Source organism: Caballeronia sp. S22 (genome assembly GCF_964261745.1).
Classification (GTDB): domain Bacteria; phylum Pseudomonadota; class Gammaproteobacteria; order Burkholderiales; family Burkholderiaceae; genus Caballeronia; species Caballeronia jiangsuensis.
On sequence record NZ_OZ180038.1, the window covers coordinates 914,601 to 972,271 of the forward strand.

A 57,671-nucleotide genomic window follows, 5' to 3' on the forward strand; every position below is an offset into this window, starting at 1 on the left:
GGTTTCGGTGTAGCCGGGGCACACCGCGTTGACGGTGACGCCTTTGGTCGCGACTTCGAGCGCGAGCGCGCGCGTGAGACCGATGACGCCGTGCTTCGCCGCGCAATACGCGGCGACATACGCATAGCCGACTTGCCCCGCCGTGCTCGCGACATTCACGATGCGGCCATAGCCGCGTTCGAGCATCGAAGGCAGCACGGCGCGCGTGCAGAGAAACACGCCCGTGAGGTTCACGTCGAGCATGCGTTGCCAGAGCGCGGCGTCGGTATGCGTGAAGGGCGCGGCCTGCGCGTGGCCTGCGTTGTTGACGAGGATATCGACGGCACCGACGCGCGAGAACGCTTCTTCGACCGCGGCTTCGTTCGTGACATCGACGCTCACGCACGCGACATCGCCATGAGCGCGCATCGCGTCGCGTTGCGCTTCGAGGCGCGCGAGATCTCGGCCCATCAGCGTGATGCGCGCGCCCGCCCGTGCGAGCGCCTGGGCGCACGATGCGCCGATGCCGCTGCCGCCGCCCGTGATGACCGCGTGTTTATCAGCGATAGCCGTCATGATCAGACCGTTCCTTCGGCGCGTTGCGCGCGTTCTTGCGGCGTGAGGCGCGCGTTGTCGGCGGCGAGCGCGCGTTCGCGTTCCAGATTGCGTTCGAGTTGCGATTTGGCGGCGGCATACTGCTTCGGCCACGCGACATCGAAGTAACCGATCTTCGCGGCTTCGTTCAACGTCCACGATGGATTCGCGAGATGCGGACGCGCCACCGCGCAGAGATCCGCGCGTCCCGCCGCGATGATGCTGTTCACGTGATCCGCTTCCGATATCGCACCGACGGCGATCGTCGCGATACCCGCTTCGTTGCGGATGCGATCGGCGAACGGCGTCTGGAACATGCGGCCGTACACTGGCTTTTCCTGCTTGCTGACCTGTCCCGACGACACGTCGATCATGTCCGCGCCCGCTGCCTTGAATGCGCGTGCGATCTCGACGGCATCGTCGGGCGTCGTGCCGCCATCGACCCAGTCGTGCGCGGAAATGCGAACGGACATGGGCTTGTCTTGCGGCCATGCCGCGCGCATCGCCGCGAATACTTCGAGCGGATAGCGCAGACGATTTTCGAGCGAGCCGCCGTATTGGTCGGTGCGCTGGTTCGTCAGCGGCGAGAGGAAGCTCGACAGGAAATAGCCGTGCGCGCAGTGCAATTCGAGCCAGTCGAAGCTCGCTTGCGCCGCCATCTCGGTGGCGCGCACGAATTGCGCTTCGATCTCGCGCAGTTCTTCCTGCGACGCCTCGCGCGACCATTGGCTCACGCCTTGCAGATACTGTTGCGGCGAAGCGGACACGAGCGGCCAGTTGCCATCGTCGAGCGGTTGATCGATGCCTTCCCAGCTCACGCGCGTCGATGCCTTCGCGCCCGCATGTCCGATCTGCATGCCGATCTTCGCATCCGATTGCGCGTGCACGAAATCGACGATGCGCGTCCACGCGGCAAGATGCTCCGGCGCGTACATGCCGGGGCATCCCGGCGTGATGCGCGCTTCGGGCGACACGCACGTCATCTCCGTCATCACGAGCGCGGCGCCGCCCATCGCGCGCGCGCCGAGATGCATCAGGTGATAGTCGCCCGCGACGCCATCGACGGCGGAGTACTGCGCCATCGGCGATACGACCACGCGATTCTTCAGCGTGACGCCGCGCAGCTTGAACGGCGTGAACATCGGTGGCACGGAACGTTGCTGTGCATCGCGTTCGATACCCGCGCGCCCGGCGAGCCAGTCTTCGAACGAGGCGAGATAGCGCGCATCGCGTTCGCGCAGGTTTTCATGCGAGATGCGCTGCGAGCGCGTGAGCAGCGAGTACGCGAACTGCTCCGGTTCGAAGGCCGCGTAACGGTCCACATGCTCGAACCATTCCGTCGAATTGCGCGCGGCGTTCTGGATGCGCAGCACATCGACGCTGCGCACCTGCGTGTAATGCGCGAGCGCGCCTTCGAGATCGCCGTTCTGTTTTGCAAATGCGGTGTCGATGCTGTTCGCGAGTTCGATCGCGTCTTCGAGCGCGAGCTTCGTGCCGGAACCGATCGAGAAGTGCGCGGTATGCGCCGCATCGCCCATTAGCACGACAGGCGTGCGCTTGCCGTTCGCGCCATCGCGCCAATGCACCCATTCGCGATTCACGACGCGCGGGAAGCGAATCCATTGCGCCGAGCCGCGCAAGTGCGTGGCGTTCGACATCAGCGCGTGGCCGTCGAGATACTTTGCAAAGAGCTTTTCACAGAATGCGATGCCGTCTTCCTTGCTCATGTCGGCGAGGCCGGCCGCGCGCCATACGCGCTCGGGCGCTTCGACGATGAACGTCGATGTGTTGTCGTCGAAACGATAGGCATGCGCCTGGAACCAGCCCCATTCGGTCTTTTCGAATGCGAACGTGAAGGCCTCGAAGCACTTGTTCGTGCCGAGCCACACGAAGCGGCAATCGCGCATATCGATGTCGGGCTGATAGGTCGATGCGTATTTCTGCCGGACCGCGCTATTCGCGCCGTCGCTCGCGATGATGAGGTCGGCGTCGTAGTCGTCGTCGTTCACGACATGCGTTTCGAACACGAGCTTCACGCCGAGTTCTTCGCAACGCGCTTGCAGAATGTTCAGCAGACGTTTGCGGCCGATGCCGCAGAAGCCATGACCCGATGAGCGGATCGTGCGGCCGCCGATATGCACTTCGATATCGTCCCAGTGATTGAACGCATCGAGGATGGCGTCGGCGCTTTGCGGGTCCGCCGCGCGCAGGTTGCCGAGCGTCTGGTCGGAGAACACGACGCCCCAGCCGAACGTGTCATACGGCCGGTTGCGCTCGACGACGGTGATGTCGTAGCCAGGGTGGCGGTGCTTCATCAAGAGCCCGAAATACAGGCCCGCCGGGCCTCCGCCAATGCAGACGATGCGCATGCTCGCTCTCCGACCGTTGTCTTTTCACATCGATAATTTAGGTTTAGATAGTTTAGATGTCAAGTAAATAATCGATCGAACGAACGTGCGAAAGATGCCGGTGGAATCATCGATCCTCGGGGATGACCTGCAACAGCGGTTCGGGCGAGACGGCGATCGCGCCCGAGAACGGGCGATCATGCGAAAGGATCAGCAACACGGTGGTCGCGAGGCACGCGCAAAATAAGCCGATCGCGACGGCGGACGTCAAACGGTTTTCGCCATGAATCAGTGCGATGGCGAAGACGAGGCAGGCGGCGAGAATGCCCAGGCACAGCCACTTGATGCCGCTGACCTCGGAGCGGCTCACCAGAATGCGCTGGCGACGGGCTTCGAGCGCCTGTTCGAGAGACACCGCGACCTGGTGCTGCGCGGTCTGTTGTCCGGGCGTGTTCGCCGGCAACGAGAGCGCGAACTGCATCGCTTGGTTCAGCGTGGGCGGGCTGATCTTCAGGGTGACCACGCCTTGCGCCATCGAAGTCCATTCGGTCGTCGCCGTGTACTCGATGTATTCGCGCACCAGTTTGCGCAGTTGCGCTTGCGCGTCTTCCGGGAAAACCGCGGACAGGACGACGACGGAGCGAAGCGCGCCCGCTTCCGTATCGACCGCGGCGTTGGCCTGCGACGTATCGTTCCAGACTTGCGCGGCGGTGAAGGCGATGAGCAGGCCGAAGATGACGCCGATCGGCGAAAGCAGACCGGGAGAAAGCGCGATGAACGACCGCCGATGCGCGCTTGCCGCAAGCCGGCCAGCCACGACATGGATCGCCGCTCCCGCGATGCCGACCACGCCGAAAACGACGAGCGTCATTTCCCATAACGGAAGGTTATGCAACCAGGTACTCGTCATCGGGACGTGCTCCGTGGCTGAACGGAAAGCACATTTAAGCACAAGCGGGATTGGTTTAGCGGTGCGCCCTATTCGAACGCGCCCGTGCGCACTTCGCCGTCGCGGATATAGCGCGTGACGATCACGCCGCCGGGCGTCTGCGTCGAATGCGCCAGCGTGAAGGCGCACACCTGCGCGTCGTCGCTGAACAGGCGCTTGCCGCGTCCCAGCATGACGGGGTAGATCAGAAGGCAAAGCTCGTCGATGAGACCAGCCGCGAGCAGTTGACGCACCATGTCGCCGCTTCCGAACGTCAGCAGATCGGCGCCGTTCGCTTGTTTGAGCGCGCGCACCGCGTCGGCGAGACCGCCTTGCAGCGCGTGACTGTTCTGCCAGTCGAGACCATCGGGCCGATGCGTGGCGACGTGCTTGGCGACACGGTTGAACACGTCGGCGATGGCGCGGCTCTTCGAATCGGCCGGAACGTGCGGCCAGTGCGACGCGAAGATGTCGTAAGTACGGCGCCCGAGCAGCAGATCGAACGGCTGCGCGAGCAGGCTTTGCACGTGCTGGCCGATGGCTTCGTCGGCATAAGGCACGATCCAGCCACCCAGACGGAATTCGCCGCTGGTATCTTCGGTCGGGCCGCCGGGGGCCTGAATCACGCCATCCAGACTGATGAAAGCCGAAACGATGAGCTTGCGCATAAATGTTCTCCATATCGACGGACTCGATCGGTCCATCTAGACGACGAGCGGCTCGCGGGTAAATCGACAACGCTCATGCGCACCAAAACGAGTGCCGCTCAACTCGATTCGCCCGGCATGTTGCCAATCCGCCGGCCCAGTTCGTCGGCGCGTCGCCAGACGGCCTGCATCAGCACCATCGCGCTCCTCGACGGCGGCGAGAACTTCGAATAGACGAACGTCGATACCATCTCCAGATCTTCGACGAGCGGCCGCACGATGCAGTCGATCCCGCCGGTCGCGTATTCGTCGACGATGGCGAGCCCGAGTCCGCCGCGCACGAGCGCGAGCGCCTGATCGGCGCGTGTCACGTCGACCGCCGAGGTCAGCTCGACATCGGCCTGCTGGCACGCCCGCGCGATCATCGTGCCGAACGGAATGTCGCGCCTGAACAGGATCATCGGTTCGTCTTTGAGGTCCGCGAGCGCGATCCGCTCGCGCGCGGCGAACGGGTGATCCGGCGGCAGCACGCATACCATCCGTCCGCGCATGAACGGCACGACTTCGAGATGCTCGTGTTCGATCGGCAGCGAGGTCACCGCCACTTCGACGCTCTTGCTCAGCACTTCCAGCGGCATGTCGGCCATGAGCGTCGTATGCCAGTCGACTCTGAGCCCCGGCAACTGCCGTTTCAGTTCGACGATAGCCGGCGCGACGACGGCCGGCGCGAGCGACGGGCTGCACGCGATACGCAGCAGGCTTGCCGGGCCGAGCGCGAGCGCCCGCGCGAATTCATCGACGCGCAGCGCCGACTGATAAACCTGCTCGACTTCGCGAAACAGCGCCTGCGCCTCGGCGGTCGGAATCAGGCGGCCCTTCGCGCGCTCGAAGAGGCGCAGTCCCAGCGTGGTCTCGGTATGCGCGACGAGCTTGCTGACGGCCGGTTGCGACACATACAGCATCTTCGACGCGGCATTGATCGAGCCCGTCAGCATGACCGCGCGAAACACCTCCATTTGCCGCAGCTTGAAGCGCATCGGTTCTCCGGCTGCCCGTTCGGGCGATTAACCAAAGGTTATAGGGTAGCCGAAACTCGGCATACGACAGCCCACGGGCAACTCTCTAGTATTTCCAGGACGCGTCGGGCCTTTGCCACGGCGGCGCCCAGACCGGAAAACATTGGACGGAGACACGATGAACCAGACCCACTCGCCTCGCGCGATCGGCGCGCAAGCCGCTGCGGCGGCGCCGGCCGCGACGCGCACCCGCGCGCGCTTCGGCATCCTAGCGCTGCTCGCGATCGGCACGATGATCAACTACCTCGATCGCAGCGTCGCCGGGATCGCGGCGCCCGGCATGAGCCACGAACTGGGTCTGACGCCGGCGCTGATGGGCGTGATCTTCTCCGCATTTTCGTGGACCTACACCGCGTCGCAGATTCCGGGCGGCGTGATGCTCGACCGCATCGGCACTCGCTGGACCTATTTCTTCGCGCTGACGCTGTGGTCGCTGTTCACCGGTCTGCAAGGACTCGCGACGGGCTTCGTCTCGCTCCTGATCATGCGGCTCCTGATCGGCATTGCGGAGGCGCCGTGCTTTCCGACCAACAGCCGCGTCGTCGCGATATGGTTTCCGCAGAGCGAGCGCGCCCGCGCGACGGGCGTCTACACCTTCGCGGAGTATGTCGGTCTCGCGTTTCTGAGCCCGCTGCTTTTCTGGATCGATCATCGCTATGGATGGCGTGCGCTGTTCGGCATCGTCGGCGCGGTCGGCATCGTGTTCGGCGCGATCTGGCTCATGCGCTTTCGCGAACCGCACGAGTCGAAACGGGCGAATCGCGCCGAGCTCGACTACATCGCGAGCGGCGGCGGCGTGGTCGACGGCAGCCAGCAGGCGACGCGCTTTCGCTGGTCCGATATCGCCGCGCTCCTGCGCCGCCGCAGCATGCTCGGCATCTGCATCGGCCAGTTCGCGTGCAATTCGACCAACGTGTTCTTCCTGACCTGGTTTCCGACCTATCTCGTCACGGAACGCCACATGCCGTGGCTGAAGGTCGGCATGGTCGCCGTGCTGCCGTTCATCGCCGCGTCGGTCGGGACGCTCGCGGGCGGCTGGATTTCCGATGCGATGCTGCGTCGCGGCATCTCGCTGAACTGGTCGCGCAAGCTGCCGGTGATCGCCGGGCTCGTCGCCGCATCGAGCATCGTGCTGGCGAATTACGTCGATTCGATCACCGTGGTGATCGCGATCCTGTGCGTTGCGTACTTCGCGCAAGGGATGTCGGCGCTCGCCTGGATGATCGTCTCCGATATCGCGCCGAAGGGGCTGCTCGGCCTGAGCGGCGGCATCTTCAACCTGTTCGCGAATGCGGCCGGCATCGTCACGCCGCTCGTGGTCGGGCTGATCGTCAACGCGACAGGCTCGTTCGTGTATGCGCTCGCCTTCATCTCGGCCGTGACGCTGCTTGGCGCGCTCTCCTATGTGTTCGTCGTCGGCGATATCAAGCGGATCGAATTCGCGGGCTCCGCTTCCTCCTCCATCTGAAGACCTCAAGGAAATCATTGCAATGAGTCACTCTCTCGACGGCCGCATCGCCATCGTGACGGGCGCCGCGCGCGGGATCGGCCTCGGCATCGCCCGCAAGCTCAAGGCCGACGGCGCGCGCGTCGCGATCTGGGACCTCGATGTCGCCGGCTGCGATGCGCGGCGTCTCGGCTTCGAAGCCGATCATCTGCAGCAGGTCGATGTCGCATCGCACGAATCGGTCGGGCGCGCGTTCGAGGCGACCGTCGCGGCGCTCGGGCATATCGACATTCTCGTCAACAACGCGGGCATCAACGGACCCGTCGCGCCGAGCTGGGAATATCCCGTCGATGCGTGGCAGCGTGTGCTCAATGTCGATCTGAACAGCGTGTTCTACTGTTGCCGCGCCGCCATCCCGCATATGCGCGCGAGGGGCGGCGGGCGTATCGTCAATGTCGCGTCGATCGCCGGGAAGGAGGGCGTGCAGTACATCTCGGCGTATTCCGCCGCGAAAGCGGGCGTGATCGCGTTCACGAAGTCGGCCGCGAAGGAACTGGCGCGCGACAACGTGCTGATCAACTGCGTCGCGCCCGCGATGGTCGAAACGGAGTTGTTCAACGAGATGTCGGAGCAGCACATCGAGGCGAGCAAGGCGAAGATTCCGATGGGCCGTTTCCTGCAGATCGACGAAGTCGGCTCGATGGTGAGCTGGATCGCGAGTCCCGCGTGCAGCTTCACGACGGGCTTCACCTTCGATCTGACGGGCGGGAGGGCCACGTATTGAAGGCCGCTCCGCTTCTGGCTCGGCCTCTCGCGGTCGCGCATCTGACCGCGCTGGATGTTGCGCCCGTGCCGTGGGTCCGGCTCGCCGCGCGTGCGGGTTTCGATGCGGTCGGTCTGCGCATGCATCCGGCGGTGCCGGGCGGCGTCGCGTATCCGATGGCGTCCGGTACCGCGGCGCTCCATGAATTGCGGGACGCACTCGCGGGCGAAGGCATCGCGGTACATGACGTCGAATTCATTCCCGTCGTGCCGGCGCTCGATCCCGCTTCGTTCGCGCCGCTCTTCGAAGCGGCGGCGTCGCTCGGCGCGCGTTGCGTGAACGTATCGGGCGATGATCCGGACGAGGGCCGGCTCGCCGCCAGTCTCGCCGCGCTGGCCGAACTCGGCCGTCCGTTCGGCTTGCGCATCGATCTGGAATTCATGCGCTGGCGGCATGTCGGCTCGCTCGCGCAAGCTCGTGAGATGATCGCGCGGGTCGGTCATCCGAATCTCGCGGTGCTCGTCGACGCGCTGCATCTGTCGCGCTCGGGCGGCACGCCGGACGATATCGCAAGGATGCCGCCCGGCTGGATCGGTTCCGCGCAACTGTGCGATGCGCGCGCCGCGCCTCCCGCCAGCGACGACGATGCGATCCGCGAAGCGCGCACCGATCGCCTGCCGCCCGGCGACGGCGCGCTGCCGCTCGACGCGCTGCTGCGCGCGTTGCCCGCGGATGTGGCGCTGAGCGTGGAGATGCCGTATCCGTCGCTGCCCGCCGACGCGCGGCTGGCGCTTGCGTTCGGCGCGGCGCGGCGCGTCGTCGACGGGATCGGCGTCGTGTCGGTCTGAATGGGGAACAGAGATGAGCGTATTCGAAGAAGACAAGATCGACTGCCACTGCCACGTGTTCGATCCCGCGCGCTTTCCGTATCGGGAAGACACGCCGTATCGGCCCGCGCAGCAGGAAATCGGCACGGCTGCGCAGTTCGTCCGGGTGATGGATGCGTATGGCGTGCGGCATGCACTGCTCGTCGGTCCGACGAGCGGCTACCGGACCGACAACCGATGCCTGCTCGATGCACTGGAGACATACGAAGGACGCCTGCGCGGCATCGCCGTGGTCGATGACGACATATCGCCCAACGAGCTTGCAGCGCTGCATCGCGCGGGCGTCGCCGGTGTCGCGTTCAATCCGGCGATGGAAGGCGTCGATGCCGTGCTCGGCGCGGGCGCGCTCTTCGCGTCGCTCGCGGACCTCGGCATGGTCGCGCAGATTCAGGTAACCGGTGACCAGATGGTCGCGCTCGAATCCTGGCTGTCGCGGCAGGCCGCGCCCATCGTGATCGACCACGGCGGGCGGCCCGACATCGGCGCGGGCATCGCGCAGCCCGGCTTTCAGGCGCTGCTGCGACTCGCGGACAGCGGCCGCGCGAGCGTCAAGCTGTCGGGCTGGCAGAAGTACTCGGCGCGCGCGCATCCGTACGAAGACGCGTGGCCGTATGCGCAGGCGCTGCTACGCGCGTTCGGGCCGCAAAACTGCGTCTGGGGTTCGGACTGGCCGTTCCTTCGGGCTCCGGAGCGGCTCGATTATGGGCCGCTGCTGACGCTGTTCGAGCAGATCGTGCCCGATGCGCAAGTCCGTCGACAGATTCAATGGGAGACGCCGCGCCGGATTTTCGGTTTCGGCGCGTAGGCGAACGGGCGCTGTCGCGATCAGTGCCCCAGCCCGCTCGCCGCGATCTGCTGCTCGACGTATTGCGCGAAGAGAGCGTGCATGCGCGTCGTCGGATGGAGATCGTCGGCGAACATGTAAGTCTGGTCCGCGTTCGACGAGACGTAAGTCGCCCGCGAGCAGAGCAGCGACGTGTCGTGCGGTGTTTTCGACGGATCGCATGCCTGACCCGTGTTGGACACGGTGAAGCCATTGGCCTGAAAGTTCGCGATGGTCTGCGTCGTCCAGGTGTAGGAGTCGACGACGATGACCTTGCCCTGCAGACCGTTCGATTGCAGGGCGGAGTTCAGCGTCGCGTTGAAGAGCTGCGACAGTTGGGTGAAGTTGCCGCCGCCATCCGACGACTTGATGCCATCGGGCGAAAGTCCGATGTTCGGCACGTTGACCACCACGACATGCACGCCCCCGCTCTGCACGATCTGCGCGACTTGTTGCGCGAGCGTGGTCGCCGCGGTCTGCACGGTCGTGTTCGCGGCGGGCGGACTGCCCGCGCGCAGCACGTCGTTGGCACCGGCCCAGACGAGCACGAGCTGGCTCGAATTGAAACTGCCGTGCGACGACAGATAGCTCGAGATCTGTTGCGTGACCGGCATCTCGACATTGCCGATCACGTCCGTCAGGAACTGATTCTGATCGGCCGGCGTGGCGACCGTGGCGCCGCCCTGCGCGTAGCCCAATCCGCTTTGAGCCTTCAGTTCGTGCCCGAGGTCGATCGTGAAAGCCGCGGTGAGCGTGTCGCCGTAATACTGCGCGACGTCCTGGGACCATACTTGCCCTGGATTCGTCGTGAATCGTCCGCCGCCGACCACGCTCGCGATCGGCTGATACGTTCCGACGTCCGACAGACTGTCTCCGAACGCCACGACCTGCAACTTGACGCCGCCCGCGGGCGCCGAAGAACTGCTTCCGCCCGAGTCGCCGCTGCTGCCGCCGCATGAGGTAAGCAGTGCAATTAGGATGGCAGAAATTGCGTGGCGAATGCCGGGGGTGATTCGGGTATGACGCATCATTCCTCCGTGCCAGCCCCGGCCGGGGCGGGATTGCCCGCGATGGCGGTTGGTCGTCGGCCGCGTGCGAGTTGCGGTCTGGAACATCGGTAAGCAAGAAAGATGCGCCTCGCGTGTTTCCCGTGGCGAATCGGCTACCATTGGCCGACGACGGCTCGTTCGAAACACTGCTGCGAGGACGCCAGGGGTGGACCACTACATCGATCTTGCAGGCGATCCTTCCGCACTCGCGCATCTGCTGCGACGACTCCATCTTGCCGATGACGTCGCCTCCGCGACGCTGACACCGTTGACCGGCGGCGTGTCCTCGAATATTTTCCGGCTCGATATCGGCGACAAGACCTATTGCCTGAAGCAGGCTCTGCCGAAGCTCAAGGTCGCGAAAGACTGGATCGTGCCGGTCGAGCGCGTCTATGCGGAGATCGGCTGGCTTCGGACGGCTGGCCGGATCGTGCCGGGGCATGTGCCCGAAGTGCTCGGCGTCGATCACGAAACCAAGAGCTTCGTCATGGCGTTTCTCCCGCCGACATACGCGAACTGGAAACGCGAGTTGATGGATGGCCGCGTCGATCCGGAGATCGCGGCGCAACTGGGCGACGTGCTGGGCCGGATTCATGCGGCGACGGCCGGCGACGCGGAGATCGCCGCCCGGTTCGCCAATGACGCTACCTTTCACGCGATCCGTCTCGAACCGTATCTGGAAGAAGCCGCTCGACAAAACGCGCAAGTGGCGGCGGCGCTGCGCTCGCTGATCGAGCGCACGGCGGCCACGCGAGAAGCGCTCGTTCATGGCGATGTCAGCCCGAAGAACATCCTGTTGGGACCGGCCGGGCCGGTGATCCTGGATGCGGAATGCGCGTGGTACGGCGATCCTGCCTTCGATGTGGCCTTCTGCCTCAATCATTTCCTGCTCAAATCGGCGCGCTCGCCGGGTGCGCTTGCCGCGTTATTGGTGTCGTTTGCGAAGCTGGTCGAGCGTTATGTGCCGCATATCGCGTGGACAAAACCGGACGCGTTGCTCGACCGCGTCGCATCGCTGCTCGCGGCGCTGCTGCTGGCGCGCGTGGACGGCAAATCGCCGGTGGAGTATCTCGACGAAGACCGCCGCGCTCGCGTGCGCGCCGCCGCGATCGAACTGATCGGACGGCCGGACAGCACGCTCTCCGACATCACAACGTTCTGGCAAAGGGAGTTTTCCGTATGAGTCGAATCGAAGAAGTGCGAGCGCGACGTATCTGGGATTCGCGCGGACGGCCGACTGTCGAAGTGGAAATCGTCACTGAAACGGGCGCGCGGGGACGCGGCATCGCGACGGCCGGTGCGTCTCGCGGTTCGCGCGAAGCGATGGAACTCCGCGATGGCGGCACGGCGTTCGATGGCAGGGACGTCAAGACGGCGATCGCCGGCATCGCGCGCGAGATTGCGCCCGCGTTGCGAGGCCACGAGGTCGCGGAACAGGCGGCGATCGATGCGATGCTCATCGCGCTCGATGGCACGCCGGACAAGTCGCGGCTCGGCGGCAACGCGCTGATCGCGACATCGCTTGCCGCCTTGCACGCTGCCGCGAACGAGCGAGGCTTGCCGCTTTGGCGTTACGTCGCGGGCGACGAGCAGGTGACGTTGCCGCTTCCGCAGATCCAGATTTTCGGCGGCGGTGCGCATGCGGAACGGCGCGTCGATGTGCAGGATTTCATGGTGATCGCGACATCGGCCACGAGTTTCGCGCAGGCGCTCGAAATGACCGCCGAGGTCTATCGACACGCCGGTGTGCTGATGCGCAAACGCGGCGCGGCGCAGGGCGTGGCGGACGAAGGCGGATGGTGGCCCGCGTTCTCCAGCAACGAGGAGGCGATGGACGTGCTGGTCGCATCGATCGAAGCGGCGGGTTTCGTTCCGGGCACGGATATGGGCATCGCGCTGGATATCGCCGCGTCGGAATTCGGCAAGGGCGGACAGTACACGCTTGGCCTGGACAACGTGCGGCTCGATACCGACGCGATGATCGAGAAGTTGCTGGGGTGGATTGAGCGATACCCGATTGTCTCGATTGAAGACCCGCTATCGGAAGACGATGAAGCGGGGATGATCGCGTTCACGCGAGCGGCGGGAAGTAAGGTGCAGATCGTGGGCGATGACTTTTTCGTTACGCGCGCCGCGCTTATCGAGGACGCTGCGGCGAAAGGGGCTTGCAATGCGGCGCTCATCAAGCTCAATCAGGCAGGTACCGTGACGGAGACGCTCGCGGCGCTTCGGGCGGCGAGGAAGCATGGCTATGCGTCGATTGTGTCGGCGAGATCGGGGGAAACCGAGGATGTGTCGATCATCCATCTTGCGACGGGCTGGAACGCGGGGCAGTTGAAGGTCGGGTCGTTCTCGCGGTCCGAGCGGATGGCGAAGTGGAATGAAGGCATTCGGATCGAGGAAGGTGGGGCGATGGGTTTGCTGGGGCGGCGGTGTTGTCGCGAAGTCGATAAGCGTGAAGTCGCGAAACGTGTTGCGTCGACGGTGGCCAGGTTCCAGATTGCGCGATGCGTCTGGAACTCAGACTAATCCGAAAATTGACGTCATCGAACTACCTCTAAGCTTTTGAATAGTCGGTAATCCTTCGCGAACCATTCGGACTGCGAGATGTACTCGTCTCCGGGCAAGGAATTTTTGGGCAATAATTTCCCACTTTCATTCGAATTGCAGACGTCGAGCAATCGGAAAGGAGTCCGTTGGGGCTGAACCCTTTACCACCACAGCAGGAAGCAACATGAAGCAGTTCCTCTCTCTCACCGCGTGCGCGCTTTCGATCTCCCTTTTGTCGGCCTGTGCCACCGGACCCGATCGCGACAAGGAGATCGCCCTCAATCAGCAAGTAGGCATCGAAGTCACGCAAACGCCCGACGGCGTGCAAGTGCGTCTGCCCGACCGCGTGCTGTTCGACTTCGACAAATCCGGTCTGCGCGGCGATTCCGGACCCGCCATCCAGCGCGCGGTCGTGTTGCTCAAGCGCAGCAAGAAGTCCGTGATCGTCGAAGGACACACCGACGATACCGGTACGCACGAATACAACCAGGCGCTTTCCGAATCGCGTGCGCAGACGGTCGCGGGCGCGCTGGAAGAGCGAGGCATCGCATCCTCGCGCGTCACCACGAAGGGCTTCGCCTACGACCGCCCCGCAGCAAGCAACGCCACCCCCGAAGGCCAGGCGAAAAACCGCCGCACGGAAATCGTGGTGATCGGTGAATCGCTCGACTCGATCATGGGCAAGCCGGCAAAGCGGAACTGACGCAAGTCACTTGCTGATCGGCGAGTGCTGTCGGAGGTCGGCTGAAACTCGGCCGACTACCTCCAGTATCCAGCCGCGTAATGCCGATATCCCCATCCCGGACGCCCGCCCCAATAACCCACCGCGACAGACGGCGCATACACCGTAGCGGGCGGCGCGTAATAAGCGACTGGCGGCGCATAGACCGGAACCGGCGCAACCGGCGCAAAGGGCGCCACCGGAATCACGGGCGCGTACGGCGCAACCGCCACGACAGGCGCGACAGGCACAACCGGCATCCCCACACTCATGCCGACGAACACATGCGCCTGCGCGCTACCCACCAGTCCGGCACCAAGCAGCGTAGCGACAGCGACATAACCGATTTTTTTCATGATCCTTCTCCTGGAAACGCGGTGCGGCGTGGTCACGCATCGGTTGAGAAGGATTGTGGGCGTCGACAATGAGCGAAGAATGAGCGCTCATTCAGTCCCGCAGTCGTTGCAGGTGTTGTCGATATATCTCGCCGCCTTGCCGCGTTCGGGCGGGCTGACCTGCATATAGCCGCCGTCGAGGATGTTATGACGGACGACATTCCCGCTATAGTCGACGCCGCCCTCGCCATTGGACCCGCCCGTGATATTGCCGCCGTTGATCATGCGGTTGCATTCGAGGACGTTGCCGCCGGTGTCCTGCGTGGCGTCGTTGTTCTCGGGGCCCATGCGGCAGTTATCGGCCAGATTGTAGGCAATGCGTCCCTTGACCGAGCCAACCAGCGCGATGCCGTAGAGCGGGCAGTTGGCGAACGAGTTGAACACGAGAACAGCGCCGGTCCCGCCGCCTTGCCCTTCGGTCTGGAACATCGACTGGCCGAAGAAATCTCGGAAGCTGTTGCCCGCGAGCGTGAAGTTGTCAACCGCGCCGTTGGTCTGCACCGGAATATCGTAATGTCCGGGGCTGTCCCAGTCACGGATGCGGGTCGGATTCGCGCCCACGAAGTTACAGCCGACGAGACTATTCCCCGTCGACGGACCCTCGAAGTTGAACATGTTGCTGTCCTCGCGGACCGTCTTTTTGAGCGTCGCGCCGGGCTCGCACTGGATATGCCGGTTACTTGCCGTGATGACCACCGTGTGATTCAGCACATAGGTTCCGGCGGGCACGAGCACGTCGCCGGCATCGATCGCGGCCTGAAAGGCCCTGGTGTCGTCGGTCTTGCCGTTGCCAGTGGCGCCGAAAGCCTTCGGGCTGCGCGGATCGACCAGTTTGGGCGGCGTGAAGGAAGTGTCCGGGCAACTCGCCGTCGCCGGGACCGGCGAACTGGTGAGGCTCGCGCGATGGGCGCCGCTGTCGCGTTCGTCTCTGAACTGCCGCCACCAGCGCATGAGGTTATGCAATGTAAGGCGATCCAGGAGACGGCCATCGTCCCAGGCAGCGTAGACCGTCTGAAAGTGTCTGGTTACGCCGGGTGTGTTGATCACGAGCAAGGAAACGACAATCAATATCACGCCAACCACGATCGATTTCTTCATTGACATCCCATGCACGCTTTGGATTTCTCGATGGCGAGGCCTCGGTAAGCCGTCGCGCAGCCGCAACTCTCGCACGTTATGGCTGCCGACTTCTGCCCGGTAGCACACCAGGCGAGCGTGCGAAATGCTGGCGCCAAACCGCATCATCGCGCGCCGGTGGCGTGGCGAACAGTCCGCCCGTCGCCTTTGATGCACGCTCCCTCGGTGCGCAAGCGGCCAGCCGGTCCTGCGCGGATCGGGTTCATTTGCCGGAGGAAGCGTGCTGACCGCAACAGTGCAATCGCTAAGGGAGCGTCTGCTTGGCGTTCATCAGGATCACAAGCGCATCGCGAGGAGCGCTTTCGTCCTGCTGTTATTCGTGCTCGCCGGGAAGTTCATCGGCGCATCGAAGGAAATGGCGATCGCGTACCGATACGGCATCAGCGGCACCGTCGATGCCTATCAGCTCGCACTCACGCTCGTCACCTGGCTGCCCGCGACGATCACGAACCAGTTGAGCGTGCTGCTCGTTCCGGCGCTCGTCGCGCTCAGAAACGACAAGGCCCGGCAGAACCAGCTTCTCGGCGAGCTCGAAGGGGCGGGACTCGCCATCGGCATCGTGTTTTCGTTGCTGCTCTATTTTTTCTGGCCTCACATGGTGGGCTTCTTCTCGGGAAGCCTCGCCGAATCGACCCGCGAGATGTGCCGTCAGATGGTCGTCGGGATGACGCCGGTCGGCGTACTGGCCTTCACGATCTGCATCTCGGCCGCCCGGCTCCAGGCTTCCGAAAAGCACATCAACACGCTGCTCGAATGCGTGCCGGCGATCGCGTTGCTCGTCTTCGTGCTGAGCGCGCGCGACAACACCTCGACCATGCCGCTCATCGTGGGCACGACGATCGGCATCGTGATCCAGGCGGCGTGGCTCCGGATACTCGCGAAGAGAGCCGATGCCGTGCCCGCGCGTCCGCGTCTGTCGCTGCGGGCGAAGGAGTGGCCGGGCATGACGCGCTCGATGGGCATGCTGCTGATCGGCTCGGTGGTCGCGAATCTGTGGCTTCCCGTCGATCAGTATTTCATGGCCCATATGGGCGATGGCGCCATCGCGACGCTCGGCTACGCGAACCGCCTGCTCTCGCTGCTCGTGAGCATGGGCGCGATCGCGATCAGCCGGGCAACCCTGCCGATCCTTTCGGAAATCCTGCATCGCGGCGATCATGCGCGGGCGCGCAGCACGGCCATCAAGTGGTCGTTCGTGATGCTGGCCGTGGGATCGGTCGGCGCCGCGATCGCCTATATCTTCGCGCCGTATGCGATCAAGCTGTTCTTTCAGAAGGGCGCGTTCACGAGCGAGGACACGATCGCGGTCACGAGCCTGTTCCGCTTCGGGCTTTCGCAGATACCCTTCTCTTTCGGGATGTGCGTGCTGATCCAGTTGTTCGCGAGCGAAGCGCGCTACAGGGCGATCACGGTCATTTCCGTGCTGGGCTTCGCGACCAAGCTGGCCGCCAATGCGGTTCTGATTCGCTTCTACGGTCCGCTGGGCGTGCCGCTCGGCACCGGAGTGGGCGCGGCCAGTGTGCTGGCCTGCTATCTCTTCTGGACCCGCTTCGCGCCGCCTTATGTCGGCAAGAGCGAGCAAGGTCACGACTGATCGCAGGATCGTCGGCCGCTCCTTATCGGCGAGCGGCCGACGATCCTGCCACTGCTTCTACGCGCCCCGCACCATGACGCCGTGACCGCGGCGCTGCACTTCCGACTCGTCTTCCACGCCGTACTCTCTGTCGAGCGCCGCGGCGGCGGCGTAGACGCCCGGCTCTTCGATCACGCCCGCGTGATTGCCCGGCACTTCCGCGACCGTCAGCCCGCCGCGTGCGATCTTGCGATACAGCGGCAGCGGATCGCCCCGGTCCTCGTCACGCAAGGCCGCGCGCACATAGACGATCCGCCCGCCCGCGTACGGCTTCGGCCGATAGTTGTTCATCGCGGTGCGGCACGTATCGCGCATGCGCCTCAGGACCGGCGGCATGGGATCGGCGGCGGCCGGTGCCGCCTGCGCCTGCGGCACACGGCCGAGCCGCATCGCCACCTTGTTCACGGCGGCGTGGAACTTGGCCGCCGCGAAACCGATGCGCGCTTTCGGGGACATGCCGGAGAGCGTCTTCAACAGCCGGCTCGCATAATCGCGCCTGAATTCGAGCAACGCGAACCACGGCAGCCAGCGTTCCTGCACGTAGGTGTCGAGCAGACACACGAATTCCGTGCGCTCGCCCGCGCCGAACAATTGCTGCGCGATTTCGAGCGCGATCAGTCCGCCGAAGGAGAAGCCGGCGAGCGCATACGGCCCGCTTGGCTGAACCTTGCGAATCTCGTCGACGTAGGTTTTCGCCATTTCCTCGACGCGGCGTTGCGGCGGCGTTTCACCGTCGAGCCCGACCGCTTGCAGACCGTACACCGGGCGCGGCTTGCGCAGGCTTCCGATGAGCCGCGTGCATTCGAGCACCGAGCCCGTCACGCTGTGTACGAAGAAGAGCGGCGCGCCATCGCCTTCGCGCATCGGCACGAGCACTTCCGATGTCTGCGGCAGCGCGCCGTTTTCGATCACGTCGGCGAGTTTGGCGATGGTCGGCGCGCGCAGCATCGTTGCAAGCGGAATCGGGCGGCCGATGAGCGGCTGCAATTCAGCGAGCAGCCGCGCCGCAAGCAGCGAATGTCCGCCGAGCTCGAAGAAATTGTCGTCGCGGCCGATCGGCGCGAAGGCGAACAACTGCTCCCATCTGGTGCGCAGCAGCCGTTCCAGTTCTTCACGCGTGGCGTAGGTCTGCGGCGAATCGGCGGAGCGGGGCTGCAAGGCCGGGTGCGTGCGGATTGCATCGAGCGAGGCGGGATTGCGCAGCGCGGCGGCGTTGGTCACGTCGAGTCCGTTGACCGCGTTGCGCACCGCGGCTTCCGTGAGCTTGCCGCTATGCGTGACCGGCAGATCGTCGACGGCCGCGATCACGTCCGGCACGTGCGCAGCCGACGTGCGGCGCACGAGATCGCGGCGAATCCGCGCGATCAACGTCCCGTTGAGCCGCGCGCCCGGCTTCAGCGTGACGAGCAGCACGAGACGCTCGCCGATGGGATTGCCCGGACCATCGGCGCTGGCGGCATCGCGCATGCGCTGCTGAACGACGATGCCCTCGCGTATCTCGGGAATGTCGTTCAGCACGCCGTAGATCTCGCCCGGCCCCACATTGATGCCGCGCACGACGAGCACGCCATCGCTGCGCCCATGCAGGCGTGCGGTGCCTTCCGGCGGAAACTCGATCTGGTCGCCATGCGTCCATACGCCGGGATTCGCGCTGAAATACGCCTTGTGAAAGCGCTCGCCGTCCGGATCGTTGAGAAACCCGAGCGGGCGCGACGGGAACGGATTCACGCACACCAGTTCCCCGACGCCTTGCGCGCGCGCGCCGTCGCGCCACGCCTGGACATCGAACCCGAGACTCTTGCACTGCGCTTCGCCCGCATACACGGGAAGATTCGGATTGCCGAGCACGAAGCAGCCGAGGATATCGGTGCCGCCGGAAATGGATTGCAGCCGCAGCGGCTTCACGTTGTTGCGGACCCATTCGAACTGCGCGTCGAAGAGGATCGCGCCGGTCGACATCATCGAGCGAAGGGCGCTCAGATCGAATTCACGCGACGGCACGAGACCGGCGTCCTCGCACATCTTCAGATACGCGGGGCTCGTGCCGAACGCGTTGACGCGCTCTTCGGCGACGATCCGCCACAACGTATCGACCGATGCGATCGGCCCGTCGTAGGTCACGATTTCGACGCCCGATGCGAGCGCCGACAGCTGCCAGTTCCACATCATCCACGCGCAACTGGTGTGAAAGTACATGCGATCGCCCGGACGCAGATCGCAGTGCAGCCGATGCTCCTTCAGATGCTCGATCAGACTGCCGCCCGTGCCGTGCACGATGCACTTCGGCTTGCCGGTCGTGCCCGACGAGAACATCACGAAGAGCGGATGATTGAAGTTGAAGCGCTTCCATTCGACGCGGCGCGGATCGCCGGCAGCGAGCAATGCGTCGAGCGAGCTGACGGGCGGCGCGGCGCGCAGGGCCGAAGGGTCGCCGTCGAGGCTGACGATGCCCGCGAGCGTCGGCAGCGCGTCGGCGAGCAAGGCCATTTTTTGCGCGAGCGGCGTGCCGGTGTCGAACGGCTGTGCGGCCGTATGCGCGAACAGGAAACGCGGCTCGAGTTGCGTGAAACGGTCGAGCAGCGTCTCGATGCCCATCTCGGGCGCGGCGGTCGACAGCGTCGCGCCGATCGCGGTCACGGCCAGCGCGGTGACGATCGCATCGGCGTCGTTGCGCATCACGCCCGCGACGCGGTCGCCTTCGCGCAGGCCCAATTGCGTGAGCGCATCGGCGAGGCGGGCGACGCGCGCGCGCAACTCGCCGCGCGTCAGATGCACGCGGCGTCCGTCGGCATGGCAGGCGGTGAGCGCGGGCGCATCGGCGGGGGCGACTGCGAAGTCGAGCAGATTCTCCGCATAGTTCAGTGTTAAGTTGGGAAAGAAACGCGCGTGCTCGCATATATCGCCGACGCACACGGGCTCCGCATCGCCCGACCACTTCAGTCCCTGCGTCCATTGCATGAAACACTTCCAGAAGACGCGATAGTCCCGGACCGAGAAGTCGTGCAGTTCGTCGTAGTGTGTGAGTGGCCGGCCCGTGTGTGCCTGCAGCGCCGCGGTGAACGCAGTCATCTGAGACTGTGCGGTGCGAACGGGTTCCTGGTCGAAAATCGGCAGGCGTGCTCTCGCCTCGTTGGGCGGTTCCGAACGATCCATGTGAAGCTCCCTCAGCGGTTATGGCAATACCGAGTCCCGACGGCTTGCCTTATTTTTCTTGACTCTTTGAGTTGTGCGCGGCGCCTTGGGCGCTCTCGATATATGAGGTCCGATTCCGGGCGGACCGGTGTCATCGACGATGAAGCGTATCCAGCCAGATCGTGTCGTAATGTGCGGAGAGATACAAAAGTCGTCGGCTGGTTGCAGGCACGTGTCAGGAATCGGTATGAATGACACTTGATGCCGTGCATCACGCCATGCAACAGATTGGAGAACGAACTATATGCTTGCAAAAAGCTTTCGATATCTTGCGTACGGACATTCGCAATTGCACAGCGTCTAATGGCAGTTGGAAAGTTGGAGAACAGACGGCAATATGCATTTCCCGGCAAGAAGAAAATTCATGGCGCTGGCGCTGGCGCTGGCAGCATGTGTGGGCGGCGTAGTCGCGACGCGCGCGTTCGAGCACGGCACCGAGCGCGCCGACGGCATCGCCTATGGCAAGGAGCCGCGCGAGCGGCTCGACGTCTACGCGCCCGAATCACGCGATCGCGCGAATCTGCCCGTCGTCGTGTACTTCTACGGCGGGGGCTGGCAGAGCGGGCATCGATCGGACTCGCGCGACGTGGGCGAGGCGCTCGCCGCGCACGGCATCGTGACGGTCGCGCCGGACTACCGCATCTATCCGGAGGCCGTTTTTCCGGGCTTTCTCGATGACGCCGCCGCAGCCGTGCGCTGGGCGCGCGATCACGCGCACGAGTTCGGCGGCGATCCCGGGCGCATCTTCCTGATGGGTCATTCGTCGGGCGCGCACATGGCCGCCATGCTCGCGACCGATCCGCGCTATCTGGCCGCGCAAGGCATCGCGAACACGTCGCTTGCGGGGATGATCGGACTTGCGGGGCCGTACGCCGCCATTCCGACGAGCGATCCGCACATGGACGAGATCTTTCCGGCGGCATTGCGCGCGGGAGCGTTGCCCATCGCGTTCGTTTCGGGAAAGGAACCGCCGATGCTGCTCGCCGCGGGCACGGCGGATACCGATGTCGATCCGCGCAACAGCGATCGTTTCGCCGATGCGTTGCGCGCGCATCACGATGCCGTCGTGCTGAAGAAATACGCGGGCTACGGCCACGATACGGTCGTCAAGTCATTTTCGGCGAAGCGGCGCAAGGATTCGCCCGTTCTCGCCGATGTCACCGCGTTCATCGCCGCGCATTGAGCCGGGCCGCGTCCGTCGGCCGCAGGTGTGCTCCAGCGAAATGCTTGATGCAGGTCAACGGTTGAAAGTACGGCGATCCTTAAAGTGATTCCGGACTTGCGCGAGCAGAAGCGCGCATGCCGATACGGCCTCGTCAATCGACTTCCGGAGCACATGATGCAAGCACGCGATGTAATGACTTCCCCCGTCGTCTCCGTCACGCCCGAAACCAGAGTGCATGAACTGGCGCGTTTGCTCGTGGAGCATCGCATCAGCGCTGCGCCCGTCGTCGATCAGGAGGGGCAGGTCGTCGGCATGGTCAGCGAGGGCGATCTGCTGCATCGGGAAGAGATCGGCACCGAGAAGCGCAAGCGCCGCTCGTGGTGGCTCGACATGCTCGGCTCCGACGGCGGCGCGGCCGACTACATCAGGTCGCATGCGCCGACGGTCGGCGAAATCATGAGCCGCGAGCCCATCTGCGTGACAGAGGAGACGTCGCTCGCCGATATCGCCGCGATCCTCGAAAGCCATCACATCAAGCGCGTGCCTGTGTTGCGCGAGGGCCGCCTCGTCGGCATCGTCAGCCGTTCGAATCTGGTGCAGGCGCTGGCGTCGTCGCTCGCCATCGAGGCCGCGCCGCAAGCGCTGGCAAGCGATGCGGAAATCCGCGCGATGCTGATGGGCGACCTCACGGGACGCGGCTGGGCGTTTCCGGGACGCAATATCGTCGTGCGCGAAGGCGTCGTGCATTTGTGGGGCACGGTATGGTCGAGAGATCAGCTCGACGCCATGCGCATCGCGTCGGAAAGCATTCCGGGCGTGAAGCGCGTCGAAGATCACACGATTCCCTATCCGATCATGCCGGGTCTCTAAATGAAGAAATAGACGTTGACAAAATCTGACTTTGCAGTAAAGTTACGTTCCATGGCAGTTCGCCGCACTGGAGAACAGGCATGGACCATTACACTCCCGAAAGCTTCACACTGACGCAGAGCGTCGGTTTCGCGGTCAACAAGGCGCGCAACCTGCTGGCCGCGGAACTCGACGCCGCGCTGAAAGATCTCGGCATCACCACGCAGCAAATGGGCATTCTCATGTCCATGCGCGGCGGCAAGACGCAGACGCCGTTCGAGCTGTCGAAACTGCTCGGCATCGACACCGGCCTCATGACGCGCATGCTCGACAAACTCGAAGCGCGCGATTTGCTGCAACGCACGCGCAGTCTGGAAGATCGCCGCGTCGTGAATCTCACGCTGACCAAGGCAGGCGAGAAAGTCGCGGCGGAGTTGCCGCATATCGCGCCGGTCGTGCTGAACAAGCGCCTCAGGAAGTTCACCAAAAGCGAGTTCCAGGAATTCCGCCGGCTGCTGAACAAGTTTCTCGAAGACTGAGCGCGCGGCGCACGGCGTCCGCGCATTTTTTTCGTCCATTTATCTGACAGGTCAGAAAATGAAAAAGCAAGAAAATCGCAGCACGTTCGGTTCGCGGATCGCGCGGACCGGCGTCACGTTGATGGTCGCCGCGGTGCTTTCGGCGTGTGCGAACTACGCAGGCATCCATAGCGACAAGGAACTGGCGCAGCCGCAAGACTACGCGACGCAGCAGAGCCTGCCCGCCGACGAAGGCCGCTGGCCGGCGTCCGACTGGGCCGATCAGTTCGGCGATGCGCAACTGCGCGCGCTGCTCGACGAAGCCCTCGCCGGCAGCCCGACGCTCGAACAGGCGCGCGCCCGTATCGCGGCGGCGTCGGCGTATAGCGAAACCGCGAAGGCGGGGACGATGCCGCGCGTCGATGCGTCCTACTCCTACACACGCCAGCGATTTTCCGAGAACGCGCTCGTGCCGCCGCCGTACGCCGGTTCGTGGCAGTCGGAGAACAAGGGGCTGCTGTCCGCTTCCTACGATCTCGATCTGTGGGGCAAGAACCGCGAGGCGCTCAAATCCGCCGTGTCGCAAGTGCAGGCGAGCCGCGCCGACGCGGAAGCCGTGCGGCTCGCGCTCGACACGTCCATCGCGCGCACGTACAACCAGCTCGCGCGGCTCTATGCGTTGCACGACATCGCGCAGAGCGAGGTCGACGAGCGCGACAAGATCGTGCGCATCACGGCGGGGCGAATCGCCAACGGGCTCGATACCGAAGTCGAACGCAAGACCGCCGAAGCCGATCTCGCGTCGAGCCGTTCGGCGCTCTCCGCGCTCGATGGCCGCATCGTCGCGACGCGCTATCAGCTCGCCGCGCTCGTCGGGAAAGGTCCGGACCGTGGCTTGTCGATCGCGCGTCCGCAACTTGGCATCGGCGATGAAGTGCGTCTGCCCGGCAATCTTCCCGCCGATCTCGTGAGCCGCCGACCGGATATCGTCGCGGCGCGCTGGCGTGTCGACGCGATGACGCACGACATCAAGGAAGCGAAGGCCGAGTTCTACCCCGACATCAACCTGAGCGCGTCGCTCGGACTCGACGCGTTCGGCTTCGGCCGCTTGCTGACGGCGGCGAGCCGCACCGTGTCCGCGGGCCCGGCGATCCATCTGCCGATTTTCGACGGCGGCGCGCTGCGAGCGCAACTCAAGGACCGCTACGCCGGCTTCGACTACGCCGTCGCGACCTATGACCAGACGCTCGTCGGCGCGCTGAACGACGTCGCCACGAACCTTTCGCAGATTCGCTCGACCGATGCGCAACTCGTCGATGCCAACGTCGCGCAGGACGCCGCGCACAGCGCGCAGCGACTGGCGCTCACGCAATACCGCGCGGGCCTCGCGAACCAGTTGACCGTGCTGAACGCCGAGACCAACGCGCTCGCGTCCGAACGCGCGGTCGCGAATCTGAAGATGGACCGGCGCGATCAGCAGATCGCGCTCGCGGCCGCGCTGGGCGGCGGCTACACGGATACATCAGCCGATGCGCTCGCCGCACGCTGATCGGCCAACACGGAACGGAGCACTGACATGAGCGACACCATCACCACCGAACGCACGGACGCGAATCAATCGCCAGCCGACACGACGACCCAACCGCGCAGCAAGCGCAAGCTGATGCTCTCGCTGCTCGCGGCGGCGATCGCGATCGGCGGCGCGGGCTGGGGCGGCTATTACTACACGACGGGCCGTTTCTTCGAATCGACCGACGATGCCTACGTCAGCGGCAATCTCGTGCAACTGACGCCCGAAGTGAGCGGCACGGTGATCGCCGTGAACGCCGACGACACGCAGATCGTCCATCAGGGCGATCCCGTCGTCACGCTCGACGCCGCCGACGCGAAGGTCGCGCTCGCCAATGCCGAGGCGAATCTCGCGCAGACGGTGCGGCAAGTGAGCAGCCTGTACGTCAACAACGCGTACTACGCGGCGACGGTCGCGCAGCGCCAGTCCGATCTGACGCGCGCGCAGTCGGACCTGAAGCGCCGCATGGCGATCGCCGAAACCGGCGCGGTCTCGGGCGAGGACATCGCTCATGCGCGCGATGCCGTGAGCGCCGCGCAGGCAGCACTCGACGCGGGCCGGCAGCAGGCCGAGTCGAATCACGCGCTGACCGACCGCACGTCGATCGAGCGACATCCGAACGTGCAGGCCGCCGCCGCGAAGGTGCGCGACGCGTGGCTCGACAACGCGCGCAACACGCTGCCCGCGCCGGTGACAGGCTACGTCGCGCGCCGCTCAGTGCAGGTCGGCCAGCGCGTCGCGCCCGGCACGCCGCTCATGGCGATCGTCCCGCTCGACGGCGTCTGGGTCGATGCCAACTTCAAGGAGGTGCAGTTGGCGCATATGCGCATCGGCCAGCCGGTCACGCTGACCGCCGATGCGTACGGCTCGAAGGTGAAGTACCACGGTCATGTCGAAGGATTTTCGGCGGGCACGGGCGCGGCTTTCGCGGTGCTGCCCGCGCAGAACGCGACCGGCAACTGGATCAAGGTCGTGCAGCGTCTGCCGGTGCGCATCCGGCTCGACCAGCGCGATCTGGACGCGCATCCGCTGCGCATCGGTTTGTCGATGCAGACGGACGTGGAGACGCGCGACCAGTCCGGCACGCAGCTCGGCGCGGCATCGACGACTTCGTATCGAACCGATGTCTTCAGCCACTACGGCGACGAGGCGAACGCGGAGATCGAAAGAATCATCGCGGAAAACGTGACGTCACATTGACGCGCATTTTTTCGTCTGAATATCTGACAGGTCAGTCATCAACAAATCAGGTAAAGCCATGAACCCGACCACGCAACCTGCGCCGCTGCAAGGCGGCAAGCTCGTCCTCGCGACACTTGCCGTTGCGCTCGCGACCTTCATGAACGTGCTCGACTCGTCGATCGCCAATGTCGCGATTCCGACGATCGCGGGCAATCTCGGCGTCTCGGTCGATGAAGGCACGTGGGTCATCACCCTGTTCGCCGCCGCGAACGCCATCTCGATTCCGCTCACGGGCTGGCTCACGCAGCGCGTCGGCCAGATCAAGCTGTTCGTCTGGGCGATCCTGCTGTTCGTGGTGTCGTCGTGGCTGTGCGGCATCGCGCCGAACCTGCCCGTGCTGCTCGCGGCGCGCATTCTGCAAGGCGCGGTGGCCGGCCCGTTGATTCCGCTGTCGCAGGCCATTCTGCTCGGCTCCTATCCGAAGGAGAAAAGCTCGACCGCGCTCTCGCTCTGGGCGATGACCGCAACCGTGGGCCCGATCGCGGGCCCGGCGCTCGGCGGCTGGATCACCGACAGCTATTCGTGGTCGTGGATCTTCTACATCAACATTCCGGTCGGGCTGTTCGCGGCGGGCGTGACCTGGGCGATCTATCGCGAGCGCGAAACGCCGGCGAAGCGCGTGCCGATCGACAAGGTCGGACTGCTTTCGCTGATCGCGTGGGTGGCGTCGCTGCAGATCATGCTCGACAAGGGCAAGGACCTCGACTGGTTCAATTCGCCGGTGATCGTCGCGCTGGGCGTGTTCGCGCTCATCAGCTTCGTGTTCTTTCTGATCTGGGAGCTGACGGAGAAAAACCCGGTGATCGACATCAAGCTTTTCATGGGACGCAACTTTCTGGGCGGGACGGTCGCGATTTCCGTCGCGTATGCGGTGTTCTTCTCGAACCTCGTGCTGCTGCCGCAATGGATGCAGGAGTATCTCAACTACCGTTCAGTCGATGCCGGACTTGTCACCGCGCCGCTCGGCATCTTCGCCGTGATACTCGCGCCGGTGATGGGCAAGCTGATGCCGCGATCCGACGCTCGCGTGCTCGCCACGCTCGCGTTTCTCGGTTTCGCCGCGGTGTTTTTCATGCGCTCGCACTACACGACCGGCGTGGATACGTTCACGCTCGTCGTGCCGACGCTGCTGCAAGGGATTCCGACCGCGCTCTTCTTCGTGCCGCTGACGGCCATCATCCTGTCGGGCCTGCCGCCCTCGAAGATTCCGGCGGCGGCGGGCTTGTCGAACTTCGTGCGCGTGTTCGCGGGCGCGGTCGGCACATCGCTCGCGAGCACGGGCTGGAATGACCGGACCATCCTGCATCACTCGCAGCTCGTGGAGCAGGCGAGCGTGCATAACCCCACGTTCGTCGATGCGATCGGTTCGGTGCAGAGCACGCTCGGCGGCAGTCCTGCGCAGGCGCTGGCGTTCTTCGAGCGTTCGCTTACGACGCAGGCCGCGATGCTCGGGCTCAACGATATCTTCTGGCTGTCCGCGGTGATTTTTATCGCGATCGTGCCGCTCATCTGGCTGACGAAGCCGGGCAAGGGCGCGGGTGCGGGTGCGGCGGGGGCTGGGGGGCACTGAGCTGCGGCATGGGATTTGTACTCGTGGCGCAAGACTGTTCGTCTTGTGCGGGTGTGCAAATCTCGGGTGAATGCGCCTAGATTGGGTTTGTAGATCCGCGATGCGGATGGTTGCATCGATTCTTTAACTACCGGAGTAGTGCGAAATGAAATTCTCGGTCAAACAGGAAATTCACTCGGAAGATGTCGCCACGCTGGAGCATGCGATGAAGACCGTCGATGTAGACGCGAAAGTTCATGTTGATATCGATGGGAAGATGGTCAGCGTCGATTCGTGGCTGATGCCTGAGGAGTTTATCGTTGCTTTTGTTGATGAGGAGTATGACGTTAGGATTGTTGAGGGGTAGGGGGCTTCGTGGGGTTTCGGGGAGGGGGGGTGTGGATGGGCTTAGTCGGCCGACGGCGATGCTTGCCGGCAAGCAATGTTGGACGTCTGCACGTCGGAAAGGAGGCGGAGGAGGATACGGAAGGCGCGAGGGCAGGGGATGGCAGTTCATCGGCCTTAGCTGACGTTCGGCGACAGGGGCGTTGAGTCGGCAGCAAGTCGGTTAGCGGCCAGTCGCAATCTGACGTCAGCGAATGGCACTCTCGCTGTCAATGAGTGCTCTGTCCAACCCCTCAGCGGTCTCATCTACTCACCAAAAGCAGCGGTTCATTCATAGCTCGGCTATTGAGTATTGTTTTTTGATTTGTCGATCGCAGCTTTTAGTTCCTCCGCCTGGTCGAGAAAGGCGGCGAGTTCACCGGGTTCTCCCGCGTTTCTCGACCGCCATTCATCCATTGGTCTCGCCATGGCAATAGCTCGCGCGCTCTGCATTAGCTCTTCTAACTCGTGGACGCGCAATTCCCGCTGCTCTAAGTAATATTCGCTCCATCTGCCGAAGGCCAAGATCCACAGTGACACAGTAAGGGCGCCGTCCCATCGAGTCCAATCTGAAGTGCTAGCGAGGGGTTGTTGGACGATCCGCTGCTGCCGCTTTAAGATTGCCTGCATAGACTTTAGGCTAGGCGGCCTCAAATCTGAAGTGCAACACCTGTTTCGTATAAGGTGTTGCGATGCACGAAAAGACCCAGTATCAACAGCTTCAACCCGAAGAGCGCCTGACCATTGCCAGCCTGCATTTGCAGGGTTCGAGTATCCGGGCCATGGCCCGGATACTCGGCCGCTCGCCAGCCACCGTCAGCCGTGAACTGAGGCGAAATCGTTCTCCTGCGGGCTATGCATCCGCACCTGCAGAAGTGCTCAGCGCCGCGCGTCGGAGTGCGGGTCGCCGTCCCACAAAGCTCTGCCCGCAGAGTGTGTGCTGGCGCATCGTTCTTACCCTGCTCGAGTGGAAATGGTCACCTCAGCAGATATCGGGCACACTCAAGCGCATGTATCCGACCGACCCGACCCAGCACGTGTCCCACGAAACTATCTATACGGCCATCTACGCCCAGCCGCGCGGCGAACTGCGCCGTCAGCTTATCGCCTGCCTGCGCCACGGCCACAGCACACGCATGCCGCGCACACGGGGTACAGACCGACGCGGACAGATTCCCGACATGGTCAGTATTCATGTGCGGCCGCCCGAAATCGAGGACCGACTGCTGCCCGGACATTGGGAGGGCGACTTCATCAAGGGCGCCAACAATGCGTCTTCAGTCGGAGTGCTGGTGGAACGGACCAGCCGCCTGGTGCTGCTGGCGAAGATGGAAGATGCTACAGCTGCTTCCGCGCTGGCAGGCTTCTCTACCAAACTCAATTCGATTGCCGAGCCATTACGGCAGAGCTTCACCTACGACCAAGGCAAGGAGATGTCGCGGCATGCAGAGCTCACCGCCGCCACCGGTGTGAAGGTGTACTTCTGCGACCCGCACAGCCCATGGCAACGCGGCACGTGTGAAAACACCAACGGCCTGCTGCGCCAGTATCTGCCCAAAGGCACCGACCTTTCCGTCTACAGTCAGGACGAACTTGACGCCATTGCCGACAGTCTGAACAGCAGGCCTCGCGCCACTCACGCCTTCCATTCGCCGCTCGAGGTCTTCGCCGCAACACTCGCTTCGGCAGCTCAACCTCATGGCTCTAAACATTAAAACCGCTGTTGCACTTCAACCTTGAAACCGCCCTAGCACTCTGTCGCGTGGAGCTACTGTATGCGAAGAGGAATGCGGCGATATTGGTCGTCTGACCTTCGCGGGACCGATGAAACAGCCGAGGCCGCTGTTCCAGCGTCGGTTCCAGCGCGTGGGTCAACTCTTCTATCCAGATTTCGCAAGCGTCATCTGTATCGGCGCGGTCATTCTGCAACAGGGGAAGAACCAGATCTTGGAACAGCCAAGGCCCAGCCCAAGCCAGTTCGCGCATGTGACCGCGCATCGAATCAATGAGACGCCTAAATTCTTCCGCGGCGATGGTAGATGGCAGCGCCTCATGCAGCGCTGCGACCAAGCCTCTGTATATTTCCGCTTTCTCCGCGTTTCCCGAAGCACGATGAATCATCCAGCCCAAGGCGCATACTCGCTCCGGATAGGCAAAGGCGCCCGTCAACTGCAGCACAGCGGATAGCCCTTCCGACTTTTCCAACTGGCGTTCTAGTGCGTTCAGCCCCATCCATTGCAACAAGCCATTGCTACTGTGGATGAGTCGGTCCCGTTGCAGTTCGCTGATGCCGAACTGCACTGACAGCGAAATGTCGCTGACGATCTGACTTAACAGGGACAGCCGAATAACGTCCGCACTTTGGGGCTCCTTTGGCACGTTGGCCGCTTCCGCTTCAACAACCCCTAGCAGTATGTCTGGGGCGTACCACCATAGAAGTTTGACGGTGTAGTACTCTGGCCAAGTCAGGGCTGCGTACTTTGTCGCATGGAACAGATGATGGACGTTGTAGGAGCTGTGCAGCAGGATCTTGACCGGTTCTCTAAAGAACCGAGCGTCCACCACGGCCAGTTCCGAGTGTCTCTCATTATGCGTGCGATCGAACGATGCCTTGAGAAAACGCGTCAGGAAATCTAGAAACTCGCGCTCAGATTCGACCTCTCGAAATTGAAGGTCCTCGGTACGCGAATGTGCAAGCACCTCGCCAAGCACCTCCCACGTTTCAGTGAAGCTCGCGAAGTTGCCCGCCTGCTGGGCAAGGCAATTGCGCAGGCCCGCCGTTTCGGGGAGCGCGAGCGAGTCTTCCTTGAGCAGACCCAGCGCCGCCATCCGCTCCTTCAACGGATCGCCGCTTAAGCCTCGTAGTGACGGCTGGCCGGTCCATACGCTTAGCACGTCGCCTGTCGTGGTTCTCTCGAGGAAGCGTAATGGCTCGTAGCGTCGCGGCGCCACCGTCGACGCCTTGGAGTCGAAGAGAAGCCGCATGGAGGGATTCTCAGCCTCGCCTCCGGGTTGCGCAGCCTCTGCCTCTTTCACCAGAGCGGACTTGTACTGCTCAACCGCAAGGAGAGTATCCGCAGGAATCGGGGTGACCAGCAACGGGTAGTTTTCGGCGGCTTTTTGGAACGAATTTGACAGGTTGAACCCAGCGACGGGTAGCCCGTCTGGTCCCATGACTAGGATGTAGCGATCGTGAAGCCTTCCTTCCTTCAGACCGTAGACGCGCAGCTTGATGCGTTGCAGCAGGAGGCTGTTGTGCTCGCAACTCGCCACAAGATTGTTAATCCGCCCGGGAGTGGGTTTGTCGAGTGCATCCGGCATGGCCTCGTCTACCTTGGATTGCTTCGGTAGAGACGTGAACACAATGTAATCGGACTCCGATGCCGCGCAGAGCATCATCAGACCCAACCCAGCGTCCTCGAAATAGGGATCGAAAATGATCAGCTGATGCTGCTGGTGCTTGGACAGTAGCTTTCTGAACCACTCTACGAATTGCAGTCGCCCTTCGCCGTCGCCTTGGCCCCAGCGCAGGAAGAACTGCCCCTCGGACGTCGTTGGATGAAGCCGCGCAAAAAGGGCGGCAAGGTCGCGGTTGGCTGGGACCCAAGGGTCGGACTTTCGCCCGCCGATGCGGTTGCCGAATCCCATATTGCCGCGATTAATCGTCAAGGCGGCCTGCACCCGCGCCGACGCCCGAGTGGTTTTTTCCAGCCAGTCAAACTTGACCGCATTGGCTGGCTGGCCGACTACATGCCCCTGAAGATTGAGCTCCCGAAGGTATCCGACGCGCCACCGACAACAAAGTGTGCCTTGACTGGGATGCTCGCCATGGAATCCGAAGATTTCCAGTTCCGTGCTGTCAGTGCTCTCGCGCAGTTGATCGCTTACTTCGAACTTACAGATGAACGCGTCGCCTTCATCGCGTTCAGCTATGGCTAATCCCGAGTAGACGATCTGGCTATCGTTCACAATGCTCAACCGAAACTGAAAGCCGCTGAAGTGCGGGACCTGTATCGGATTGAATCGCGCGACTAGGGTCCGCGGGTTGTCGGTCCAGCTCACGCTCAGCAAGTGCCTCTCTCGGTCATCCAAGGCAGGAAAGACCAACAATTCGATGTCGCCGAACCGAGTAGTGTCGACGCCTGCAAAGTCCAACCCTGTATCATTGTCTAGGTGCTTGACCACTGATGCAGTCAAGCCGATGTCATAGCCCACACCCTGGCGGAATAACGTCGCCTTGTCGGTCTGGGTAATTGAAGCGCTAAAGGCACCAGCCCCACCATGCGGACTAGTGGGTGAATTGCGGTCATATGCGTCGCGGTTGAGCAAATAGGCGACAGGGCGGTAGACCAAGCTATCGGCAGGGAGTGCCGTCGCACCAAACCGCGCTTTGAACCGGTCTGATATCCCGAGCTTTAATTCTTCGCTGACGTCCGATATGGTTTGGCCAGCACTCAACAGGCGTAGAAGATTCGCACACAGCGTACTCCTGACATAGAGGTTGACTCGAATAATCTGAGCTTCGAACTGCCCGAAGGGGATGAATCTATCGTCGTCGCTGGAGGACCACCGATCGTTGGAGTGACTATAGGGCAGCAAGCGGCCGTAGACTATTCGATTTTGGATCGATTGCTCAGACTTGACCTGGCGGCCTCAAATCTGAAGTGCAACACCTGTTTCGTATAAGGTGTTGCGATGCACGAAAAGACCCAGTATCAACAGCTTCAACCCGAAGAGCGCCTGACCATTGCCAGCCTGCATTTGCAGGGTTCGAGTATCCGGGCCATGGCCCGGATACTCGGCCGCTCGCCAGCCACCGTCAGCCGTGAACTGAGGCGAAATCGTTCTCCTGCGGGCTATGCATCCGCACCTGCAGAAGTGCTCAGCGCCGCGCGTCGGAGTGCGGGTCGCCGTCCCACAAAGCTCTGCCCGCAGAGTGTGTGCTGGCGCATCGTTCTTACCCTGCTCGAGTGGAAATGGTCACCTCAGCAGATATCGGGCACACTCAAGCGCATGTATCCGACCGACCCGACCCAGCACGTGTCCCACGAAACTATCTATACGGCCATCTACGCCCAGCCGCGCGGCGAACTGCGCCGTCAGCTTATCGCCTGCCTGCGCCACGGCCACAGCACACGCATGCCGCGCACACGGGGTACAGACCGACGCGGACAGATTCCCGACATGGTCAGTATTCATGTGCGGCCGCCCGAAATCGAGGACCGACTGCTGCCCGGACATTGGGAGGGCGACTTCATCAAGGGCGCCAACAATGCGTCTTCAGTCGGAGTGCTGGTGGAACGGACCAGCCGCCTGGTGCTGCTGGCGAAGATGGAAGATGCTACAGCTGCTTCCGCGCTGGCAGGCTTCTCTACCAAACTCAATTCGATTGCCGAGCCATTACGGCAGAGCTTCACCTACGACCAAGGCAAGGAGATGTCGCGGCATGCAGAGCTCACCGCCGCCACCGGTGTGAAGGTGTACTTCTGCGACCCGCACAGCCCATGGCAACGCGGCACGTGTGAAAACACCAACGGCCTGCTGCGCCAGTATCTGCCCAAAGGCACCGACCTTTCCGTCTACAGTCAGGACGAACTTGACGCCATTGCCGACAGTCTGAACAGCAGGCCTCGCGCCACTCACGCCTTCCATTCGCCGCTCGAGGTCTTCGCCGCAACACTCGCTTCGGCAGCTCAACCTCATGGCTCTAAACATTAAAACCGCTGTTGCACTTCAACCTTGAAACCGCCCCTGCAATATCCACAACTGCAAAGCGCAGTCGCGGATGTCCTTTGAAAATAGCCGACCTAGTCGGTTGTCATTGAGAAGATCTTCGAGCGTTGGAGCCATTGATTGCGTGCGATTCATTGTCCGCATTTTCGCTTTCCGCTTTCCGCTTTCCGCTTTGGGGGGGTGAATCACACCGGGAATCGTGGAGGCTGGTTGGTTTAAGTTAGTGCAGGTGCGTCAGCGGAATTTCTGAGTTTCCCGTAGTAGTTTGCCTCAGCCTCAGCCTCAGCCTCAGCCTCAGCCTCAGCCTCAGCGCGCTCGATCCGCTTCGTTGGCGCGCTTCTCGGTTAGGCCTTGCTCCATACTATGAGTACAAGTTTAACATCGATGCAAATTCAGAAATTTGGATTGGCCCGCGAAACACAGATCATCCCAACGTTGGCGCTCAGCACCTTACAGAGATATTTCTCGCTCACAGTGGAATGACAGAGGTCGCGGTCAAAATGTCAACGTCACCTTATCGCGGATAGCGTTATGCGAGCGAGCGCAGCAGACGATGCGCCAAGCTGCAAGGAGAATGATCGCTACGCATGCATGAAAAGACGCGGAGACATCAAGCGTCAAACAACTCCGTCGGGTCGCGAGCACTCACTCGCTCGGATCGGCATTTGATATTCGAGGTTATGATGGCGCGAACGGCGGCAAAGCGCCGCCCAACTGCCACACAATGGCCGACACTTCAACGTCCGCCAAGGCCGATGACGCGCCGGCGAGAGCCGCGAGGAATGACCGTTGCTATTCATGAAGAGACGTCAGACCGACCGTGTGTCGAATGGCCGATGAGGGTCGACGAACGAAACCGCTCGCGCGGTAGGGGCTGCGACTCGACTTGGCGCGTAGTGAGAGGTGTATGGTGCGATTCCGTATGTTGAAGGTCGGGGCAAATCCGCCTCGTTCTTCAACGGAGCCGCGTCATGACCTCCACTCAACAGGACGTCAGCCCTATGCGTCAGCGTATGACAGATGACATGCGCATGCGCCAGCTTTCTCCCAAGACTCAGGCGAACTATCTGCGCATCGTGCGTGAATTCGCTCGATATCTTAAACGCTCGCCCGACACCGCGACGGTCGAAGACCTGCGAAACTACCAGTTATATCTGGTCGATCACGGAACATCGCCCATCTCCCTCAATGCCGCAATCACCGGGCTGAAGTTCTTCTTCGAGGTCACGCTTCAGAAGCCGGAATTGATGGCCAGAATGCAGCCGGTGCGCGTGCCGCGCGTACTGCCGGTTATCCTCAGCCCCGACGAGGTCCGACGACTGATTGCGGCAACCGGTAATTTAAAGCATCAGACGGCGTTGTCGCTCGCCTACGGCACGGGGTTGCGCGCCAGCGAAGTGGTCTCGCTCAAGGTGGGCGATATCGATAGTCAACGCATGACGCTGCGCGTCGAACAGGGCAAGGGCCGTAAGGATCGCTACGCCATGCTCTCGCCGGTCTTGCTGGAGCGCTTGCGGGTCTGCTGGCGCGTGGCGCGCTCGCAAGGCAAGATGCCGGATGGCGGCTGGTTATTTCCGGGACTCGATCCTGTCGACCCACTGACTCCGCGGCAACTGAATCGCGCGATTTGCGCCGCTGCCGAAGCCGTACAGATCGACAAACGCGTATCGATGCATACGCTGCGCCACAGTTTCGCGACGCACCTGCTCGAGCAGAAGGTGGACATCCGCGTGATTCAGGTGCTGCTGGGCCACAAGAAGCTTGAAACCACGGCGCTTTACGCCCAGGTCGCCACCGACGTGCTGCAAGAAGTCGTCAGTCCGCTGGAGCGCCTGCGCCTCGAATAACGGACGCGCGGTCGGATTCAATGCTGGAGGTCGCGGACATCTTCCGCGCCTGCGGGCCCACATGGCGACGCACAGTAGCGTTGAGCCTGGGGCAGCTGAAGGTGATCTCGGCCATCGAACGGTGCCGCACGGCGGCACTGGGTGGACATGTGCTGCGCTGTTGCGGCTGCACGCGAACCGAGATCGCGTATAACTCATGTCGGAATCGCCATTGCCCGAAGTGTCAGGCCAGTGCCGCACGCCGCTGGCTTGAGGCGCGCGAGGCCGAGCTGCTGCCCGTGGAGTACTACCACGTCGTCTTCACGCTCCCCGCACCGATCAGTGCGATCGCCTGGTATAACAAGCGCGTCATCTACGGGCTGCTGTTCGACATCGCCGCCGAGACGCTGCGCACCATCGCAGCGGACCCCAAGCACCTGGGCGCCGACATTGGCGCCACGCTCGTGCTGCACACCTGGGGCTCAGCGCTCACGCATCATCCGCATGTGCACGGCATTGTCCCTGGCGGTGGCCTCTCAGCCGATGGCGCACGTTGGATCGCCTGTCGGCGCGGCTTCTTCCTGCCCGTGCGCGTGCTCTTGCGCCTGTTTCGCAGGCGCTTCCTGGCGGCGCTCACTGATGCTCATCAGCGCGGACGGCTTCAGTTCTTTGGCGAGTACGCGCAACTCGCGGATGGCGCGGCCTTCGCGAGGTGGCTTGCACCGCTGCGGGCTTCGGAATGGTTCGTGTATGCCAAGCGTTCGTTTGCGGGCCCTGAAGCGGTGCTCGCGTACCTGTCACGCTATACACATCGCGTCGCGATCTCCAACCAGCGCCTGCTTGCCTTTGATGAGCGAGGCGTGACCTTCCGCTGGAAGGACTACCGCGAGAAGGGCCGCACCCGCTACAAGGCCATGACGCTCGACACTGGGGAGTTTATGCGCCGCTTCCTGCTTCACGTGCTGCCAGTCGGGTTCCATCGAATCCGGCATTATGGGCTGCTCGCTAACCCGGTGCGCCGCGCAAATCTAAGAAAGATTCGTACGCTGCTCGGCGTGGCGCCCGAACTCAGCCCATCACCGCACGACGCGGTCGTCGTCGATCGATCGACCTTCATCTGTCGGCACTGCGGCGCGCCCATGCTCGTCATCGACCTTCTCCCGCGTACTGTACCGATTCGTGCTCCACCAAAGGCGGCCCAGCGATGAGCGCTTTGCTTCGATCTCCATCTCAACCGTCGGCTTTGCGTCAGCGCCGCCGACGAGCGGACGGTTGTGCCTTGTGCGTCATACACGGTCCTAAAGCCATGACCCGAGCTGACGATCACACGCGAGATCGTCTCCATTGCCGCTTCCACGCCTCTCCGGACGCTTGCATCGCCCGCCGTCGGCCCGCAACCCAGATCGGCCACATTGATCAATCGCCATAGCGAAAACGCTGGCTGCGTCAGACTACTTCGCGGTTTCCTTCCTCGAGGTTTATTCAACGCCTGCCCGCACGCGTTCTCGTTCGATGACGAGCCCGTGCTTGAGGGCAGGCATCGAATAAACCTAAACGCGCTCAGACGCTCGACGTGCCCCGAGCAGCGTTCGAACGTTCGAGCAGTGAACGCCCGGACCCGGCCAAGAAGCGTCATTCGTTCGTGCCCGTTCACAAACGTTCAGAAGTCGCATCTCCCACAACAAGCGGTCAGTCGGCTCGCCGCGGTGGAGGTTTCATGACCGCATTCCCCGGCCTCACATAACTTCAATTTCCAGTTCGCGAAGCGATTCTTCTCGACACGCCAATTGAAGCCATGCAGGCCGCTCTCTACGATTTGAAGCGTACGATCTGCACGCCTCCGCTGCGGGGACCGATGAGTGCGCTTTCTACGACGGGAGAGAACCCATGATTGTCTGCAGCAGCATCGATGCGCTGGATTTGTCGGCCCTGATCCGGGCGGGCGATGCCGTGGTCTGCGGCCAGGGCCTCGCCGAGCCAGTGACGCTGACGCGGGCTCTGGTCGCGCAACGGCAATCGCTCGGCCCAATCAGTCTTTTCATCGGACCGACCTACAGCGATAGCTTCCAGTCCACGCATGGCGATTCCATTGCGTTCCGAAGTTACTGCGGCACGGCCCGCAACGCACCGCTTCAGGCTGCGCGGGTGCTCGACGTCGTGCCTGCTCACTACTCGGACCTGCCGCGTCTGTTTTCCCGGGGCGTTTTTCCAGCCGACGTAGTCTTGCTGACCTTGAGCGAGCCCGATCAGAACGGGCGCTTCAATCTGGGCCTGGCTAACGATTACACCGTCAACGCGGCGCGACGCGCGCGGGTCGTCATCGCCGAGATCAGCGACCGCTTGCCGTGGGTCTACGGCGCTGATCTGCCGGACGATATTCGCCCAGACGTCGTGGTGCGCACGTCCCGCGATCCCATCTACCTGGCAAGCAAAGCACTCGACGACGCGAGCGAGCAAGATCGGACAATTGCGCGGCACGTCGCTTCGCTGATTCCGGATGGAGCGACGCTCGAAATTGGAATCGGCACGCTACCTGATCTCGTGTTGCGAGCGTTGCAGGGCCACCGCGATATCGGTATTCACTCCGGCGTGCTGGGCGACGGCGTCACCGACCTGATGGAATGCGGGGTGATCAACAACGCTCACAAGCCGAACTTTCGTGGCGTGAGCGTTGCAGGACTTCTGATGGGCAGCAGGCGGTTGCTTGATTTTGCGCACAGGAATCCTGGCGTCTTCCTCGCGCCTCCAGGCGAAACGCACGACATTGGCGTACTTCGTGCGATTCCCCGTTTCATGGCAATCAACGGTGCGATCGAGGTCGACCTGACCGGGCAGGTGAACGCCGAGAGCCTGAACGGAAGATACGTCGGCGCGGTGGGCGGACAAGTCGACTTTGTGCGGGGCGCGAACGGCTCCCAAGGCGGACGCTCGATCATGCTGTTGCCCTCTACGGCGTGCAACGGCGCGGTCAGTCGCATCGTGGAGCGTCTGCCGGGCTCCGTCGTCACGACCCCGCGCAGCGATGTCGATATCGTCGTCACCGAATGGGGCATCGCCGAACTCCGCGGAAAAAGTCTGCGTGAGCGCGCCAAGGCCCCCACTGCAATTGCCCATCCCGACTTCCGTGAATCACTCGAACGGCTGAGTTACGAGAGAGACTCGTTGCATGTGAGCTGACCGGGAACCTTATGCAACGGTAACAACATGGAGACAAGGCTATGGCAAATGTTCTAAAGGAAATCAGAGTAGTCGATCAGGGGACGTTCATCACGGGACCCGCCGCCGGCATGCTCCTGGGCGATCTCGGCGCAGACGTGATCAAGGTTGAACAGCCGGGCAGCGGCGATCCGTTTCGAGCGTTCCGGGGCGGGCTGTACAGTCCGCACTTTCAGGCGTGCAACCGGAACAAGCGCAGCGTCACGCTCGATACGAAGCAAGCGGCCGATCTGGAAAAATTCGACACTCTGATTCGCGATGCGGACGTCTATATCCAGAACTTCCGGCCAGGTGTCGCCGATCGGCTCAATGCCGGCGCCGAGCGTCTCCAGACGATCAATCCACGGCTCATCTACTGCTCCATCAGCGGCTTCGGCTCAACCGGCCCGTCGGCGCGACGGCCCGCATATGACGGCGTCGCGCAAGCCGCAAGCGGATTGCTCAGCTTGCTGATCGATCCCGAGCGTCCTCGCGTAATCGGACCCGCGCTGGCGGATTCGTTGACCGCGTTCTATGCGACATACGGCATACTCGGCGCGCTCTATGAGCGGGAGCGGACCGGTCGCGGTCGCAAAGTAGAGCTATCGATGCTCGAGGCCATGACTCACTTCAACCTGGATGCCTTCACTCACTTCTATCAGGCGGGCGAAATCGTCGGGCCTTTTACGCGGCCGAGCGTGTCGCAAACATACGCGCTCGAATGCGCCGATCACAAATGGATCGCGTTGCATATGTCGTCGCCGGAGAAGTTTTGGGCGGGCCTTGCGAACGCGATCGAGCAGCCCGCGATACTGACGGACCCTCGCTTCAGCAGTCGAGATGCACGCATCGCGAATCAGCCCATCCTTGCCGAGTTGCTCGCCGATATCTTCCGTAGGTTCGACCGCGCAAAATGGTGCGTGCGCCTTGAGAAAGAGGATGTACCGCATTCGCCCATGTACGACGCAAGCGACGCGCTCGATGATCCGCAGGCAAAACATCTCGAACTGCTGATCACGGGTCGACACAAAACGATGGGCGAGTTCCGTACAGTCCGTTGTCCGCTCAGCTACGACGGCGAGCGCTCGACTCGTGTGCGCCCGCCACCTCTGCTCGGAGAACACAATGCAGAGATTCTTGGACAACCTTGAGAGCTTCCTTTCCTGAGAACTCGGGCGTCGACTCGCCATCGGCATGCTGCATGCCCGCAGGTATACCCTCCATTGACGGTCAATCCAGCAGCATGCTAGTTTTTTCGAGCCAAGAACTATAATCAAAGGCCACCCAGGAGGGACCATGGACGGGCTCAGCATCCACTCTTTGGTAAGGAAAGTCGACCTCTTCACCTTGAAGCTCTTTCTCTCCGCCATCGAAGAAGGTCAGATTGGCCGAGCCGCTGTGCGCGAGCATATCGCGCCGTCAGCCGCCACCAAGCGCATTCAGGATTTAGAGGATCTCGCGGGGCTCAAACTATTGGACCGAAGTCCCAAAGGTGTCGTTCCGAGTGCCGCCGGCGAGGTGTTTGCGCGGCACATCCGCATGATGCTCGCCAATCTCGACGACATGCGCCGCGAGATTGGAGAATTCGCCGAAGGCGTTCGTGGTCATGTCGCCATCTGTGCGCCGCGCCTGCTGATCACTCAATTTCTGGGTCAAGAAATCGGCGATTTCACACGGCGATTCCCGCTGGTCAATGTCGAAGTGATCGAAGATAGCAACGCAAATGCGGTGCGGGCGGTCGCTGCGGGCGACGTCGATCTTTCCGTTTTCGTCGGGAACAACAAGCTCCCCTACGACGTGCTCGACGTTGTCGAATATCAGTCCGACAGGCTGGTTGCGGTGCTGCCGACGAATCATCCGTCGAGCGGCTGCGACGGTCTTGCACTCGAAGAACTACTCGATCTCGACTTCGTGGCGCATCACACGACCGTCATCACCGGCATTCAGCGTGCGGCGCTGGGCATCGGTCGAGAACTTCACGTGAAATACAGCGTGAATACGATTGAATCCGCACGCAGCCTCGTCAGAGCGGGCCTGGGAATTACGGTGCAACCCAGATGCATGCTGTCGATGGAAGACAATACGCAACTCGCGGTGGTGCCACTCGTCGGTGACTGGGCACGGCTCAGCCATTACATCGGAACGCTGCGTGGACGCTCGTTGAACGCGGCAGCGAAGGCGTTGATCGATCAACTGATGCTGCATGCGCCTGCATTGCGCGACACGCGCACCGCGGACGCGTCGTGAATGCTTGTCCACGAAGCGGTCACGCACGCGGTTGATCGCGCGATGCATGCCGGACGTGCTCACCAGCCGCCGAACGATAATCCGCCGTTCACGCTGATTGTCTGTCCGGTCACCTGAGAAGATTCGTTCGATGCCAGGAACACGGCGACCCGTGCCACTTCCTCGGCAGTGGGCGGACGCCCCGAGGGGAAGCGTTCAACCAGCTTGCTGAACAGACGATGTTGAAAGTTTTCCTGCGCGAAGATGCGTTCCCACGAGGGCGTGTCGGAGGTCAGCGTCAGGGAGACGCTATTCACGCGAATGTTCCAGCGCGAGAACTCCTTGGCAAGCGCCTTTGTCATCAGAATGACGCTTGCGCCTACCGCGCCCACGATCGATTCGCCTGGTGTCGGATGCCGGCCTGCGTCGGTGCCGACCATCACGACAGCGCCTCCACGCATCTTCAGATAGGGGACTGCGGCGTGGACGGGGAAGATACGCGCGAGAAAGCGTGATTCGAAGGCTTCCACGAGTTGTGCTCCCGTCATCTCGGCAAAAGGCATCGGGCTGACGGTGCCCTGTGCGCCCGAACTGACAACGATGTCGATCCCACCGTCGATCGATGCGGCCGTCTGTGCCACACGTGTCGCTTGGCCGTAGTCCGAGCAATCGCCGAGCGCGTAACTCACACGATCGGAAACCGATCGCAGACCGGCTACTGCCTTCTCGGCAGATTCCCGAGTACGGCTGTTGATGACGACGATGGCCCCATTACCAGCGAGCTTTTCGGCGATTCGCAAGCCCAGTCCACCGGATGCACCGGTCACCAGGACCACCTTGTTTTCGAAGTCGGCATACTGCACGATCTATCTCCTGAATGTTTGTCGGCCGGCACGCGTGTCGCGTGCTTCAGGGCCGTGAGAGTCATTGGAAGGTCCGTATCACTGCAGCACGCCCGTGCGGCACAGCGTCTCTATCTCGTCAGCTTCGATGCCCCAGTCGCTCAGCGCTTCAGCCGTATGTGCGCCGGGTGCGGGTGCGCCTCGATGCAACGTGGGGCGCGTCCGGCTGAAGCGCGGGGCCGGTGCCGGCTGGACGATCCCATCCAGCTCGACAAAGGTGCCTCGCGCCAAGTTATGCGGATGGTAGGGCGCTTCACTAAGGGACAACACCGGCGCCAGACACACGTCGACGCCGGCTGCGAGCGTGCACCACTCGTCACGGGTCTTTTGCCGGAAGGCTTGCGCAAAATGGGTACGCAAGACGGGCCAGCCTTCGCGATCGTGCTGATCGGGAATTGCCGCATCGCTCAGGCCTAGTAACTCGAGCGTCTGACGATAGAACCGTTCCTCGTTGGAGGCCAACGACACGTAACGAAGATCGCGCGTTTCGTAGACGCTGTACCACGGCGCGCCGGAATCGAGGCGGTTGTCGCCCCGCCGGTCGGTCCATGCACCGGCGGCGTACATGACGTAGATGAGCATCATCAGATGCGCCGAACCATCGACCATCGCGGCATCGACGATCTGGCCGCGCCCGGAGCGCATCGCCTCCAGCATCGCGCAGACCATCCCGAACGCGAGGTACATCGCGCCCCCTCCGAAGTCGCCGACCAGGTTCAGAGGCGGCACCGGTGGGCCATCACGCTGGCCGATCGCGTGCAATACCCCGCTCAGCGAGATGTAGTTCAGGTCGTGCCCCGGTGCTTGCGCCAGGGGGCCGTCTTGTCCCCAGCCAGTCATGCGGCCATAGACGAGGCGCGGATTGCGGATCATGCACTCGTCTGGACCCAGTCCGAGACGCTCGGTCACGCCGGGTCGAAAGCCTTCAAGTACGGCGTCGGCCGAGCATACGAGCCGCTGCACGAGCGCGACGGCCTCGGGGCGCTTCAGATCGATCGCTACCGAGCGGCGGCCGCGATTCAGCAAGTTGAATCGATGATCCATGCGGATGCCGCTATCGGACGGCGCGATGCGGTCGAGGCGCAGCACGTCTGCACCCATGTCCGCGAGCACCATCGCGCAGAAGGGCGCGGGGCCGATCCCGCCCAGTTCTATGATTTTCAGGCCGGTCAGCGGCCCGCTTCGAGCAATGTCTTCCAACCTCATCTCCTCTTGGATTGATCGCCGCATGTTCGTCCGGGTTCGATCCTCCTCTTCCCGGCGCTCGCGTTGAACGAATGCTAGAGGCGCGCAGAGCGAGCTTCAATTACCGATTCGCGATCTCGCGGTTTCCCGAATGCGAACAACGCTGGAACAGCACCGCTTCGTGCAATACGAATCACGGGTTCGTCAGTGATCAATTGAGCGTCCCGGCCCGCTCCACTAGCATCGAATCAGATCAAGTTGGAGACACAGGAGGAGTTGCATGAATACGATCGCGATGAAGCCAGCGAGATCGATGCTGTTTGTGCCCGGCAACAAGCCCGACTGGATCGAGAAATCGGTCACGGCAAAGGCAGACGCGTTGATTCTCGATCTGGAGGACAGTGTGCCGCCCGACTTGAAAGTCGAAGCTCGCGGCATCGTCAAGTCGAAACTCGCGTGGTTGGCGGAGCAAGGACAACGCGTCTTCGTACGGATCAACCGTACCCCGTATCTCTACAATTTCGACGATATCGTCGCCGTGGTCGGGCCGCATTTGGAAGGTGTGGTGATTTCGAAGCCCGTCGGACCGGAGGATGTCGACTGCGTGTCGATGATGCTGTCCGAGGCGGAGTATCGCAACGGCGTGGCCTTGGGTTCGACACGCGTCATTCCGCTGCTGGAAACCGCACGGGCGCTCGAGCTGGCCTTTGAAATTGCCAGGCGCGACCGCGTCGGCGCCATCTGCGGCGCCACCGCCAGAAACGCGGATGTAGCGCGTGCACTGGGCTACGTCTGGACTCAGGACGGCCGGGAGAGCCTTTACTTCAAGTCGCGAGCAGTCATGGCCGCGCGTGCCGCCGGCAAGCTGCCGATCGGCGGCGTGTGGCAGCAAGTACGCGATCTCGATGGCCTGAAACGCGCATCGGTGCTCGATCGCAACCTGGGCATGACCGGCGAACTGGTGCTGCATCCGTCCAATGTCGGGACCGTCAACGCGATCTATAGCCCGTCGCCAGATGAGTTGGCCTACTACGAAGGAATGATCGCGGCACTGGAACATGCGCAAGCCAATGGTCGTGCCGCATGCATCTACGACGGCGAACATATCGATATTGCGCACGCCAAAACGGCTCGCGAAATAGTCGCGAGCGCGCGATCCATCAACGCCTGATTTTCCGAGGAAACGAGCAAATGGCCGGACTCTATTTCGAAGATTGCCGTGAAGGCCTGGTGGTCGAACACGCAATCCGCCGCACTGTCACGGAGACGGACAACGTGCTGTTCTCCGCGCTGACATATAACTGCGCGCCGCTGCATATCGATGCCGAATACAGCAAGGAGGCGCTGTATGGTCAGCGGCTGGTCAACAGCATGTTCCTGCTGGCGCTGGTGGCCGGCGTCACGGTGTACGAGACGACACTGGGCACGACGCTGGGTAACCTCGGATTCCAGGAGGTCAAGTTCCCCAAGCCGACGTTCCATGGCGACACCATCCCCGTGCGGACCGAGATCCTGAACGCGAGATTGTCGAATAGCCGCACCGACTCCGGCATCGTGACCTTCCGTCATGTCGGTCTGAACCAGCGCGACGAGGAAGTCTGTGTTGCGGTACGTGCTGGTCTGATGATGCTTCGACCGAAACAATCAAGTCCGATCAAGGAGAGCGCACATGGCTGAAGTCATTTCCTCATCTTATGCCGCGCAACTCCAGCGCGAAGAGGAGTTGGGCGAGGTCCGCGACGCGGCCCGCACGCTGGCCGATAAGTTTCCGCTGTCTTACTGGCGTGAATGCGACAAGGAGGAGAAGTATCCGTGGGAGTTCGTCAAAGCCTTCGCGGAGGCTGGCTGGATGGGCATCATGATGCCGGAGGAATATGGCGGCATGGGCCTTGGCCTGACGGAGGCGGCGGTCATGTTGCGCGAGATCGCCGCTTCAGGTGCTGGCATGAGCGGCGCCTCCGCGGTTCACTTCTATGTCTTTCCACCTGCACCGATTCTGCGGCACGGCTCGGAGCAGATGAAGACGCGCTACATGCCGGCGCTCGCACGCGGCGAGACGCTGATGGCGTTCGGTGTGACGGAGCCGACATCCGGCGTCGACACGTCGCGCATCCGCACCCGGGCGGAAAAGAAGGGCGACCGATGGGTCATCAACGGACAGAAGGTCTGGAGCACCAATGCGCAGAACGCCACCAAGTATCTGATTCTCGCCCGCACATCACCGCGCGACGAGAAGCGTCCGCTGGACGGCATGACGCTGTTCTTTGCCGACATGGACCGCAAGCATTGCGACGTGCGCGTGATAGACAAGCTGGGGCGTGCCGCTGTGGATTCCAACGAAGTGTTCATCGATGGCCTGGAAGTGCCTGAAGAGAATGTCGTCGGAGAGGTAGGGCGTGGGTTCCACTACCTGCTCGACGGCCTCAACCCGGAGCGCATCGTGGTGGCGATGGAAGGCGTCGGAATGGGGCGTGCGGCGCTCGGCCTGGCGGTCGACTACGCCAACTCCCGCATCATCTTCGATCGTCCGATCGGGAAGAACCAGGCCGTGGCGCATCCGCTGGCCGAGTGCTGGATGCGGCTCAGCGCCGCCGAATCCATGGCGCTGCGGGCGGCGACGCTGTATGACAACCGCCAGCCTTGCGGCGCCGAGGCAAACACCGCGAAGTACCTCGGAGCGGATGCCGGTTTCCTCGCCTGCGACCAGGCCATGCAAACGCATGGTGGCTACGCCTATGCGAAGGAGTACCACATCGAGCGACTGTGGCGCGAATCGCGTCTGCTGCGACTCGCGCCGATTTCGCAGGAGATGGTTTGCAACTATATCTCCAGTAAGGTGCTCGGTCTGCCGAAGTCGTACTGAGTTGCGTAACGAGAGTCAAAAGAAACGGTCTGGTCGCATCGAGGCTCGGGCCGACAAGAACAGGAGACAGACATGATATCGGACCATCCGCGGCCGCTCGACGGTATCCGCGTGCTGGACCTGACCGTGGCGCTTGCCGGACCCTATGGCTCGCTGATGCTGGGCGGGATGGGCGCGGAAGTCATCCGTGTGGAGGCGCCCGGCGGCGGCGACATTGCGCGCACCAACCCGCCGTTCGTGGGCAGCGAGGGGATTCACTTTGGCGAGCGTAAGGACGATGACGTATCGCTGACGATCCTGAACCGGGCGCGCAACAAGAAGAGCATCACGCTCGATCTGAAATCGGAGCAAGGGCGCGAACTCTTCATGCGACTCGCGGAAATGTCGGATGTACTGCTGGAAAACCTGAGCGAAGGTACGACCGTCAAGCTCGGCGTCGACTACGAGAAGGTCAGGCGACGCAATCCGCGCATCGTCTATGCGTCCGTGAAGGCGATGGGCGAGCCCAGTGCGTTTCCGGGGCTGAAGGGCATGGACATCATCATCCAGGCGCTCAGCGGACTGATGGAGGTGACGGGCGATGCCGACGGCCCGCCGACGCGTTGCGGCCTGCCGATCGCGGATCTGGTGGCGCCCATGTATGCCGTCAACGGCATTCTCGCTGCGCTCATTCATCGAGGTCGCACCGGCGAGGGGCAGCGCGTTCAAGTGTCGATGCTGGACTGCATGACGTCGTGGCTGGCCGAGGAGCACTTCGACGTCATGGCGCGCGAAGGATATCCCTGCCGCACCGGCAATTATCACGACCGGCTGGCGCCGTTCGGCGTGTATCCGACGCAGGATGGATACGTGGCGATCGTCGCGTTCCAGCCGGACTGGATGCGCGGGCTGCTGGAGGCTATCGGTCAGCCGGCATTCCTCGACGATCCGCGCTTCAGCAGTCGCGGACCACGGATGCGCAATGCTGCGGCTCTGAATCGGAGCATTGCGGAATGGACGAGCCAGCATGTCACGGCCGATGTGGTGCGCGAACTGTTCGCTGACCGGGGTGTGCCGTGTGCGCCGGTGCGCAAGCCCCTGGAAGTGCTGGACGATCCCCGTCTGCATGCCAGCGGTGCGCTGATGAACCTTTCGCACCCTCGATTCGGCCCGATCGATGCGGTGGGTATGGGTCTTCCGATCCAATTTTCAGCGACGCCTTCGCAGTTCGATCAGCCTGCCAGGGCGCTGGGCGAAGCCAATCAGGAGATCTACGGCGGGCTGCTCAACCTCGGCCCGCAGGAGCTCGGCGCGCTGCGAGAAGCGGGCGTGGTCTAGCGGTGAGACGCGCATCAGCAAGGAGGAAGACATGGATATGGGATTTGCCGGTCGGCGCGCGCTGATCACGGGTGCGTCGCAAGGCATTGGCGAAGGGCTCGCCAGGTCGTTTGCCAGCGAAGGCTGCGATCTGTCGCTGGTTGCGCGCTCAGCGGAAAAACTCGAGGCACTTGCTGGCGAACTTCGATCCGCGCATGGCGTGAAGGTCGATGTGCTCTCACTCGACATGACGAAAGCGGGGGCGATCGGCGACATCATCGCGTTTGCAGGGCATGCCGATATTCTCGTGAACAACGCCGGCGCGATTCCGACAGGCACGTTGTGGGAAGTCGACGAGGACGCCTGGCGCAGCGGCTGGGAGCTGAAGGTGTTCGGCTATATCAATCTGACGCGTGCGATGTATGCCGAAATGAAGGCGCGGGGCCGTGGCGTCATCCTGAACAATATCGGCAATGGCGCCCAGAATTTCGACTTCAACTACATCGCGGGGACCACAGGAAACGCGGCTCTGATGGCGTTCACCTGCGCCCTCGGCGGTCGTAGCCTCGAGGACGGTATTCGCGTGGTGGGCGTCAACCCGGGACCCGTTGCCACCGAGCGCATCGCCAGGGTGCTCAAAGGTCATGCGGTACGCCTGCTCGGCGACGAAGCGCGCTCGGGCGAACTGCTGGCGCGTTACCCGCTGGGTCGGGCCGCCACCGCGGCGGAAATCGCCGACCTGTTCGTCTATCTGGCTTCCTCCCGCTCGAATTACACGACGGGCACGATCATCACCGTAGACGGCGGGATCACGTCGAAGCGTTCGGTGGCGTGATGACAGCCGTGCACGACGGCTTCCGTGAGCGACGGATTGAGGAGCACTCAAATGTTCGAACGTGTATTTTCGCCGATCAAGATCGGCGGCGTCGATATACCCAATCGCATCGTCAGAACGGCGCACGCGACTGCTTTTTCGCGCGGCTTTATCAACGACGATCTGATCGCCTATCACCTGGCGCGGGCCAAGGGGGGAGCGGGCCTCTCTATTGTCGAAGGGGCGTCGGTCCATTCGTCGTCGGCGTTTGCATTGAGCATTCGCGATGACGATGCGATTCCGCACATGAGGCGAATGGTCGATGCCATCGCGCCGACTGGAATGAAGCTCTTCCAGCAGCTCTGGCACGGCGGTTATACGGACCCCTCCGCGAGCGGCGGCTTGCCGTGGGCGGTGGGAGCACTGCCCGGCCGGTATTCGGTTTCGCCACCGATTCCGATGACGACCGAACAGGTCGGCGAACTCGTCGATGCCTATGCGAAGGCTGCTGTGCGCGTCGAAGAATCGGGCATGCAGGGGGCTGAAATACTGGCGGGGAACGGTTACCTGTTCTCGCAGTTTTTTTCGCCCGTGCTCAATCAGCGGACCGACGAATACGGAGGCAGTTTCGACAATCGCATTCGTCTGCTGCTCGACACGCTGCGCGCCATTCGAGCGGTCACGTCGCCGGGTTTTGCGCTGGGCATTCGAATCGGCGACAGCTCGGATCAACGTATCCTGTCGGCGGAGGAGGCCAACGCCATCGCATTGCGCGCGCAGGCCGAGGGGCTGATCGACTTCGTGAACGTCACTCACGGAGACTACTACTTTCATGTCGACCGTTATGCGGGCATGGATCAGCCCGTCGGTTACCAGTTGCCCTTCGCCGGACGCATTGCCCGGGACATAGTCGTTCCGCGGATTATCGTCGGCCGCTATGCCACGCTCGACGATGCCGAGCAGGCGCTGAAAGCGGGCCAGGCGGATCTCGTCAATATCGTTCGGGGCATGATCGCCGATCCGCTGCTGGTCGTGAAAAGTCGCGACGGCCGAGGGACCGAGGTGAGGCCGTGCATCGGCTGCAACCAGGGATGTATCGGAGGCGCTTTCAGTGGACGTATGGGATGCGCGGTGAACCCTGTCGTTGGCTACGAGGCGACGCTCGCAGAAGACAAGATCGTCAGGACGGCGACGCCGCGCAAGGTGCTCATAGTCGGAGGCGGCGTCGCAGGTATGGAGGCAGCCCGCATCGCGCTGCTCGGCGGTCATCACGTCACGCTCGTTGAAGCGACCTCGGATCTGGGCGGTCAGTTGAATGACGCGCGACAGTTGCCGAAGCTTCACGCGATCGGAGACATTGCGGTCTGGCTCGAAAATGAAATCTACCGGTTAGGCGCGGATGTGAAGCTGTCGACGTACATGGACGCCGACGACGTTCTCGCCGAGAAGCCCGATGTAGTCATCGTGGCGACTGGGTCACAACCGGCCGAGGTCCACGAATTCATACAGGCCGCCGATCCTGCGGCAGAGGTATCGATCGCAGCCGATGCGCGAGTGCTTACGCCGACCGATTTGATCGTGGACGACGAAAAAGACTACGGCAGGACCGCGCTCGTATTCGACGACGTCGGACACTACGAAGCGATCGGCTGCTGTGAGAAATTGATCAACAGAGGGCTGGAGGTGACCTACGTCACGCGTCACCTGATGTTCGCACCCGCAATGGAAGCGACAGGGCGAACGCAAGCGGCGTTGCAGCGTTTCTACAAGGCGGGCAAGTTCCGCATCGTCACGCAGGCGCAACTGGTTTCGATAGACAGGGGCCGAGTCGCAATCAAGCCGATTTTCGGTACCGAAGCGGAAGCCGTCGAGGCGGACACGGTTGTGATCGTGAGCTACCGCAAGTCGCAGAATGCGATATGGCAGGCATTGCACGGCCATGTGGCACAGCTTCATCTGGTCGGCGATGCACTCTCCGCCCGCGACCTGCAACCCGCGATTCGTGAAGGCCACCTCGCCGCGCGATCGATCACCTGATTTAAAAAGTTCTTGACGGTCCACGGTTCGCCGCGTAGCGGCATTCTAATAAGCAGATATCGAAATAGCCGGGAGGCGACGTGAAAGATTACTACAAGTCGAATGAAGTCGTGAAGCCGTTCGAATATAAAGGAATCCAAATCAATTCCGAGATAAGCAACACCGCGAGAGAGACCCGGGCGTCCTGGTATGTTCTTGGCCTGCTTATGGTTTCCTACTCGCTTGCCTACGTCGATCGCCAGTTGCTCAACCTGCTCGTCGACCCGATCAAGCATGCGCTGATCATCTCCGACACCCAGCTCAGCCTGGTTCAGGGCATTGCGTTCATCTCGGCGTATTTGCTGGCGGCGCCGATCTTCGGACGCCTCGTGGATGTGACCAACAGGCGCAACATACTCGTGGTCGGCATCTGCATGTGGAGCATCTTTACGGCGCTCTGCGGGCGCGCGGACACCTACACTGAGTTGTTCGCCGCCCGATTCGGCGTCGGAGCGAGCGAAGCGTGTGTATTCCCGGTCGCCTGCTCGATGATTGCTGACCTTTTCTCCCCGAGGCGCTCGCCGCGGGCATTGAGTATCTTCATGCTCGGACCGATGCTCGGCGGTGGATTTTCGTTGCTCGCGGGCGGCGTCGTCATCGCGTCCGCGCGCAATATCAGGCTTCATTTTCCGATATTGGAAGGACTCGCAACGTGGCAACTGGCGTTCGTGATGGTTGGGTTGCCGGGACTTCTTTTTGCGGCAATCGTTCTTCTAACTGTTCGCGAACCCCGTCGCAATGCGTTGAGCGAGTCCGATGTAAATGAACGACATTACACAGTGCGCGAATCCGCATCGTTTATTTGGCACCGTCGCGGGTTCTACGGTCGAATCTACATGTGCGTTGGTATGCTGGGGATCGTGGTGCTGGGCGTTCCTGCGTGGCTGCCTTCGTTTCTCATCCGGGTTCACGGTGTAATGCCTGCGGCGGTGGGAATTCGCTTTGGCCTGACGGTCGTCACGTTCGGGGCGGCCGGCGTGCTGGCTGGACCATGGCTCGCCCAAATCGTGCAAAGGCGAGGCGGCCAGGCGGCGCCCCTCCGGATGGCCGGATATTCGATGCTCGCGATGCTGCTCTGTTGCGCGCTCATTCCGCTCGCGCCGGGATCGGTGTCCGCGCTCGCTGCCGCTGCGGGGACGATTTTCTTTTCGAGCCTGCCGACGAGCATCATGATTTCCGCGACGCAGGTGTGCTCGCCGAACCGCATACGCGGCGCGGTGGGATCGCTGTACACGTTTTTCGCTCAACTGATCGGGTTCGGCCTTGGGCCGACTTCCATTGCGCTCGTTACCGAAAAGGTGTTCCACGATCCAGCTTCAATTGGATCGTCAATTGCGATCGTCTGCACGATCGCGTCCGCCGTCGGCGCATGGCTGATTTTTTCGTCGGTGCCGCACTACGTCGGCATGCTAGACGAGATGTGGTCGGCCAAGGAACGCTGATCGGGAGCGTAGATGAATGCGGTTGTCACGTGTCTTCGGTTTGAAAGCGCACAAGATCTGCATCTCGACGTCAGGGGTACCCGGCGTTCGTGACCATGGAAGCGCCCAGGCAGCAGGCCGTAGCATCGCACCAATGGTAACGGTCGACGATAACGGCTGGAGGAAGGTTCACGCCGCGGCAGGCGTGGAAGGACACTTCTGGGTTGCATGCTGTACGTAGGTTGGCCGGAAACCAGTGGACACGGTTGACGACGGCACGAACATTTATCCTCGGTGACATGATGTATCGAAGAGCACAAGAGTTTGTACGCGAGAGTCCTTTTGAGATGCCGGATAGTTCTGCCTTCTGCGATAGGGTCCCCGCCCCAGTCCCTTTCAGATTTTCACGAAGCTTGAGGCGCGCGCTTCGCTGAAGACTCTACGAAAGTCTCATCCCAGCCGACACCAGCCGGGATAATCAAATCACTGAGGAGCGGGATTAAGGACGCAGCTCGACGGTGTGATTGACCCCGTCCCACGTCTGACGTGAGGTCCAAAAGAAGGTGAATGCAAGCGATGAGCCGGCCTGCGCTGGTTGCGTGGGGCGGTCGACGAAGTAGATGCCGACCTGCGTTGCGGTGGCGTCGGTGTCCTGCCACGTGACCCAGTCGTCGGTCGACCAGCGCAGCCGGAAGGGCTCGGGCCAGAGAATCCGAACCAACATACCCGCCGGAACTGCTGGCAACGGACGGTTAAAGTTCCAGACTTCAATATCACTGCGCGCGCGCGGCGGCTGCCCGGCCTGAGGCTGATACCGCTCGGCGACGACATCGAGACGGTCGAAGACCTGACCATCCGAAATGGACCGAACGAGCTTGATGTATTCGGCGTGCGCCCAGGCGAGCGGCATCGCAGCGCCGGTGGGCCCGCCGGTCACGAAGCTCGTGTCCGCCAGATCGGGCATATCCCAGACCTGTTCGGGGAGCAGGCGGCGCGCACCCGCGAACTTCTCGAGCGCGCGGAGGTAGGTCGTTGGATCCCCGCCGGCGGCCAGTTCATAGTGGCCACGCTCGCCGCTCAGCAGCGGCCAAGGGCGACCAATTCCATTGCCGGCCCAGTCTTCGCCATTGGGACCCTGGCCATATCCGTCGTGGTTGTATCGATAAAAAGCGGGTCCCTGCGGCAGATCTTTCCTGATCATTGCGTCGACAACCTTGATTGAGTCGGCGATGATGGGATCGTTCGCCGCGCGGATGCCATAGCGCACCAGCTCGAGAAAGCCAGCGTCCACAATGGGATCGGTGTTGGCGTGGTAGCCGGTTCCCCAGACGGGTACGACGGCAGTGTTCGGATCCTCTGGAAACTTGAGAACGCCGTCCGGGTGCGTTGGCAAGACTCGGATGTAGTACTTGGCCACCCCTACAACCGGCGAACCTACCGAGGCGACGCACCACGTTTCAAGGTGTGATTCCAGGAAGTCCGCATATTCGAGAAGGAACTGAGCGGTTGCGGCGTCGGCCCATTTTGCCGCGCACAACAGTGCCGCGATGTTTGCGGCCAGTGTGGAAGGCGAATAGCCTTCCTGTTCTTCCCATCGCTCCTGAGCAGTCATGGGGCCGTTCGCGATCAGCGCGCCTGCTGCGGCCAGCACCATTCCGGACGGATCGAACTGCTGCAGCAAATCAGCCTCGTGCAGGTGATACGCGAGAATGATGGGAAAGGAATACTCGTCGAGCTGCTTGGCATCGGGCAGCCACGGATCACCGTTGATGAAAAACTTCTGCGGAAAGCTGCCATCTTTCGATTGCGACGCAGCGAGAAACATCAGTCCGCGAAGCGGCGGATCCTTTGCGCCGGCGGCGAGCAGAGCGAGTGCGCTTTGGCACATGTCACGTGCCCAGACCATATGGTAGCCGGCAGCGAGGTCGCGGACCGTCAGTCCCCACGGAATGCTCAACGAAGCCACGAGCGCGCCGTCGGCCGTCTTGTCTTCGTGCGCGAGCAAAACGTTGCGGCTCAGGTTGAAGAGTGCATCGCCATCGCCTGTGACGTTGGCCTTTGGCTTAAACGGTGAGTCAGCCGCATCGTTCCAGCCTTTGAGGAATACGTCCCGGTGACTGTATGAATTCGCTGGTGCGTCAAACGGATAGGCGAGTGCCTCGGCTACGGCAGTCAGCGCCTTGTTGGGCGTGCTGGCCGTGACGTCCGTCGCTTCGTCGGTGCAAAACGCCAGTGCCAGAACGAATTCATTCTTTCCTTTGCGGTTGATCTCTGCCGTCACAGCGACATAGCCTCCCTTCGCCGCGTCGTAGTTCCAGACTGGCAAACGCCTGTTGGCAATGATGTCTGTCCAACCGTCGTTCACGCCTACGAAGCCGCAGCTGGTCATGCCGAACCCGCAGTTGGCACCGAGCGCCAGCCAGTAATGGTCGCGATTTGCGACCAAGCGATCACCATTTGCGGTGCTCACTCGCTGTGCGCTGTTGCCTGCGCCGTAGCCACCCATGTGAGGCGTCAATAGCGCATAGACGTGCAGTTTGTTGAGAAAATCCTGTTCTCCCTGCAACGTCGTGCGGACCAGCACGCAGGGTGCCCCCTTCTCTGCGATCACGTCTTGCACGACAACATAGGGTTGTGTTTTTGCCCTCGCGGTGAGGCGAAAGGATAGGGCGGGGAGATCCGGCCACTCGCACTGGCAGTCGAAGTCCTTCTGTGCGTCGTGAAAGAAGGTCGAGCCGTCGGTAAGGATCAACTGGAAGTCGCGCACCTGTGGAGTGTCGACGTCCGGGAAGTAGACTTCCGTGAGGATGCCGCCTGCCGCCGTGTACCACACCTGGCTCGACAGCGAATATGCCGTTCCGACGGCGTCCTTGTCCGCGCGGCTCCAGGGTAGCTGAATGCCAGGTCCGCCTGGCGCCAGACTCGATTCAAGCAGATTTGCCATGGTCTTTCCCTGTTGGTTTTGAGGGTTCCGAACACGTCAGCTTGCGAGGCGCCTGGTGACCCGGTGGCGGACCGACGTCGAATGCGCTCAATGATGATAGACGAAACTGCGCAGGTTGCTTTGCAAACCACGTGTTCCTTTGTGACAGGCGCATGCGTCCCTTAGGTAGTGCGAGAGTCTCACCGCACAGCGGAACGAACGCCACGATCAAGGCCACGAACCAGCACCAGAAGGCGCTTTAATCGAGCTTCTCACGAGGAGTGGAAGCACCATGATGCAGCACGTCGCATACACCGTCGTCTTGTAGCTGAACAGCGCCTTCCTCGAGAAGGTTGCGACGACTGTCGAGTGGATGCCGAACGCCGGCAGAACCAAGATGTAGACTTGGGGTGACCCTAGGCCCAAATCTGGTTCAGGTAGACCATCGGGTTGCCGCCGCCACTCAATCACCATCGATGGCATTGCTCCGGGAACGTGCTTTCTCCGCCAGAGCGCGCGCTGCGTCGCCGATTGATAAGAATCGGATTCGATGTCTCTGGTCGATATCGGAACGCGTCAGCCCAAATCAGACATGCTTGCCTCAATTTTCTGAATTTCCCGCCGTAAGCGAGTCATGTTAGATCGTGTTCGGCCGGGAGAAAGCTTAACGAGCGCATGCGTGTCGACCTCATCACTCTTTACCTGTTAGCAATCGGAATGCTCCTCGCCAGCAGCGCCTTGACGCTCTGGGAACGCCGGTCGTACCCACGTCGTAGACGCGAACTTGGCGTGCTCGCAGCAGGTTACGCTACGCGCGTTCGGCTGTGCCGTCGCCGCGATTCGGCATAACGTTCCGGGCCTTCCGGGTGTCGTGGGCTCCGCGCTGGCGAATCTCATCATCGTCGGCGGGTATCTGCTGAACCTGCAAGGCGTCGCGCTCCTGAACGGACGCCGCTACGGCCGGATCTCCCTCAGCATTGTGTCGATGCTCGCGCTCGCCTGGGCCATCGCGGGCGAGCGCGGCGAAGCGGTGATGTGGGCGTATCTCAGCGCCATTCCCATCTCCGTGGTGTGCGGTTTGACCGCGCGCGAACTCCTCGGCACACGGGATTCGAAATGGAGGCAGTCGCGCAACATCGCCGTGGCCGTCACGGGCGGTCACGCGCTCTTCTACGCGTTCAGGGCGACCATTCTGCCGTGGCTGGCGGCATCGTTCGGACCGCACTTGCTGGCGATCGTCGGCCAGGTGACGATGTACGAAGGGGTGCTCTATTCGGTCATCCTGCCGATGACGCTGCTGCGCCTCGCGCGCGACGAAGCTCACGCCGATCTGCGACGCGAAACGCAGACCGATTACCTCACTGGTTTGGGCAACCGCCGATGGTTCTTCGAAGAAGGCGCACGCGCCATCCGCGAAAGCAACGCCTTTCCGCCGGCGTCCTGTCTCGCACTCGACCTCGACCACTTCAAGGCGATCAATGACCGCTTCGGCCACGAAGCCGGCGATGAAGTGCTGAAGTCGTTCGCTAGGATTCTCAGCAGCGTGCTCGGACGCGATGTGATCCTGGCGCGCATCGGTGGTGAAGAGTTTGCCGCGCTGTTGCCGGGGCACGAAAGCGCACGCGCGAAAGACCTGGCCGAAGCCGTTGTGCGCCGATTCGCACAGACGGTCACGCGCACGGCGGGCGGTGTGGAGACCGCGGCGACGGTGAGTATCGGCATGGCGCGCTTCGGGACTGAAGAAGACACGCTGGCAAAGGTTCTCGCGGCCACGGATCGCGCGCTCTATAGCGCAAAATCGCGCGGCGGCAACCGGCTCGAGATCGCGCGAGGCGCAACGACCCGCGTCAATCCCGACGATGCTCCGGACCGCCGCCTGACGGTCTCTGAGCTTGCTTCCGGCGGTCGGACGATGAACTCCGCCGGATGTTTTGCTTTGAGCGCCTGCGCCGCCGACGTTCAAACGCGACCGCGCCGACCGGAATCTCGTCGCTGACGAACGATCCGTCCGAGTGCCGCCGGGATGTCGCCGTTCAAAGCCTCGGTGCATGGATGCATCGGTCTGAACGGATCGTGGCACGGCATCGAAATTCATCGCGCTTCGCCGCGCTGCCGTGAAAACTCATTCAATCGTTTTCGCGACAACTTCCTGCAGCAGTTCTCGCACCGCAAGCGCGGCCGGCGACAGCGAATGGTCGCGACGACGCAAGACGCCGAGCGTGCGCATGAGCGTCGGCCCGCAAAGAGGCCGGCTGACCAGCGTCGGATGATCGGGAACGGGCAGCGCGGTATGCGGCAAGATCGTGATGCCGATCGACGCCTCGGCCATCGCATGCACGGTCGAGAGTTGCGACATCTGCAGGATCCGCGCAAAGCGCACGTCGCTCTTCAACGTTTGATTATTGATCTGCGCATAAGCACCGGCGGTAGGCGTAAATCCGATCAGTATTTCCCCCGACAGATCGCTCCACGTCACGCGCCGCTTGCTCGCGAAACGGTGTTCCTTCGTGCAGACGAGCGAATACTTTTCCTTGAGGAGCGTTTCGAATACGAGCTCCTCCGAAAGCGAAGTGGATTGCGCCGTGATGCCGAAATCCGCTTCGCCGAAACGCACGACATTCGCGACGTTGGTCGCGACATCGTCGCGGATGTCGAGTTCGATCTGCGGAAAGCGCTCGGCGACTCTCTTCCATACCTCCGACATCAACGTGCCGGCGGCCGATGCGACGCTGCTGACCACCACGCGCCCGCGCTTCGATTGCGCGATCGTGCCGACTTCGCGCACGATCATATCGAGATCGGTGATCGACCTGCGCAACGCATCGAGAAACGGTCCACCGACGCTCGTCACTCGCACCATGCGCGAAGTTCGATCGAATAGCGATACGCCCAGCGTCGCTTCCAGTTCCGCGACCGACGACGACAATGCCGGCTGCGACAGATGCATTTCTTCCGCGGCGCGGCGAAAGCTGCCGTGATGAGCGACCGCCAATGCGACGCGCAACTGTCTCAGCGTAACGTGCATCTCGTCTCCCCGATTGTGTTCATTTCGATCGATAAGCGCAGTTTATCGTTGCATAAGAATAATAAGCTTATCGAGCCATCCAAGGCAGACTAGTATTTATCCCCAGCGGAAGCTTGCGAGGCGGGAAAGCACACGCGCTGCCTGAGCGGCGCTTCGATCGAACGCAGCACGGCATAACAGGATGGCAAGCGATGACGCTTCTTGATGGCCTACGCATTCTTACGCTCGAGCATTTCGGTGCCGGACCCTACGGTTCGATGTTCCTCGCCGATCTGGGCGCCGAAGTGATCAAGATCGAAAGCGGGGTGCAGGGCGGCGACGCGTCGCGGCACGTCGGGCCGCACATGCTGGGCAAGGGAGACAGCCAGTATTTCCAGACCTTCAACACGAACAAGCGCAGCGTCTCGCTCGACATCAAGACCGACGAGGGACGCGAGTCGTTTCTCGGGCTGGTGAAGAGCGCGGATGCGGTGATCAACAATCTGCGCGGCGATCAGCCGGCGAAACTGGCGATCGATTATGCGCATCTGAAAAGCGCGAATCCGGCCATCGTCTGCCTGCATATTTCGGCGTACGGTCGCGACAATCCGCGCCGTAGCTGGCCGGGCTACGACTTCCTGATGCAGGCCGAAGCCGGCCTGATGAGCCTGACCGGCGAGCCGGGCGGTCCGCCGTCACGCAACGGCGTGTCGATGATCGACTTCATGACCGGCATGACGGGCGTCACGGGACTGCTGAGC

Annotated in this window: 45 protein-coding genes and 2 pseudogenes (2 of these 47 cut by a window edge); 31 read left to right on the forward strand and 16 right to left on the reverse strand. The window is 62.4% G+C overall.

The window, feature by feature from the left end; genetic code table 11:
* The 5 genes from ACEN42_RS30875 to ACEN42_RS30895 form a co-directional block, all read right to left on the reverse strand.
* Positions 1-555, reverse strand: the 5' portion of a protein-coding gene (locus ACEN42_RS30875; protein ID WP_238289987.1) for an SDR family NAD(P)-dependent oxidoreductase. The gene continues 207 nt to the left of window position 1, outside the view; 555 of the gene's 762 nt are visible here — the first part of the coding sequence; the start codon lies at positions 553-555; the stop codon falls past the left edge of the window.
* 2 nt (positions 556-557) lie between these two features.
* Complete coding sequence (locus tag ACEN42_RS30880) at positions 558-2,942, reverse strand: bifunctional salicylyl-CoA 5-hydroxylase/oxidoreductase (protein ID WP_371883450.1); 2,385 nt, start codon at positions 2,940-2,942, stop codon at positions 558-560.
* A 106-nt stretch (positions 2,943-3,048) separates the two neighbouring features.
* Entirely contained in the window at positions 3,049-3,831 is a 783-nt protein-coding gene (locus ACEN42_RS30885; protein ID WP_371883451.1) for a DUF4239 domain-containing protein, read from the reverse strand.
* A gap of 68 nt (positions 3,832-3,899) precedes the next feature.
* Positions 3,900-4,517: a dihydrofolate reductase family protein gene (locus tag ACEN42_RS30890; protein ID WP_371883452.1), complete on the reverse strand. Its 618-nt coding sequence runs from the start codon at positions 4,515-4,517 to the stop codon at positions 3,900-3,902.
* 98 nt (positions 4,518-4,615) lie between these two features.
* Complete coding sequence (locus ACEN42_RS30895) at positions 4,616-5,533, reverse strand: LysR family transcriptional regulator (protein ID WP_238290002.1); 918 nt, start codon at positions 5,531-5,533, stop codon at positions 4,616-4,618.
* Between the two features lie 157 nt (positions 5,534-5,690).
* On the opposite strand from ACEN42_RS30895, the gene ACEN42_RS30900 reads away from it, so the two are divergent.
* Genes ACEN42_RS30900 through ACEN42_RS30915 form a run of 4 tightly spaced genes read left to right on the forward strand, consistent with a single transcriptional unit; the run spans position 5,691 to position 9,474 of the window.
* Positions 5,691-7,040 (forward strand): MFS transporter, encoded by a 1,350-nt coding sequence (locus ACEN42_RS30900; RefSeq protein ID WP_371883453.1) that lies wholly within the window; start codon positions 5,691-5,693, stop codon positions 7,038-7,040.
* Positions 7,041-7,062: 22 nt separating this feature from the next.
* Complete coding sequence (locus tag ACEN42_RS30905) at positions 7,063-7,803, forward strand: SDR family NAD(P)-dependent oxidoreductase (RefSeq protein ID WP_371883454.1); 741 nt, start codon at positions 7,063-7,065, stop codon at positions 7,801-7,803.
* Positions 7,800-8,630 (forward strand): sugar phosphate isomerase/epimerase family protein, encoded by an 831-nt coding sequence (locus tag ACEN42_RS30910; protein ID WP_371883455.1) that lies wholly within the window; start codon positions 7,800-7,802, stop codon positions 8,628-8,630. The genes ACEN42_RS30905 and ACEN42_RS30910 overlap by 4 nt, the downstream gene beginning before the upstream one ends.
* 13 nt (positions 8,631-8,643) lie before the next feature.
* Positions 8,644-9,474, forward strand: coding sequence for an amidohydrolase (locus tag ACEN42_RS30915; protein WP_371883456.1), 831 nt, complete (start codon positions 8,644-8,646; stop codon positions 9,472-9,474).
* Between the two features lie 20 nt (positions 9,475-9,494).
* On the opposite strand, the gene ACEN42_RS30920 is transcribed toward ACEN42_RS30915, so the two are convergent.
* Entirely contained in the window at positions 9,495-10,520 is a 1,026-nt protein-coding gene (locus tag ACEN42_RS30920; protein ID WP_371883953.1) for an SGNH/GDSL hydrolase family protein, read from the reverse strand.
* Between the two features lie 187 nt (positions 10,521-10,707).
* Here ACEN42_RS30920 and ACEN42_RS30925 point away from each other — a divergent pair, with 187 nt between their 5' ends.
* The 3 genes from ACEN42_RS30925 (at position 10,708) to ACEN42_RS30935 (ending at position 13,794) form a co-directional block, all read left to right on the forward strand.
* Positions 10,708-11,724 (forward strand): phosphotransferase, encoded by a 1,017-nt coding sequence (locus tag ACEN42_RS30925; RefSeq protein WP_371883457.1) that lies wholly within the window; start codon positions 10,708-10,710, stop codon positions 11,722-11,724.
* Entirely contained in the window at positions 11,721-13,070 is a 1,350-nt protein-coding gene (eno, locus tag ACEN42_RS30930; RefSeq protein WP_371883458.1) for a phosphopyruvate hydratase, read from the forward strand. The genes ACEN42_RS30925 and eno overlap by 4 nt, the downstream gene beginning before the upstream one ends.
* A 205-nt stretch (positions 13,071-13,275) precedes the next feature.
* Positions 13,276-13,794, forward strand: a complete 519-nt coding sequence (locus ACEN42_RS30935) for an OmpA family protein (RefSeq protein WP_371883459.1) — start codon at positions 13,276-13,278, stop codon at positions 13,792-13,794.
* Between the two features lie 56 nt (positions 13,795-13,850).
* Here the strand turns inward: ACEN42_RS30935 and ACEN42_RS30940 are convergent, their stop codons facing one another.
* Together ACEN42_RS30940 and ACEN42_RS30945 are read right to left on the reverse strand one after the other, a co-directional pair.
* Positions 13,851-14,168 (reverse strand): hypothetical protein, encoded by a 318-nt coding sequence (locus tag ACEN42_RS30940; RefSeq protein WP_371883460.1) that lies wholly within the window; start codon positions 14,166-14,168, stop codon positions 13,851-13,853.
* An 87-nt stretch (positions 14,169-14,255) separates the two neighbouring features.
* Complete coding sequence (locus ACEN42_RS30945; RefSeq protein WP_371883461.1) at positions 14,256-15,452, reverse strand: glycosyl hydrolase family 28-related protein; 1,197 nt, start codon at positions 15,450-15,452, stop codon at positions 14,256-14,258.
* 112 nt (positions 15,453-15,564) lie between these two features.
* Between ACEN42_RS30945 and murJ the strand changes: the two genes are divergently transcribed.
* Positions 15,565-16,938: a murein biosynthesis integral membrane protein MurJ gene (gene murJ, locus ACEN42_RS30950; protein WP_187609375.1), complete on the forward strand. Its 1,374-nt coding sequence runs from the start codon at positions 15,565-15,567 to the stop codon at positions 16,936-16,938.
* A 57-nt stretch (positions 16,939-16,995) separates the two neighbouring features.
* On the opposite strand, the gene ACEN42_RS30955 is transcribed toward murJ, so the two are convergent.
* The gene (locus ACEN42_RS30955) at positions 16,996-20,130 is read right to left on the reverse strand and encodes an acetoacetate--CoA ligase (protein ID WP_371883462.1); all 3,135 of its coding nucleotides are present in this window, start codon (positions 20,128-20,130) and stop codon (positions 16,996-16,998) included.
* 403 nt (positions 20,131-20,533) lie between these two features.
* Here ACEN42_RS30955 and ACEN42_RS30960 point away from each other — a divergent pair, with 403 nt between their 5' ends.
* The 7 genes from ACEN42_RS30960 (at position 20,534) to ACEN42_RS30990 (ending at position 27,429) form a co-directional block, all read left to right on the forward strand.
* On the forward strand, positions 20,534-21,352 hold the full coding sequence (locus ACEN42_RS30960; RefSeq protein ID WP_371883463.1) for an alpha/beta hydrolase: 819 nt from the start codon (positions 20,534-20,536) through the stop codon (positions 21,350-21,352).
* Positions 21,353-21,508: 156 nt separating this feature from the next.
* Complete coding sequence (locus ACEN42_RS30965; protein ID WP_371883954.1) at positions 21,509-22,204, forward strand: CBS domain-containing protein; 696 nt, start codon at positions 21,509-21,511, stop codon at positions 22,202-22,204.
* Between the two features lie 80 nt (positions 22,205-22,284).
* Positions 22,285-22,722, forward strand: coding sequence for a MarR family winged helix-turn-helix transcriptional regulator (locus tag ACEN42_RS30970; RefSeq protein ID WP_238210599.1), 438 nt, complete (start codon positions 22,285-22,287; stop codon positions 22,720-22,722).
* A 58-nt stretch (positions 22,723-22,780) separates the two neighbouring features.
* Positions 22,781-24,250, forward strand: coding sequence for an efflux transporter outer membrane subunit (locus tag ACEN42_RS30975; protein ID WP_371883464.1), 1,470 nt, complete (start codon positions 22,781-22,783; stop codon positions 24,248-24,250).
* Positions 24,251-24,277: 27 nt separating this feature from the next.
* The gene (locus tag ACEN42_RS30980; protein ID WP_371883465.1) at positions 24,278-25,471 is read left to right on the forward strand and encodes an HlyD family efflux transporter periplasmic adaptor subunit; all 1,194 of its coding nucleotides are present in this window, start codon (positions 24,278-24,280) and stop codon (positions 25,469-25,471) included.
* Positions 25,472-25,529: 58 nt separating this feature from the next.
* A complete protein-coding gene (locus ACEN42_RS30985) occupies positions 25,530-27,083 on the forward strand; it encodes a DHA2 family efflux MFS transporter permease subunit (RefSeq protein ID WP_371883466.1) in 1,554 nt (517 codons plus the stop codon).
* A 145-nt stretch (positions 27,084-27,228) separates the two neighbouring features.
* Positions 27,229-27,429 carry a copper chaperone gene (locus ACEN42_RS30990; protein ID WP_371883467.1) on the forward strand — a complete coding sequence of 67 codons (201 nt, stop codon included), beginning with the start codon at positions 27,229-27,231 and terminating at the stop codon, positions 27,427-27,429.
* A 320-nt stretch (positions 27,430-27,749) separates the two neighbouring features.
* On the opposite strand, the gene ACEN42_RS30995 is transcribed toward ACEN42_RS30990, so the two are convergent.
* Positions 27,750-27,986, reverse strand: a complete 237-nt coding sequence (locus ACEN42_RS30995; protein WP_371883468.1) for a hypothetical protein — start codon at positions 27,984-27,986, stop codon at positions 27,750-27,752.
* Between the two features lie 152 nt (positions 27,987-28,138).
* Here ACEN42_RS30995 and ACEN42_RS31000 point away from each other — a divergent pair, with 152 nt between their 5' ends.
* Positions 28,139-29,161 (forward strand): IS30 family transposase, encoded by a 1,023-nt coding sequence (locus ACEN42_RS31000; protein WP_086974111.1) that lies wholly within the window; start codon positions 28,139-28,141, stop codon positions 29,159-29,161.
* On the opposite strand, the gene ACEN42_RS31005 is transcribed toward ACEN42_RS31000, so the two are convergent.
* A complete protein-coding gene (locus tag ACEN42_RS31005) occupies positions 29,151-32,045 on the reverse strand; it encodes a VPA1262 family protein (RefSeq protein ID WP_371883469.1) in 2,895 nt (964 codons plus the stop codon). The two genes, ACEN42_RS31000 and ACEN42_RS31005, sit on opposite strands and share 11 nt — an antisense overlap.
* Before the next feature lie 96 nt (positions 32,046-32,141).
* Here ACEN42_RS31005 and ACEN42_RS31010 point away from each other — a divergent pair, with 96 nt between their 5' ends.
* From ACEN42_RS31010 to ACEN42_RS31035, 6 genes are all read left to right on the forward strand, one after another.
* Positions 32,142-33,164, forward strand: a complete 1,023-nt coding sequence (locus tag ACEN42_RS31010) for an IS30 family transposase (protein ID WP_086974111.1) — start codon at positions 32,142-32,144, stop codon at positions 33,162-33,164.
* A 986-nt stretch (positions 33,165-34,150) separates the two neighbouring features.
* Complete coding sequence (locus ACEN42_RS31015; protein WP_371883470.1) at positions 34,151-35,026, forward strand: tyrosine-type recombinase/integrase; 876 nt, start codon at positions 34,151-34,153, stop codon at positions 35,024-35,026.
* A gap of 20 nt (positions 35,027-35,046) precedes the next feature.
* Complete coding sequence (locus tag ACEN42_RS31020; protein WP_371883471.1) at positions 35,047-36,213, forward strand: IS91 family transposase; 1,167 nt, start codon at positions 35,047-35,049, stop codon at positions 36,211-36,213.
* A gap of 679 nt (positions 36,214-36,892) precedes the next feature.
* Entirely contained in the window at positions 36,893-38,182 is a 1,290-nt protein-coding gene (locus tag ACEN42_RS31025) for an acetyl-CoA hydrolase/transferase family protein (protein WP_371883472.1), read from the forward strand.
* Positions 38,183-38,223: 41 nt separating this feature from the next.
* Positions 38,224-39,351: a CaiB/BaiF CoA transferase family protein gene (locus ACEN42_RS31030; protein ID WP_371883473.1), complete on the forward strand. Its 1,128-nt coding sequence runs from the start codon at positions 38,224-38,226 to the stop codon at positions 39,349-39,351.
* Positions 39,352-39,496: 145 nt separating this feature from the next.
* Entirely contained in the window at positions 39,497-40,447 is a 951-nt protein-coding gene (locus tag ACEN42_RS31035; protein WP_371883474.1) for a LysR family transcriptional regulator, read from the forward strand.
* A 59-nt stretch (positions 40,448-40,506) separates the two neighbouring features.
* Here the strand turns inward: ACEN42_RS31035 and ACEN42_RS31040 are convergent, their stop codons facing one another.
* Both ACEN42_RS31040 and ACEN42_RS31045 read right to left on the reverse strand, forming a co-directional pair.
* Positions 40,507-41,289: an SDR family NAD(P)-dependent oxidoreductase gene (locus ACEN42_RS31040; protein WP_371883475.1), complete on the reverse strand. Its 783-nt coding sequence runs from the start codon at positions 41,287-41,289 to the stop codon at positions 40,507-40,509.
* A gap of 78 nt (positions 41,290-41,367) precedes the next feature.
* A complete protein-coding gene (locus ACEN42_RS31045) occupies positions 41,368-42,534 on the reverse strand; it encodes a CaiB/BaiF CoA transferase family protein (protein ID WP_371883476.1) in 1,167 nt (388 codons plus the stop codon).
* Positions 42,535-42,793: 259 nt separating this feature from the next.
* On the opposite strand from ACEN42_RS31045, the gene ACEN42_RS31050 reads away from it, so the two are divergent.
* The 7 genes from ACEN42_RS31050 to ACEN42_RS31080 all read left to right on the forward strand — a co-directional run bounded on the left by ACEN42_RS31050 (position 42,794) and on the right by ACEN42_RS31080 (position 51,004).
* Complete coding sequence (locus ACEN42_RS31050) at positions 42,794-43,684, forward strand: CoA ester lyase (RefSeq protein WP_371883477.1); 891 nt, start codon at positions 42,794-42,796, stop codon at positions 43,682-43,684.
* Between the two features lie 20 nt (positions 43,685-43,704).
* Positions 43,705-44,190, forward strand: coding sequence for a MaoC family dehydratase (locus ACEN42_RS31055; RefSeq protein ID WP_371883478.1), 486 nt, complete (start codon positions 43,705-43,707; stop codon positions 44,188-44,190).
* The gene (locus ACEN42_RS31060; RefSeq protein WP_371883479.1) at positions 44,183-45,376 is read left to right on the forward strand and encodes an acyl-CoA dehydrogenase family protein; all 1,194 of its coding nucleotides are present in this window, start codon (positions 44,183-44,185) and stop codon (positions 45,374-45,376) included. Before ACEN42_RS31055 ends, ACEN42_RS31060 begins: the two co-directional genes overlap by 8 nt.
* Before the next feature lie 72 nt (positions 45,377-45,448).
* Positions 45,449-46,693 (forward strand): CaiB/BaiF CoA transferase family protein, encoded by a 1,245-nt coding sequence (locus tag ACEN42_RS31065; protein ID WP_371883480.1) that lies wholly within the window; start codon positions 45,449-45,451, stop codon positions 46,691-46,693.
* 31 nt (positions 46,694-46,724) lie between these two features.
* Positions 46,725-47,507 (forward strand): SDR family oxidoreductase, encoded by a 783-nt coding sequence (locus ACEN42_RS31070; RefSeq protein ID WP_371883481.1) that lies wholly within the window; start codon positions 46,725-46,727, stop codon positions 47,505-47,507.
* A gap of 51 nt (positions 47,508-47,558) precedes the next feature.
* On the forward strand, positions 47,559-49,523 hold the full coding sequence (locus tag ACEN42_RS31075; RefSeq protein WP_371883482.1) for an FAD-dependent oxidoreductase: 1,965 nt from the start codon (positions 47,559-47,561) through the stop codon (positions 49,521-49,523).
* 80 nt (positions 49,524-49,603) lie between these two features.
* Positions 49,604-51,004, forward strand: coding sequence for a spinster family MFS transporter (locus ACEN42_RS31080; protein WP_371883483.1), 1,401 nt, complete (start codon positions 49,604-49,606; stop codon positions 51,002-51,004).
* Positions 51,005-51,482: 478 nt separating this feature from the next.
* Here the strand turns inward: ACEN42_RS31080 and ACEN42_RS31085 are convergent, their stop codons facing one another.
* Both ACEN42_RS31085 and ACEN42_RS31090 read right to left on the reverse strand, forming a co-directional pair.
* Positions 51,483-53,927 carry a glycoside hydrolase family 15 protein gene (locus ACEN42_RS31085; RefSeq protein ID WP_371883484.1) on the reverse strand — a complete coding sequence of 815 codons (2,445 nt, stop codon included), beginning with the start codon at positions 53,925-53,927 and terminating at the stop codon, positions 51,483-51,485.
* Positions 53,928-54,179: 252 nt separating this feature from the next.
* Positions 54,180-54,364: pseudogene (locus ACEN42_RS31090) on the reverse strand (cbb3-type cytochrome c oxidase subunit I); the annotation flags it as partial.
* Between the two features lie 217 nt (positions 54,365-54,581).
* Here ACEN42_RS31090 and ACEN42_RS31095 point away from each other — a divergent pair.
* Positions 54,582-55,755: pseudogene (locus ACEN42_RS31095) on the forward strand (diguanylate cyclase domain-containing protein); the annotation flags it as partial.
* Between the two features lie 273 nt (positions 55,756-56,028).
* Here the strand turns inward: ACEN42_RS31095 and ACEN42_RS31100 are convergent.
* A complete protein-coding gene (locus tag ACEN42_RS31100) occupies positions 56,029-56,931 on the reverse strand; it encodes a LysR family transcriptional regulator (protein WP_371883485.1) in 903 nt (300 codons plus the stop codon).
* Positions 56,932-57,122: 191 nt separating this feature from the next.
* Here ACEN42_RS31100 and ACEN42_RS31105 point away from each other — a divergent pair, with 191 nt between their 5' ends.
* A protein-coding gene (locus ACEN42_RS31105; RefSeq protein WP_371883486.1) for a CaiB/BaiF CoA transferase family protein crosses the window boundary here: on the forward strand, positions 57,123-57,671 show its 5' end (the start). The gene runs 612 nt beyond the window's last position; the window shows 549 of its 1,161 coding nt (coding positions 1-549); its start codon is at positions 57,123-57,125; its stop codon lies beyond the right edge, outside the window.

Coding starts and splice junctions, on each gene's coding strand:
- ACEN42_RS30880 (WP_371883450.1), bottom strand. CDS start 2,942: ATGCGCATCGTCTGCATTGGCGGAGGCCCGGCGGGCCTGTATTTCGGG.
- ACEN42_RS30885 (WP_371883451.1), bottom strand. CDS start 3,831: ATGACGAGTACCTGGTTGCATAACCTTCCGTTATGGGAAATGACGCTC.
- ACEN42_RS30890 (WP_371883452.1), bottom strand. CDS start 4,517: ATGCGCAAGCTCATCGTTTCGGCTTTCATCAGTCTGGATGGCGTGATT.
- ACEN42_RS30895 (WP_238290002.1), bottom strand. CDS start 5,533: ATGCGCTTCAAGCTGCGGCAAATGGAGGTGTTTCGCGCGGTCATGCTG.
- ACEN42_RS30900 (WP_371883453.1), top strand. CDS start 5,691: ATGAACCAGACCCACTCGCCTCGCGCGATCGGCGCGCAAGCCGCTGCG.
- ACEN42_RS30905 (WP_371883454.1), top strand. CDS start 7,063: ATGAGTCACTCTCTCGACGGCCGCATCGCCATCGTGACGGGCGCCGCG.
- ACEN42_RS30915 (WP_371883456.1), top strand. CDS start 8,644: ATGAGCGTATTCGAAGAAGACAAGATCGACTGCCACTGCCACGTGTTC.
- ACEN42_RS30920 (WP_371883953.1), bottom strand. CDS start 10,520: ATGCGTCATACCCGAATCACCCCCGGCATTCGCCACGCAATTTCTGCC.
- eno (WP_371883458.1), top strand. CDS start 11,721: ATGAGTCGAATCGAAGAAGTGCGAGCGCGACGTATCTGGGATTCGCGC.
- ACEN42_RS30935 (WP_371883459.1), top strand. CDS start 13,276: ATGAAGCAGTTCCTCTCTCTCACCGCGTGCGCGCTTTCGATCTCCCTT.
- ACEN42_RS30940 (WP_371883460.1), bottom strand. CDS start 14,168: ATGAAAAAAATCGGTTATGTCGCTGTCGCTACGCTGCTTGGTGCCGGA.
- ACEN42_RS30945 (WP_371883461.1), bottom strand. CDS start 15,452: ATGATGCGGTTTGGCGCCAGCATTTCGCACGCTCGCCTGGTGTGCTAC.
- ACEN42_RS30955 (WP_371883462.1), bottom strand. CDS start 20,130: ATGGATCGTTCGGAACCGCCCAACGAGGCGAGAGCACGCCTGCCGATT.
- ACEN42_RS30960 (WP_371883463.1), top strand. CDS start 20,534: ATGGCGCTGGCGCTGGCGCTGGCAGCATGTGTGGGCGGCGTAGTCGCG.
- ACEN42_RS30965 (WP_371883954.1), top strand. CDS start 21,509: ATGCAAGCACGCGATGTAATGACTTCCCCCGTCGTCTCCGTCACGCCC.
- ACEN42_RS30970 (WP_238210599.1), top strand. CDS start 22,285: ATGGACCATTACACTCCCGAAAGCTTCACACTGACGCAGAGCGTCGGT.
- ACEN42_RS30975 (WP_371883464.1), top strand. CDS start 22,781: ATGAAAAAGCAAGAAAATCGCAGCACGTTCGGTTCGCGGATCGCGCGG.
- ACEN42_RS30980 (WP_371883465.1), top strand. CDS start 24,278: ATGAGCGACACCATCACCACCGAACGCACGGACGCGAATCAATCGCCA.
- ACEN42_RS30985 (WP_371883466.1), top strand. CDS start 25,530: ATGAACCCGACCACGCAACCTGCGCCGCTGCAAGGCGGCAAGCTCGTC.
- ACEN42_RS30990 (WP_371883467.1), top strand. CDS start 27,229: ATGAAATTCTCGGTCAAACAGGAAATTCACTCGGAAGATGTCGCCACG.
- ACEN42_RS31000 (WP_086974111.1), top strand. CDS start 28,139: ATGCACGAAAAGACCCAGTATCAACAGCTTCAACCCGAAGAGCGCCTG.
- ACEN42_RS31010 (WP_086974111.1), top strand. CDS start 32,142: ATGCACGAAAAGACCCAGTATCAACAGCTTCAACCCGAAGAGCGCCTG.
- ACEN42_RS31015 (WP_371883470.1), top strand. CDS start 34,151: ATGACCTCCACTCAACAGGACGTCAGCCCTATGCGTCAGCGTATGACA.
- ACEN42_RS31020 (WP_371883471.1), top strand. CDS start 35,047: ATGCTGGAGGTCGCGGACATCTTCCGCGCCTGCGGGCCCACATGGCGA.
- ACEN42_RS31025 (WP_371883472.1), top strand. CDS start 36,893: ATGATTGTCTGCAGCAGCATCGATGCGCTGGATTTGTCGGCCCTGATC.
- ACEN42_RS31030 (WP_371883473.1), top strand. CDS start 38,224: ATGGCAAATGTTCTAAAGGAAATCAGAGTAGTCGATCAGGGGACGTTC.
- ACEN42_RS31035 (WP_371883474.1), top strand. CDS start 39,497: ATGGACGGGCTCAGCATCCACTCTTTGGTAAGGAAAGTCGACCTCTTC.
- ACEN42_RS31045 (WP_371883476.1), bottom strand. CDS start 42,534: ATGAGGTTGGAAGACATTGCTCGAAGCGGGCCGCTGACCGGCCTGAAA.
- ACEN42_RS31050 (WP_371883477.1), top strand. CDS start 42,794: ATGAATACGATCGCGATGAAGCCAGCGAGATCGATGCTGTTTGTGCCC.
- ACEN42_RS31055 (WP_371883478.1), top strand. CDS start 43,705: ATGGCCGGACTCTATTTCGAAGATTGCCGTGAAGGCCTGGTGGTCGAA.
- ACEN42_RS31060 (WP_371883479.1), top strand. CDS start 44,183: ATGGCTGAAGTCATTTCCTCATCTTATGCCGCGCAACTCCAGCGCGAA.
- ACEN42_RS31065 (WP_371883480.1), top strand. CDS start 45,449: ATGATATCGGACCATCCGCGGCCGCTCGACGGTATCCGCGTGCTGGAC.
- ACEN42_RS31070 (WP_371883481.1), top strand. CDS start 46,725: ATGGATATGGGATTTGCCGGTCGGCGCGCGCTGATCACGGGTGCGTCG.
- ACEN42_RS31075 (WP_371883482.1), top strand. CDS start 47,559: ATGTTCGAACGTGTATTTTCGCCGATCAAGATCGGCGGCGTCGATATA.
- ACEN42_RS31085 (WP_371883484.1), bottom strand. CDS start 53,927: ATGGCAAATCTGCTTGAATCGAGTCTGGCGCCAGGCGGACCTGGCATT.
- ACEN42_RS31100 (WP_371883485.1), bottom strand. CDS start 56,931: ATGCACGTTACGCTGAGACAGTTGCGCGTCGCATTGGCGGTCGCTCAT.